We start from the raw sequence: 44,051 nt of genomic DNA, 5'->3' as shown, positions 1-44,051 counted from the left end.
AACTGTCTTTGTGAGATCCCACCCTCTAAGTACGCATCAATTATTTTCTGCCGAAAGTCAAGTGAGTATGCTTTCATTTATATCTTCTCATAATCTATATCTTATCTAATTACTGTATCTCATTAGACTGGAAAACGCTATAGAATTTATTAAAATAATTTATGATAAAGATGTTTAGTAGGGGATAGGGGACAGGTTACAGGTGATAGAGATAAAAAGTTGTTTATTAAATAACTATTAATATCTACTAATTCCTGACTCCTGCCTCCTGCCTTCTAACTAGTTTTATCTGCCTGTTTCGTCATGTCTACCACGATGGCGATCGCAGTGTAAGATACCATTAACAGCCCAATTTTCACGTTCAAATTCATCAATGTGAATAGTTATCCATTCTGGCTTGGTATCTAAAGATGTGACTAGGGCGTTAGTAATAGCTTCGACTAGATGCCGTTTTTTTTCGATGGAATGACCACGGGCAATTTTGACTGTAACAAAAGGCATAATTTTGTACTCCAATCCTAAAATTGTTGTGTTGTAGCGTTCGGATTGCTTACTTTAATCTTAGGTTATGAAGTTAGGGTTGCAGTTTGTTTTTCAGCAGCTATTTTTTGCGTGAAATTGGAGAAGCGTCCGTATTTGTAATAAGCTGCACAAGCACCTTCCGAGGAAACCATGCAAGTACCTATTGGTGTTTCTGGGGTGCAGGCTGTACCAAATACTTTACATTCCCACGGTTTTAAAACTCCTTTGAGAATTTCACCACATTTACAAGCTTTATGGTCAGCGACTTTTTGATTTGGGATGGTAAATTTGACTTCAGCATCAAATTGGCTATATTCAGGACGAATTTTTAAGCCGGAATTTGGTAGTTCTCCTAAACCACGCCATTCAAAAGTTTCGCGTACAGCAAAAACTTGATTCATCGCTTTTAGTGCTATTTGATTTCCAGCTTTTTCGACAAGTCGGTTATATTGGTTTTCGACTTCATAACGATTTTCTACTAGCTGTTTTAATAGCATCCAAACTGATTGGAGAATGTCTAATGGTTCAAAGCCAGAAACAACTATTGGTTTATGATATTGTTGGGCAATAAATTGATAGGGGTCAGTACCAATTACCATACTGACATGACCAGGGCCGACAAATCCATCTAGTTGTAAATCAGGGTTATCTAATAGTGCTTTGAGGGCGGGAATAACTAATACATGGTTGCAAAACATACTAAAGTTATGTATGTTTTCTGCGTCTGCTTGGAGGATGGTAAAAGCTGTGCTGGGGACTGTGGTTTCAAAGCCGAGGGCGAAGAAGACTACTTCTTTGTTGGGGTTATCTTTGGCGAGCTGTAAGCTATCTAAGGGTGAGTACACCATACGGATATCTGCGCCTTTGGCTTTGGCTTGTAGGAGGCTGTCTTTAGAACCAGGAACGCGCATGGTGTCGCCAAAGGTGGCAAGGATGACGTTAGGATGTTGGGAGATAGCGATCGCATCATCTAACCTTCCCCTTGGCATGACACAGACTGGACAACCAGGCCCATGTATTAATTCAATATTGTCGGGCAGTATTGCTTCAATACCGTATTTAAAAATAGAGTGAGTATGTCCGCCACAGATTTCCATAATTTTGATATGTTTCTCTATTTGGCGGCTAATTTTTACTATTTCTTTTTGTAGGGCGTGGGCTTTTTCGGGTTCCCGAAATTCGTCAACATATTTCATACAATTTAGGGCTAATTTACTGGATAAACTCTGCGTAACTCCGCGTTTACCTTGGCGTAACTTTGCGTTAAAATCTCTAACTCATAGCGGCGATTTCTGCTAATAACTTTAATGTCTCCGCAGCTTCTTCCTCATTAATTCGATTCATCGCAAAACCAACGTGAACTAATACCCAATCTCCTAAACAAGCTTCGGGTGGATGTTGTTCATCGACAATGCAAGCGATGTTAACTTGACGTTTAACACCTGCAACATTCACAATGGCTAATTTTTTTTGAGTGTCGGTAATTTCGACAATTTGTCCAGGAATTCCTAAGCACATTTGTATTTTCCTTTGAGGAGATAACTAACCGCAGAGGCGCAGAGGACTCAGAGAAGAAGAGTTAATGATTTGTAATTAATCTGGCGGCTGTAATTATGGCTTGTCCTAACGATAAACCGCCATCATTAGTAGGAACTAAGCTATGAGTTAGTACGTTAATATTTGATGCTTGTAACTGTTGAGTAACTAACTGTAATAAGATAGTATTTTGAAATACTCCTCCTGTGATAACTACTTGCTGAATTTGATATTCTTGACACAGAAGCTTAACCATTTTTACTGTAATATGAGCTAAACCCTGGTGAAATTTAGCAGCGATGACTGATTGGGGAATTTGTTGCTGCAAATCACTGAGTAAAGCAGACCACATTGGTGCTGAGTCTATACAATAGATATTATCGGAAAAGTTAAAATTAAAGGGATAAATTAGCTTTTCTTTATGATTGTTTAAGATGTTAACATCCACTAAAGATTCTAAAGCGATCGCAGCTTGTCCTTCATAGCTACATTCTTCAGTAAAAATACCAATAGCGGCAGCTACAGCATCAAATAATCGCCCGACTGATGAGGCTAGAGGCGAGTTAATGCCTTTTTCTATAATCTGATTGAGTAATTTTAATGGCTTTTTATCCAAAAATTTTAATATTTCTAAATCAGTATATTGTTGTTGGCATTTATCCCAAAGATTAGCTGAAATTAATTGCGCGTAGGTATTACGCCAGGGTTGGTAAATTGCTTGTTCACCACCTATCATCGCCACTGGTTTAAATGTTGCTAGTCGTTGAAATTGACGGTAGTCAGCCAGCAGAAATTCTCCGCCCCAAAGTGTGCCATCTTCACCATAACCCAAACCATCAAAAGCAATACCCAAAACTGGTGATGTATTTAAAGCAATGCCATTTTCTGCCATACAAGCAGCAATGTGGGCGTGATGATGTTGAATTTGATGCGGAGGAATTTTATTAGCCGTAGCGAGTTCTTTACCAAGTTTACTAGAAAGATATTCGGGGTGTTTATCAATTGCGATCGCTTCTGGTTTATGCTCAAATAAATTCAAGTATAAATTCAGCGTTTCCTGATAAGCATTAAACGCCGCCGCATTTTCTAAATCACCTAAATGTTGCGATAAAATTGCCTCACCATCACGCAACAAGCAAAAGGTATTTTTTAACTCACTCCCCATTGCCAATATTGGCGTTACCTCCTCAAATCCTGGTGGTAACTTAATCGGTGCTGGTGCATATCCCCTCGCACGACGAACGATTTGAATTTGCTCACCAACCACCCGCACAACCGAATCATCAATACGATTCACAATATCCCGATTATGTAATAGAAAATAATCAGCAATATTTCCCAACTTTTCTAACGCTGCATCATTATCAATACACTGTGGTTCATCAGAAATATTGCCACTCGTTAACACAATGGGTCGATTCATCCGCCGCAAAATTAAATGATGCAGAGGCGTATAAGGTAACATGAATCCTAGAGTATTTTGCTCTGGTGCAACAGATTCTGCTATAAAGTGCTGAGTGCTTTTATGAGAGTGCTGAGTGCTGAGTGCTGAGTACTGAGTGTTTTTATTATTGATACGACTTACAGCAAAACCCTCTTTAACTCCTCTTCCCTCCTCTCCTTCGCGCTCTTTGCGCCCTTTGTGGTTCGTTTCTTCTTTCTTCCCCAACAAAACAATTGGTGCGACAGGACTAACTAATAACTCTTTTTCCTTTTCACTAACTACACAATACTCTTCAATTACTGCCAAATCTCGTGCCATCAAAGCAAAAGGCTTATCATAACGACGCTTACGCCGACGTAATTTCTGCACAGCAACTTCATTTGTTGCATCACAAGCCAAATGAAACCCACCTATCCCCTTAATTGCAACAATTTCACCCTTTTGCAACAACGTACAAACTGCATCCACATCATCCATCATCGAAAACATCGAAGCAGTCACAGGTTTACCATCAGCACGTTCTAGCCAAGCAGAAGGGCCGCAACTATGGCAAGCTGTAGGTTGGGCGTGAAATCTGCGGTTTTCAACATCGTGGTATTCTGCTGCACATTCAGCGCACATCACAAACGCAGACATACTGGTATTACATCTGTCATAAGGAATGGCGTGAATAATACTCAGACGGGGGCCGCAATGAGTACAGTTAGTAAAAGGGTAACGGTAAAACCGACTAAAGGGGTCAAAGATTTCCTTTTGACATTGGGGACAAGTCGCTGCATCTGGGGTAATTTCGGTTTTGATTTTATTGCTGACACTTGGCGAAATCACAAAATCATCACAGTCCAATTCTGTTGTATATCGAGTTCTGATTAACTCTTGAATTTTTGCCAGTGGTGGACATTCTTGCTGTAACCTCACCACAAACTCAGCTAAGGCTTCCTCACTTCCAGAGACACGAATTAATACACCTTCTCCATCGTTACAAACATCGCCCCGCAACCCGCAAGCTTTAGCCAGACGGTAGACAGTCGGACGAAACCCCACCCCCTGAACAGTACCTCTAACTCTAATTTCTTCACTCGCCATTTCTCTTCGCGTCCTTTGCGTTCTTTGCGGTTCGTTTAACTCTATCTATCAAACCCCCACAATAAAACCCGATTATTTCCAGAATCAGCAATTACCGCCGTATTCCCGCAAATTTTCACCCCATAAGGCCAATTCAAACTATCGCGCGTCGGGAGTCCATAATTGCGGTTTTCGCTTTTACTTTGACAGCTACTTTGTCCAATAATTGCCGAAGCGATCGCACCTTGCAATGATAATATAGATTTCGGCTGCTTCCATCCTAGCAACCGCGAATTTGCCGTATCCGCCACTAGCAACCATTCCCCAGTCGTCGCCACCCCATAAGGCATACTTAAACTACTCGCACTCGGCCAATATACCCCTTGATTCATCTCTACAAAATCAAAGCTATTTTGTCCTAACACCACCGCACAAGGCGCATTATTTTCTGTGGGGATACCTTGCCAAATCATCACGCGATGATTACCCGCATCAGCAACAACTAAATTATCATGCCAAATAGCAATATCATGACACCAACGCATACTCGCCGCCGTTGCAGAAGCACCACCATTTTCATTACGAGAAATCATATCTGGTTGTCCCAGAACTATATCCGCAGGCTGACCATTTTCTGTGGGTAATTCTTGCCAAATTAATAACCTGCGATTACCAGTATCCGCAACAAATAGCTTACCTTGATGATAAAAAATACCATAAGGCCAGTGCATTGTATTAGCATTTGCTTTTTGAGTACCGCGATTTGGTTCATTATCAACAAAATTAGCTTGTCCTAATACCAAATCGGCTGGCACATTGCTATCTTCTGGGACATTTTGCCAAATCAAAACGCGATGATTCCAAGCATCAGCCACAGCTAAACCTTGCCCACAAACACAAATTCCAGTGGGGACGCTAAACGTGTTTCTGCCTGGCTTACCTTTAGCATTCTGCCCTTCATGATAAAAGTCTGGTTGTCCAATTACCCAGTCTGCCGGCTGATTATCTTTTGTTGGTAAATTGCGCCATCCTAATAATCGATGATGTCCTGTATCTGACACCCACAATGACTGATTTGCTGATATTAAACAAGCCCCACGGGGGCCAAACATTGTGCTTGGACTAGGTGCTATTGGTATAGCTAATTGTTGCGGTTCAATACTAGTACCTAAAATTACCTCTGCACCAAATGGTGATAAAGGTAAATTAGATAAACTTGCTAAAGCATTACTATTATTAGGAATAGACATGAACCGCCACGAAACACTAATTTTTATTTAAAATTATCGGCGGACATCGGCTTGTATCGGCGGTTGCTATTTTTTAGTTTATTTTTGATTACCTACATATTGAATGCGATAAATCCGGTTATTAGCTTCTTCTGTGACTAATAAACTCCCATCAGGCAAAACTAATAAACCAACAGGCCTTCCCCAAGTAGTTGGGGTACTGGGATTTAACAAAAATCCCGTGAGAAAATCTTCATAATTACCTTGTGGTCGTCCTTGAGTATTAAAAGGTACAAATACAACTTTATAACCAGTCCCGCGATCGCGGTTCCAAGAACCACGAAATGCCACAAAAGCCCCATTTTTATATCTGTTGGGGAAAGTTCGACCATCGTAAAACTGCACACCCAAAGCCGCCGAATGAGCTTGAAATAATACATCAGGTGTACGAGTCCGGGCTGCTAAATCTGGGCGTTTACTTTTACCATTGGCCGTTTGACGGGGGTCAAGTTTATTTGGTGTTAAGTAAGTATAAGGCCAGCCATAAAATTCTCCCTGCTGAATGCGGGTGAAATAATCAGGAACCAAATCATCCCCAATACCATCCCGTTCATTCACCGTTGTGTAGAGTTCCTTCGTCACCGGATGAAAATCCAAACCTACAGGATTTCGCAAACCAAAGGCGAAAGTCTGCTTTTGAGAACCATCCAAATTCATCACCTGTACAGAAGCCCTCGGTAACTCTTCCTCATCCACATTAGAACGAGAACCAACCGAAACATACAACTTCTTCCCATCTGGTGCAGCGACAACATTTCTTGTCCAATGTTGGTTATAACCACCGCCAGGAAGATCAGCAATTTTTGTCCCAGTCCCCGATAGTTGCTTTTGTCCTTTGCTGTAAGGAAACTGTAACACTGCATCAGTATTCCCCAAAAAGAAATAATTCCCCGCAAACGCCATCCCAAAGGGAATATTTAAGCCATTGTTTGCACTCGCAAATGTTTGACTCACATCAGCCACACCATCGCCATTACTGTCTCTCAACAAGCGAATGCGGTTTTCTCTCGTTTCTGTCACCAACACATCACCACTGGGAGTTAAAGCCAACCACCGGGGTGCGTCCAAACCTTCCGCAAAGACATTTACCTGGAATCCTGGCGGTACACGCAACACCGGATTTTGGGGAATAGATACTACCTCTGGTCGCTTCGAGGCGCTTTTGGTAGCAAAAGGTGGCGGTAATTTCTGCAAATTGATGCGAATTGGTTGTGGTGCAAGCGGTTCAGTGCGGATAATATTTTGTGACGGCGTAGAATTTGCTGCCAATAAAGGTGCTGGCTGAGATTCTTGGGTGATGACATCATCAGAAACAGCACGAGTTTGGTTACAACCTGCTGTCATCAATAACAAAACCAACCACCAACAACGCCGAGGGAATTTCATAACTGTGAGAAGTTATACGCAACTTTTGTAATTTAGAATTAAATATGAATTTTTGTCGCCTATCTCAAGTTTGATCTATATACCAATACGGTTCAGATAATACCATTTTGGATTTTAGATTTTGGATTGAGAAAGGATTGACTGGTAAGCTTTTGGGTAATCCATTTGTCGCAATCATTCTTCAATTTGGTATAAGAAAAATAAATTTTAACCAAACCAACAAATAATGATTCAACAAAAGACGAAAAAATGATTTTGGAGGAGGTTTGGGGGACGGTTGCGTCCCCCAATCGGGGGTGTGGGAGAGAATCCCCCAAATCTTGTTCATTGTCTGATAGGTAGAGCAGAAATTGAGAAATCAACTCTCATCACCTTATAATGAACTATATTGTCTTATAGCCGCGATTTCAATCGTCAGACTTCCCTGGTAAAAACAAACTTGTCTCTAAATAATTACGTAAGTTGGGAGAAACATCTGTTGCGGTTTTTAAACAATCTAAAAGTAATTTGTTAGCATCCCAATACTGTTGTATTTCCTCCAAATCTTGAACATTAAATTGCCAATTATACCCAATTTGTCGGGTGGTAATCATCCAATTACGTAATACTTCTGTCCAGTGTTCACCATTTTCTTGCCACCAGATTTTTAACACTTCTCCACCTTGGCTAGGGGAAGGTAACTGATTTTTGATATTTTGCAATGCTGTTAGCAATTCTGGTTGATCTGCTAACAAATGCTTAAGGTCGAGGGACAAACTCAAAGCTGAAAATCGTGGTAAGAAAATCTCAGGATTTATGCCTAAACTCACTGTCAATCCATGTGTTAAAGCCAAGTCTAACGCTAAATCTGTGGCGAGATTACCTGCAAGCTGATTATCCAAAAGTATTGCGAGTTCTTGATTACAGGCTAAAGCACATTCTGAAGGCAATGCCAAAGTAAAGTAAAAAGCCCGCACACTTGCTACATGATAAGGTGTGTTGACGGCGGCGGCTTTTTGCCTCAACCAAGTTAGAAAATGATGTAGCTTAGAATTTTTGCGAGATAAATCCTCAATCTTTTCCTTCATAGATTTTAATAATTCATCGCAAGGGTTTAACATCCCTGCACTGAGTAAAAAAACTTCTCGCCAATATTTTTTACTCAGGTGATTCATCAATTCTGCTAGTGTTTGGGAATTGATGTTAAGCACTATTTCTTTAGCAGTGAGATATTGCTGTAAGCTAAAATGCGAAAAAGCGTAAATTCCCAGTGCCTTTTGCATTAATAATCCGTGTTGGGATTCAATTGCCTGCAATACAGATGCACTTTCTATTTCTAAAGCTGCGGCATCGTGAGGTGGATTAAAATTTTGCAGTAAATAATCTGTTATTAGTCGGCAGAGATGAGATCCAGGCTGAAAATAACTGCTTTGCGGAAAGGTAATTGCCGCTAGATGACTGAGTAATTTAATTTTGTGTAACAATGAAAAATTAGGATAAATTTCATCTCTTTTAATGCCTTTAGCTTCATCCCAGCGAAAGAGCAGTAAGTCTAAAATTTGTTTATAAATTTCAGCCCGGTTAGTAGGGAAATCTTCAGTAAACTGAAAGACTAAACAAATAAAGTTCAGTAAAAGTGGTGTAGTTGCTAAATCTAAAATTGGGAAATTTGCTTTTAATTCCAGCTTTTGCATAAATCGACTGGCTAAGTCTTTAGCTATGGCTGGAGGTTGCTTGGCAACAGCCAGAAACCACTTTTCGGCAAAGTTCGCTATTTGCGGTTGACTAAAATTGCCAATTTCGACTTCTGTAAAGCCATAAAATTTATAATTTTGTACGCCTAGTCTACAAGTAATAATTATTTTATTTTTGTAAAATTTTTCGGTAAACTGACGAATTTTGCTGATGATTTTACTGATATCTTTAGCAACAACTTCATCTAAGCCATCTAATAAAATTAAAGCCCGTCCATGAGCAAAGACTGTATTTATTTCTTGTTCACTAATTCCTAGGTTGAGAAAAGATTCACACAGATAGTTAAATAAACTAATTTGACTAGAGCCGCGAATATCTTCCGCAAAGTCTTTTAAACGGATAAAGATTGGTAAATAATCAGGTTGAAACAATCCTAAATTACAACTATTGGCGATCGCCTGCAAAAATGTGGTTTTGCCAGCACCCGGCTGACCTAACACCATTAGCTTATGATATTTTGTGACGGCTGCTATTCCCGGACTTCTTGTTTGTGGCCAGTCAGCTACACCCAGGCAGTTATTTTCTTTCATCCATACCTGGGGAAATTTCTTAATTTCTAGCCATCTGCGGCTGTTAATTTCTTCTAAAATCTCGATATCAACATAAATATCATTGAAGTGTATCGGTTGGGCAACATCCAAGATTTGCACAGTACCGCACTGCATTTCAATGTTTTCGTGATAAACAGACCGCAGTTTTTGTACAACTACCTCAATATCTAACGACAGAGATGCACGGCTGTCTAACACACTTGATTCATCTGTGGTGAAAGACTGGGCAATTTCTGCGGTATCCAGTTCCAGGGCAAAGCAGATATCGTTGAATACATGACGGTCTATCCGTTGGCCGGTAAAAAACTTCCAAATGGCTTGGCGTGTCTCTAAGCCTACCTCAGCTGCTAGATATTCCTGTGTCCAACCTTTGCGTTTAAAGGCTTGTTTTGCTTTTCTGATCCCTTCAGCTGATGCTTGGAGCGATCGCTTTGCCATAATCTACCACCAAAATTTGTATCGGGTTACGCTTTCGTATACAACTTATACAAGTTATACGCTAAGTTAAACAAAAACCCCAACATCATTTCATACATCGGCTAGACATAATAGTAATCGAGTCAGCCAAATCTACATACCCAACTAGCTGAAGGCATTGTCCAGACAGCAAACGCTTTTTGAGCAATGCCCAAGCTTTTATTTAGTGCTGAGACAAAATTGCAGTCCAAATTTATAGACAAAACTCAAGTCACCGCTACACTGAAAAACCCCTGAGTAGAGGGTCTTAAGTAAAAATACTATCTCTGAGCGGAACCTAGTTGGTAGGAGTGGGGAATTTTAAGTACTGAGTGCTGAATGCTGAGTGACAAGAGATACTTCCTTATTGTTGCAGGGAAGGGTGACGGTTACAACAGTGTATTCATGGGGCTTACTGTCAATTTTTAGGGTACCACCGTGCAGTTCTGCTAATTTTTTGGCGATGATTAAGCCTAACCCAGAGCCTTGTTGTTCATGAAGTTTACGCTCAAATTGCCGATAAGCACCTAATTCAGCAATTTGCTCACGGCTCATACCCCGACCGCGATCGCTAAAAGATACACTAAAGGTATTATTAATAGTTTTTGCGGTAATTTTAATCGGTGTACCGCTGACAGAAAATTTTAAAGCATTATCCAGTAACTCTTCTATAATTCTGGTCATCTTGCTCAGAGAAATATTCACAACAGATGGTGATAAGTCTATTTGCATATCATTTTCTCTGCCAGCATTTTTAACTCTTGTACCTATCAAATTAGTGAGTTCTGGTGTAGGGAATTCTGTTGACTGCTTTTTAACTTCACAGACTCGCTGCGGATCTGTTGCAATAATTTCCAGTTCTGCGTATAGTAAAAACTTTTGAATTAAATGAAATAAACGTTGACTTGACTGATGAATGAATTCTGCCATTTCTTTGATGGATGCGGCATCTAGCAGTTCACTTTCTTCCATCAGAATTTGCGAGAAACCTAAAATCCCATTTAGTGGAGTGCGTAATTCGTGAGGCAGTGACAAAGTAATACTAGTGCGTAATTTATCGAGTTTCTCTTGAGTTTGTTGATAAATTGCCGTTTGTTTTTCTAACCTACAAGCAATAGCAGTTAATAATTCTGTACGCGAAAATGGTTTAACAATGTAGTCATCGGCTCCCAAATCCATACCTTTGCGAAAGTCAGTTTTTTCTGATTTTGCTGTTAAAAAAATGAAGGGAATAATTGCTGTTTTCGGATTTTGGCGTAATTCTTTTAGGACTTCATAACCATCGATTTCTGGCATCATCACATCGCAGATGACTAAATCGGGAATTTCTGTTTGTGCTAACTGTAAACCAAAGTAACCATTTTCGGCAGTAATAACGTTAAAATTTTCCGCATAAAGTAAATCCACTAAATTTTGTCGCACATTTATGTCATCTTCAATCACTAATATTTTATTCATATATTTAATTAAATGTGAATAAATATAAAATTCTAAAAATAGATTTTAAATAATTTCTATAAATAAGATATGACATAAATATTTCATGATATGCACCCATTTTACTCCTCAATACCTAATTGAATTATATATTTATCTTTCTTTGTGAAATACAAAAATATCATGTAATCAAAACAGGGATTATAAATTTTATATAAACTTAGATATATAAATGCCGATTACTCCATAAAAAATTTTCAAACTCTGCTGCTGGTAATGGACGGCTGAATAAGAAACCCTGCATATAATCGCAATGAGCATCACGCAATAAATTCAATTCTGCTTCTGTTTCCACACCTTCAGCAACTACTTGCATATTCAGGTTATGCGCCATTTCAATTAATGCTTTAGTAATGGCTGATTTTTGCTGATCAACAGCTACGTTATGAATAAAATAACGGTCAATTTTTAAGGTATTAATTGGTAAATTTTTCAGATAAATTAATGAAGAATAGCCTGTACCAAAATCATCAATAGCAATTTTTAGCCCTAAAGATTGTAATTTATTCATAGTAGTTATCGCACTATTAATATCTTGCATAATCATGCTTTCTGTCAGTTCAATTTCTAAATATTGAGGTTCGAGATGATTTATGTGTAAAAAATCAGTAATTTTTTGGATTAAATCTGGCTGATGAAATTCTATAACTGACAAGTTAACAGTCATTTTCAAATAAGCAATTCCGACATCATGCCAAACCTTAATCTGTTTACAAACATTTTGTAATACCCATTGATCAATCGGGACAATTAACCCTGTAGATTCGGCAATTGGAATAAATTCTGTGGGAGTAACTAAACCTAATTCTGGACTTTGCCAACGTAATAAACTTTCAGCTGCAATAATTTGGCCAGAAGCGATATCAACAATTGGTTGATAATAAACTTCAAATTCTTGAAATTTTTGTTTTTGAACCACCTGTTGCAAGTTCATTTCCAACAACTGAACTTTGGGTGAGACAGTCTTATTAATATTCGTTGGATGAGATAGATATTTTTTTAAAGTAGCCTGTCTCTCTAAGCGGTTCATAATTGCACTTAATAATTCAGCCCGCGTAAACGGCTTAGTTAAATAGTCATCTGCACCCATATCCATCCCTTGACGAAAATCAGATTTTGCAGATTTTGCTGTTAGAAAAATAAAAGGAATTGTGGCTGTTAGTGGGTCTTGTCGTAATGCTGTCAAGACTCCATAGCCGTCAACCTCTGGCATCATCATGTCACATAAAATTAAATCTGGAGCCTCAGCTAATGCCAAATCTACGCCTGTTTTGCCATTAGCAGCAGCAATTGTTTGAAAGTCTTCTGCTTCTAATAAATCTAAAAGGTTTTCTCTGACAGATTCTTCATCTTCAATCACCAAAATTTTAATCATGTTTTTCCTCAATTTAGATTGTGTTATTTAATGGCAAAGTGACAGTAAATGTAGTACCCACTCCCAAAGAACTGGTGACAGCAATTTGACCTTTGTGTATATCTACACACTTTTTCACAATTGCCAGCCCTAAGCCAGTTCCCAGAATATTGCCTACATTTTTAGCACGGTGAAAAGACTCAAACAAATGTGGTAAGTCTTCTGGAGGAATCCCAATTCCTTGGTCTTGAATTTCTAAAATTACTTGTGCATCTGCACAAACTAGTTTGAATTGAACAGTACTCCCTTCGGGAGAATATTTAATTGCATTTGAGAGTAAATTACTGAGAATATGTCCGAGCAATTTTTCATCCATACAGCATGATATTGACGGATGTGGACTCGTAAATGCAATCAAGCAGCGATTGTTTTGATTGAGTTGTGCTTCTTCAATGATGTGATCACAGTAAGCTACTAAGTCAAAGGTAGTGGGGGTGTATTCTAGTTTCCCAGCTTCTGCTTTCCCAATCACTAGAACATCATTTAACATTTCATTGATGCGTTTCACTGCGGCTTGAATGCGATGCAGGTGAGTAATTTGTTTTTCTTCTGTCCATTTATGACGATAATGTTCTAGTAATTCGGCAGACGACAAAATTGTACTCAACGGTGTGCGGAATTCGTGAGAAGTCATCGAAACAAACCGAGATTTTAGTTCATTCAGTTCTTTTTCTTTCTCTAGGGCGACTCTGAGTTCCTGTTCTAATTGCTTGCGTTGGGTGATGTCTGCCAAATAACCAACCATTTCCAATGGATTACCAGCATCATCCCGGACAAGTTTACCTTGGTCAGATACCCAGCGGTAAGTACCATTTTTGTGGAGAAAACGATATTCTAAGCTGTAATGTTCTTGCTGCAAAATTTTATTGAGTTCGGCAAAAACATTCATCACATCTTCGGGGTGAATATGGTTCGACCAAAAGTGAGGGTTTTCGGTAAAATCCTGTGGTTGATAACCAGTAATGGAACTAATATTGTTGCTGACAAAGGTAGGGCCAAAATTCGCGGCGGCTTTATTTGTGTAAATGACGGCTGGACTAGATGACAGTAAATATTGCAGTCGCTGTTGACTGACTAGTAAAGCTGTTTCTGTTTGTTTACGTTCAGTAATATCTGTTTGAATGCCGATGTAATGGGTGAGTACACCGTCAGCATCATATACAGGAGATATATTCAGTTCATTCCACCACAGACTGCCATTTTTGCGATAGTTCTGCTGAACTACATTGTAGGCTTGACCAGCTTGCATAGCAGCATTGAGTTCTTGTAAAGCAGATTGTTCCATATCTGCACGTTGGAATAAACGAAAGCTTGTCCCGATGACTTCGGCGGCGCTGTAGCCTGTCATCTTTTCAAAGGCTGGATTAACGTAGATAATTGGGCCGTTGGGAATGCTGGCATCGGCAATGATAATACCATTACTGCTGGCGGCGATCGCGCGATCGCGGAGTTTTAATCCTTCTTCTGCTTGTTTGCGGGGTGTAATATCTGTATGGATACCAACCAATCCTGTGATTTTCCCAGTTGCATCTTTAATGGCGTTAGCTCGTAAATAAATTTGTAATAGCCTTCCATAACGGGTTTGCATTGTCACCTCACCCCGCCATGACTCGCCATTGGCGATCGCAGTTAATACCTGAGTTAACTCTGCTGGATACTTGAAAATACTAGTTGAACCGCCAACCGCTTGATATTCTTCTAAGGTATAACCGTATATTTCCGTAAATCCAGAATTAATATAAGTGATGTTACCTGTAATATCTGACATACAAACAGCATCACTCGTACTTTCGATGGCTTTTTGAAAGAGAGTTAAAGATTCTTCGGCTAATTTACGTTCTGTAATATCTGTAGATAAACCACAAACAGCGTAAGGAATCCCATCGGCATCTTTTAAGGGAAACTTCACCGAAAAGTAAGTGCGTAACCCATCCTCTGAGGGGACGACTTCTTCCACTGTGACGGGCAGACCATGAGTGATTACCTGAAGGTTATTCTTCACAAATTCATCAGCAATTTCTGGTGTCCACAAGTCATAAACACTTTTACCAACAATTTGCTCTTGGGTGATGTTGAGTAGTTGTTCTATATAACGGTTAACCAACATAAATCGATTGTTGGTATCGAAGATATAAATTGCCGCAGCGGAGTGATCTAAAATTGCCTGGAGTTGCTGTTGAGTTGCTTTTAATACTGTCTCAGCTTGTTTGTGTTCGGTAATATCTCGATTTGTACCACGATAGCCAACGAATTTGCCGTCTGCATCAAAGACCGGTACACCACTGGTTTCTAACCACACTAAATGTCCATCTTGATGAACTTGGATGTTTTCTAAACATTTAAACGGTTGTGGTGAGGCGAAAATTGCTGCAAAACCAGGGGCTAGGGTTTCATGCAATTCTGCTGGCATGAAATCTAGGGGTGTTTTTCCCAAAACTGCTTCTGGTTCGTAACCCAAAATGTCTTGGATTTTGGGGCTGACATAAGTATAAACACAGTTGATATCCACTTCCCAGATGATATCGTAACTAGATTCCACTAAGTTCCGAAAGCGTTGCTCACTATTTTGCAGCGCCATTGCGGCTGTAACGCGGTCATCGATGTCAGTATTTGTGCCAAACCAAGTATGAATTTCACCTGCTTGATTTCGCCAAGGAACTGCCCGTATCAGATGCCAACGATATGTTTGATCAGTACCTCTGAGCAAGCGGAACTCAGCTTCCAATGGTTGACCAGTGGCTAACGATGTTTGCCAATTTGCTAAACATTGGGGTAAATCATCGGGATGTAGCCATTGCTGCCATGCCTCACCACAAACCTGTTCTGGAGTGCAGCTATGATAATCCAGAGCTTTTTGGTTAACGTATTCGATGCTGCCATTGGCATTAGCCATCCACACATGTTGGGGGATGGATTCTGCTAAGAAGCGAAAGCGTTCTTCACTGATTTCTAAATTTGCCTGTGCTTGTTGGCGTTCTGTAATGTCTTCTACTGTCCCCAAAAGGCCAATTACATTACCTGCAAAGTCATGTATGGGGATTTTCTTAATTTCTAACCAACAGCGTTTGCCATTGACAAGTCGCAGGGGTGAAATCAGATGATGTTCTGGTTGATTAGTCTCAATTACTCTGGCATCGCACTCATGGTGAAAGTCGGCTTCTGATTTATGCGCCATAAATTCAGCTGCGGTTTTGCCGATAATATCTTCTGGCTTGGCGACATTCACAAGTTTGGCAAAGTTACGATTACAACCCAAAACCACAGAGTTGCAATCTTTCCACAAAATGCCTTGGGGAATGGCATCCATGACTAATTGCAACATACTTTGAGACTGTCGTAGTTGCGCTTCGACAATCTGGCGTTCGGCAATTTCGGTTAATAATTGCTGATTTGCTTGCTGTAGGGCTGTGGTGCGTTCGGCAACTCGCTGTTCTAATTCTTGGTTGGCTTGTTTGAGTGCTGCTTGGGTTTGTTTGAGTTCGGTGATGTCTCGTCCTTCGCTAATTAGCAGTAAGATTTTGCCAGTTTCATCTTTGAGGGGTTTCAGGGAGAAATCTATGGTGCGGACTGTTTGGTTAGCACCTAAGATATCTACTTCGTAACGAATAAATTCTCCCCTAGCGGCGATCGCAATTGCTTGTTTTAATTGCTGTGGAATAATCGGCGAAATCTGCCACCAGGGAGTTTCCCAAAACAATTGACCGACTACATCTGAGGCTTGCAGTCCCCCAAAATCTAGTAATGTCTGGTTGGCTTCGAGTAAGTTCCCTTCTGGGGTGAGTAAGCCAGAAAATTGAAATGTGCCATTGAAAATTGCCCGGAATCTTCTTTCGCTTTCGTGCATGGCTGCTTCTGCTTGGATGCGTTCAGTCACATCTACATCTATAGCGACGAAGCGATAAATTTGTCCATGATCATTTTTGAGGGGAAAGATTTTGCTAGAAATCCAGCGTTGCTCACCATCAGGGCGAACAATTTGATATCTTTCATAAAAATATTCACCAGTTAATAAATTTTGAAATGCTGCCACTACGCGATCGCGGTCTAGATTATCAATGGCGGCAAAATATGATTGGGGATCTTCAATCAGGCTATCTTGACTTCTTCCCCAGATTTTTTCATAAGCTGGGCTAACATAATGTAATTTTTGTTGATTGGCATCCCAGACATAAAAAGCTTGGGGGAGATTTTCGGTTAATTGGCGAAATAATTCTTCGCTCCACTGTAAGGCGGCTTCTGTTAATTTGCGCTCGGTGATGTTGCGGTGAATAGCTACAAAGTGCGTCACTTGTTCTTGCTCATCTTTGATCGGCACTAGGTTCATGTCCACCCAATAAGTTGAGCCATCCTTGCGATAACTGAGTAACTCGGTTCTAATGGGCAAACCCGCTTGCACAGATGCAAACAGTCGACTCATTTCGGTACGACTAGTTTGTTCACCATGTGAAAATCGTGGTGTTTGTCCAATGACTTCTTCTAGGGTGTAGCCAGTCATCTGAGTAAATGCTTTATTGGCATAAACTATCCGTGGTTCTATCTGACCGTTAATGATGTGAGCGGCTGTAATTAAAATTGAATCGTTGGCATTGACTACTGCTGACTCTAGTAAACGCAGTCTTTCTGTATCTGCGGCGCTTTGAGTTGATTTTTCCAGTACTTGACAAATACTTTTGGGTGTAACTGTGCCAATTAGTTGATCTGCTTCATCAAGAATTGGCAAAATACTTAAGTTATGCTGACGTAACAGTGATAATACTGCGGTGATATCCTGCAATTCAGATACCTTCAGTGTAATTACTGGAGATTGCATCACCTCAGTAATTTTGGTAGTTTGACAGTCAATATTTGCGGCTAAAATTTTAACCACATCTTGCGCTGTCAGCCATCCTATTACTTGCGAAACTGAAACTACTAACACATCCACACCACACTTTGCCATCAGCGAGATTACCTCTGATACTGTTGCTTCCGGCTGAACCGTTAGTGGCGAAAAGTCAATTACAGCCTCTAAGCTTTGTAGCCAGAGATGTTGTTCTTGCGTATACATAGATAATCACGATAGCTATCATCAATGAATAGTTATCTCAACTTATATATTCCCGTATGTTCTGGGATTAGGCAGGTAAATTAATAATATTATCCTAATGAAAAATACTGTAAGTGTAATGTAAATTTTGGATGAAGAACTCAAAATATGAAGAATAGTTAATATAGATATTCGGTTTGGTTGATAAATTTATTCGTTAAGATAGTCAACGGGGAATAGGCAACAGATTTGTTTGGCTCTCATTTCAAACTGCTATAGAGTCATTAGTCCTGATGAATTCTTCTCCCTTGTCCCCCTTGTCCGCCTTGTCTCCCTTATCTCCCCTACCGTAGTTGCGATCGCCTCTCGCCATAACGCAACAACCTTTCAATCGTGGCTAGGCGGTTTTCCCAAACTTTGACTTGATAAGGGTTATTAGTAGCTGCTTCTCGCATCCAAATCCGAAATTGCGTCTGGAAGCGAGTCAAAGAAGCTTTGGCTGTGAGTAGTTTAGCCGGAGAAGGTGCAGCCGCTAATTGAGTTAAGGCTTTTTCGACTACTTCTATTTGATTGTTAAAATCGGCAATATTAATAGCTGGGAAGGGAATTTGCTCGTTTTGGATGACTAACTGCCATTCGCGTTTTAACAATCCATAACGCACCACAGCTGTTTCAAAAGGTTGGCGCAGTGGAATTGGTTCATTTGGTATAGATGGCACTTGACCTTGAGTACTATTTAAGATTTTCAGCAAGTCGTTATTAAAATTCTCGGCAGCAAACAGAGCATAACCACTGGCGGGTAAATCTCGAATTAGTTGTAATTGGTCAAAGGCGGCTAAATTTGGTAACGAAAGTAAACGAATTCCTGGTACTAATAAAGTTGAACCCAACTGACTAGAAGCTATCCAAGGTTGGGCAAGACGTTGGAACCTGGCTGTATCTTGAGCATAAGTCATGGGGACAATTACATCTATATCACCCCGTCTTGCCCACACTTCCCAATGTTGTTGGAGTTTCTGAATCCGTTCTCGTTCTGGTAAGGGAAACACCGCCACAGACAAAATTAACTCTTCGCGCTTTTGTCGCACCATCTTGGATACATCAGCCACAAAGCTATCGATTTGTTGGGTGCGAAATTCTGTCCACTTTTGCCATAACTCGGTTTGGCTAGGGGAAATAGTCAAGGGATCAACGCCCGTTAACTGCTGAAATTTCGCTCTGGCGGCTTTGCCATAACCATAACTTCTACCAGCAAAGGGATCTTGGAAAGGATAGCGAATGTAATCTAGCTGTAAACCATCTACTTGATATTCGCTGACAATTTCCTCAAACAACTTTAGGAGATATTGCCGCAGTTCTGGGTTGGCTGGATCAAAAAATGGTTTAGTTTGACCAGGGGGAATGGTGTTGCCTTTGTTGTCGTAATTTGCCCAATCGGGATGGGCTGCTAGGACTGGCCCTGGATAATCGGGATGAACATTAATCACTTGGTTGTGGCGTTGGTTCCCAGCAGCAAAAGCCCACACCCAAGCGTGCAGTTCCATATTGCGTTCGTGGGCTAATTTCACCGCCACAGCTAAGGGGTTCCAGCCTCGAATCAGGGGGTTTTGCTGGGGTGCAACTTTACTGGGGTAAATGGGATAACTGGCGTTGACAGTTTCAAAAAAAACCGTGTTAATGCCTGACTGTGCCAAGCGGTCAAAAATTTCGGCTAATTTCTTTTCACCACCAGCCCGGACAATTGTCCCCCTATCTAACCAGACGGCGCGGATTTCGGCGGGGGCTAATCTTCGGTTCAGGGGAAAATGTTTCCACAAGTTGGTTCTGGTGGCTAACCATTGTTGTCGGACTAGGGCATAGTTTTTATTAGCTAAGAGTTGGGGAATGTTTTTGGCGACTAGTCGCGCTTGGGCAATGGCTTGTTCTTTACTCTGGCTAGATAACCCTGGTCTGGTGGAGGCGACACGGGTTTCATCTTCTTTTAGGGATTGGGGATTACTGGTGATGGTTTCATCCAGATTCGCTGTGTGAACTGAGGCGGCTAAATGGGCGCTTTCTACCCGACTAATTAAATTTTCTAATTCTTGCTGGAGAGCGATCGCTTCTTTTTCATCAATGGGTGCATTAGAATTTGGTTCGACATTCCAATGTACTGTTTGTTCTAGCTGGTCAATGGCTTCGGCTGGGGATGATGGCCGCGGGGCGCGGGGAATGAATGGTGCTTGGGGAATTACAGGCGGAATATTCGCGGTAGCCGTCTCAATGGTCGTTGCACAGCGAGAGTCAGCCCCAGGAATTTTTTGCTGTCCTGAAGATGAGGCAGTCAAATGATGATTGATGGCAGCTTTTAACCAAGCATTATCTAACTCAAAACTCGAAGCTGCATCTGTTCCCCAGCGCCAACCAAGTACGGTAGACCATTCTGTACTAACAACGGCGGCGGGATTATCTTGGGCATTCCAAACGGCGGTGGCTTGACTAGCCCCACCGTCAGGTACAATCACACCACCACGCACTTGCCCAAATAGTTCTTTTTGGTTAGCCCATCTTTGTGGTTTATTTGTGGCTGGTTTTATTTGTTGTGTTTCATCTAAACCAAAGCCCCAATAACTCCCCAGGAGCGATCGCAACAACTGTCGAACTCCCGGTGCTGATAAACTGCCCACAGGGCCACTAGCGATGACTTTGCCGCCTTTACTCACCCAGGATTCTAAAGCGATCGCTTGGGCTGGGTTTATCGTCTCAACGTTAGGTAGAAATAATAGCCTGCGATCGCCCCAATCAGCACTGCTTCTCACTTGCGTTAAGGGAATTACACAATAGCTTACACCTAGAGCTTGTAAGCGTTTAGTAATTCCTATCCATTGCTGTTGATTTTCTGCACTCTGGACTACACTTAATACAGGTTCTGCATCTGCCGCTCTGACAGATAAAATATTAAAACTAGTTAAACAATTAATCATTAAAAAGTTAAAGCTAAAAATGAAGAATCTGGCTCTTTTTGTGACTTTGATTGCAGTTTCCTGATTCTTCACTTTTAACCCTCACTTTAATTTAGTATTTAACAGCACTTATTATTTATCATTCAGCATAACAATAAAATACCTCCGAAAAACAACTGATGTTTTTATATTTGTCAAATAACAGTCAGGATTCAAAATTTAGGTTTTAACGTAGACGCGAAGCGGCTTCCCGCAGGGTACCGCAAAGGGCGCAAAGAACGCAAAGAAGAAGAGAGAAGAGAGAAGAAAAAATTACGCATGATTCAGTACTGCTATGAATGATAAGACTTACGTAATAACTCTCTGAAACTCTTTAGGAATTACGCAGACTCTACGATTTCTTGGCGTTCTTGGCGACTTGGCGGTTCGATAAATGAAGCTTTTGGGTGATTTTTACGTAAGTCTTGGAATGATTTACACACAACTCTCTACCTTGTCCCTATTGTCCCTATTGTCCCCCTTGTCTCTTTTACTCAAACACTCATCCTATACAAGTATTAATCAATTCTTCCACTCCCGCGACTGGCAAGATTTTTGTATTTAATTTTGTTGCTAAATCTGCAACTTTGACATCATCTAAAAATACTAATTCGCCATGTTTAAGCATGACATTTGGCAGCAAAATTCCATCACCTAAATCTTTATTTTGCAAATTTAAAAGTAAATCATGACCTGTAAGTAAGCCAGTCACACTAATAGCTTGCCCCCAATAATCACTGGCTAAAGCCATCATATTTACTTCTAAACCATCAACAGAATTTAGGCGTTGCAATATCGGTTGAAATGCTTTTTCAACGGCGTTACCTACTACCCAAGTCAATTTTCTGGGTGGAGAAATTTGGCTTGGGAGTAATTGCGTTGCGGCAGATGCAAATTGCTTGATAAATAACTGAATTGAACCGACACCGTTATCAATTTGCGGATAGTCTTCGTATTCGGCTTCGGTTGGTAGTTCTTCCCCGGCAATTAAAAACCATTCATCGGCTAACCAGAAAACATTTGAGCCACATTTTTGGCGAAATTGTTTGGCGAGCGATCGCACCTGTAAAATAACTTCTTGGGCTTTTTCTCTGGTAACAGGTATCAGTTCATCTTCTGGCGGGCGAAACCGCGTCAAACCTACCGGCACGACTGCCACCGATGCCACGGCAGGTACATCACCAGTATAAAATGACGCTAAATCTTTGAGTGTTTGTTCCAGATGTTCGCCATCATTAATTCCTGGGCAAACCACCACTTGAGCATGAATTTGCAAGCGTCTTTTTTGGAACCAGCGCAATTGTTCCATAATTTGTCCAGCACGTTGATTTTTCAGTAACTGGATTCTAATATCGGGTTCGGTGGCGTGAACCGATACAAATAAGGGCGACAAGCGCATTTGTTCAATTCGCTGCCATTCTCGTTCAGGTAAATTGGTTAACGTCAAGTAAGAACCATACAAAAAGCTCAAACGATAATCATCGTCTTTAAAATACAAGCTTGAGCGTTTACCTGGGGGTTGCTGATCAATAAAGCAAAACGGACAGCTATTATTACACTGAATTAACGCATCAAATAAAGCGGTTTCAAATTCTAGCCCTAAATCATCGTCATAGTCTTTTTCAATTTCAACGTGATGGGTTTTGCCAGTACTATCTAAAACTTCTAATTCTAAAAATTCATCTGCACAGAGAAATTGATAATCAATTAAATCGCGGGGACGGGTACCATTAATAGCAACGATCGCATCCCCCACCTCAAAGCCAATCTCAGCGGCTATGGAGTCGGGTAGCACCTTGGTAATTTTGGCAGGATGAAGGTTAGTCATGGGAAGTGTGAAGTAAGAAGTGTGAAGTATTATTTTTTCATTCTTCACTCTTCATAATTTATCCTTCATCCTTACGGATTAACTATTTTTCAAAATTCCGGCACTGATAGCACTTAAAATAGCTATACCAAAGGCGAGGCGATACCAAATGAATACCCAAGTGCTTTTGGTTTTGAGAAAGCGGAGTAAGCCCGCAATGGATATATAAGAAAAAATCGCCGCCGAAATCACACCAGCAATTAACGGTAATATTCCTGTACCGCTAACTTCGCCCAAAGCACTTTTTAACTCTACTAAGCCGGCTAGGGTAATGGCAGGAATGCCCAGTAAAAAGGAAAATCTGGCGGCTGTTTCCCGTTGTAGAGTCATAAATAACCCGGCTGTTAAGGTAGAACCAGAACGAGAAACCCCAGGAATTAACGCCATAGATTGGGCCAAACCCATCAATAGCCCATCATTCATGGTTAATTGTTCAAAGTCCCGTTCGCGTTTGCCAAGTTTTTCTGCTATTCCCAACAATATAGACATGACTATCGAGGCGATCGCGATCGCGCCGATACTTCTAATCGGTGAATTATCATAATCTGGGATAAATCTTTTAATTAATAAGCCAAAAAAGATAATTGGCAAAGTTCCCAAGGCAATGCCGATAGATAAACGCAAATCATAATCACCATAATCTTTTTGCGCGATCGCTCGGAATGCTCCGGTGGCAATTTTTGTCAAATCTCCCCAGAAATACCACAGCACAGCCGCAATACTCCCCAACTGAATCACCGCCGTAAACGCCACTCCCGGATCACCCCAACCAAGAACTATCGGCACAACTTTTAAATGGGCGGTACTACTAATCGGGAGGAATTCTGTCATTCCTTGTACAAAACCTAAAACAATTGCTTGCAAAATATTCATTTGCTGCACTCCCCCAGCCTCTGGGGTGGGTGGAGTACTCAGAACTTTGAGTGGAAACGCCGCAACTGAAATTATTGCCGAGGCGACACTCATAAACACGAACCATTGACGTTTTGATAAAGCCATCAGTCTACCTGCGATCGCTGCGATTACAATTACACAAACATCTTTTCGAGAAGCTCACAGGATACTTATACCCGAATTTCTCACGTATGGGTGGGGAGTGTGGGGAGAGGGGGAAGTGTGTGGGGAGTGAGGGGGGAAAGATTTCTTTACTATCCTTCTAAACCTCCCAAACTTCCCACACCCCTGGATTTCTCTCTTGTAATAAATCCAGGTTACAGCAGGGGATAGGTTACAGGTTACAGGCAAAAAGTCTATCCGTTCAAACTGTTTGTCAGCCCATATTCTCCCTCATCTCCCTTGTCCCCCTTGTCTCCCTTGTCTCCCCACACCCCTAAACCCCTCATCCCCTCACACCCCTCCAAAAAGACATTCCAAATTACGCAAAATCTCGGTACAATAAAAATGCCCTAGGGGGGGATTTTTGAGTATGTTATCTTAAATAAGATAAAGATTAGTTACAATTATTAAAACTTTGATTAATAACACATTGTTTAGTTACAACGCCTCTACCACCACTATTGATAAGAAATTATCTGTAAAGAACCCTGGTTCGCTGGGTATAGAAGAATTAGAATCTACACTTTCTGCGTCACCATCTTTACCATTGTTAATATCGTCCCGACAAACTTGGTTAGTGTTGGCGGCGGCGGTGTTTTTAGTATCAGTGCCAGTATTTATTGAAGCACCACTGGTGCGATCGCTACCCAGCCTCAGTTTAGCCATGACCGGATTTTGGGTATGGTTGAGTTTTCGCTTAATGTCTCGTCCTGCAACATACCTCTGGGGGGATTTACTCTTAGGCTTTAGCTGGAGTTGGTTAGCAGGGGCAATTTATTGGGGTTGGTTGCGTTGGGAACCTTTGTGGCATTTACCAGTGGAATCTATCGGCTTACCCTTTGCTTGTTGGTGTCTCGTAAGAAACTGGTGCAAGGTTGGTAACTGGTTTTATTTAGGTTCTTTATTCGGTACAGTTTTAACTGATGTATATTTCTATATAGTTGATTTAATGCCCTATTGGCGACAAATCATGCAAGTCGAACCTGAAAGCGTGTCGCCAATTTTACAAGCTGCTGTTACTCAAGTCCGCACACCTTGGGGTGAAGCTTGGGCTGTAGCATTGGCAGTAGTATTACTCACAGCCGGAATTTTACCTTTACGTAACCAAGAAAAACACTGGTTTGCTTTTGGCGGTGCAGTTTTAAGTACTATTTTGGTAGACAGTTTATTTTTACTAGCTGCTTTAGTCGCGTAAATTCACAAAATTTCTGAGTTGACTGACTAAGGTTAGATAAACTATCAAATAACTGCAACATCAGTAGTTAATCATTCATAAAATCTGCACAAAAAGCTGTAAACTTGTGGCGATCGCACTTCGGGGATATCTCTGCAAATCGCTAAATATCAGGATTTACAAGTTCTTGTTGGTAATCTTTGAGCAGAGGTATTTATGACTGAAATTAACATTGAAAATCTGCCACTTTGGGTACAGGAAAGAGACATCGTACTCAAATATAATACTCAGGCAGCGTGGCGTTATGGTGAGCAACCAGATTACACTCGCTCTAATGAAAATTTAGCTAAAGAAAGTCTGTGCAATCATCCAGAAAATTCCCTGGAAAAACTTGTTCAGAATTTGGTCAGAACTTTCGACATTGAAGCGAATTTCAAAACAAATCCTCAAGAGTGGTTGTCTGTAGTTCAAGATAAATTTCGGATGAGTACCAATGGCGGTACTAGCTATACATTAGAGGATTTAGTTCAAGCAGGCACTTACAAACTGTTGATTGGTAATACCCAACACTATCAAGCTACCCAAGAAGATTTTGAATCTTCCACTCAGCTATTTCATACTGCATTTCCTGATGGGTTTTTGTGGGAAGTATTAGAAGTTTATTCTGCACCCCCTACTATTACTTTTAAATGGCGGCATTGGGGACATTTTCGCGGTACTTTTAAAGATTATGTTCCGACTGGACAGATGATTGAAGTGGTGGGGATGAGTGTTGTTCAAGTAACAGAAAACTGCAAAATTCTGTCTTTGGATCACTATTACGACAATGGAAAATTTCTCAATCAACTAACTTCCGGTGGCAAAATGGGAACTGCTACTCAACAACAGCTAACCCCAGCAGGAACACCAGAGGCTAATTCTGGGAAACCAAGTTTTTTGGGTTTTTTCCGGCGCTTTTTACCAAATAGAAATAAACCAGCATCGCTTAATACAAAAGCTAGTGGTTGTCCATTTGCCGCTTTGTTACGTTAATCTCCGCACTGGGTGTAAGGGTTTAAGGGTGTAGGGGTATAGGGTCTGAATATTATGTCCGGTAAATTCAGTTATGATTCAACACATCCGTGCAGAAAGATAAAACTCTTTCTCCCCCTGCTCCCTGCTCCCTGCGCTCTTGATGATTTCCCAGTAGAGCTTTATAAAAAGTTACAAAGTTATCAAACAGTAAATTCAGGCTGCAACTCTAGCGTTAGTCTGTCAGGAAGCAATATCAGCGAACAAGCTAGAGTATCCTAGCCAAGGTTCTGGGAAGTACAGCACAGATGTGGCGATGTCAGTAAGTCAGAGAAGTAAAATAATTTTTGCCAAAAATAGAGTCAAACCCAGTAACAGTAAATATTGTGGATATTAATACGCTGTATATTAGTTTCTGATGACTGCTGTGTGTTGATTGAGCTATCAGTTCTTAGTCAAGAGTCGCTAGTGCTGTTATCGGCTGTGCCGAGTTATAGCAACTGGCGTTGAAAAATCAAGAGTCATAACTATGGCTCAAAGATTATAAACTGTTGACAGCTGTCAGCTTAAAGCCATTATTCAGTTTGATGGAAAGAGGTAAAAAAGTCGTGAAAAGATTGGTGCGTTTATTAACAGTATTTAGTTTGTTGCTGGGTTGCTGGGGATGGTTAGGTACAACAGGTGTAGCCCAAGCTGCTGGGATCAACAGTTTGGCTTTACCACAAGTGCCTGTTTTAGCAGTGGAGTTACGCAACCGGGCAGATCAAAAGTTAGCAACGGAATTTGGTAAAAAAATTGATTTAAACAACACCAATGTCCGCGCTTTCCAAAATTACCCCGGCTTGTATCCTACCCTGGCTAAGAAAATCATCAAAAATGCTCCTTACAAAAGTGTAGAAGATGTACTGAATATTGAAGGATTGAGCGATCGCCAAAAAGAAATCCTCCAAGCTAATTTAGACAACTTCACCGTTACCGAACTAGAATCAGTCTTCAACGAAGGAGACGATCGCTTTAACAACGGTATCTACAGATAAGCTCAATTATCGTTAATGTAGACATATAGTAGTCCACTCCCAATTTTTGGGGGTGGTTCTCTTATAAAGTGCTGAATGCTGAGTGTTGAGTGCTGAGTGTTGAGTGCTGAGTGCTGAGTGTTGTACACTGAGCGAAGTCGAAGTGTACTTGCTGAGTTTACAAGCTGGTTTTCCAAAAATTCGTAAAAATTTTCCCCTATCTAAACTTTGCCTGAAATAGAAATTCCTCGCCAATTTGATGTGATAGTAGTCGGCGCTGGCGCTGCTGGACTATACACAGCGTTGTGTTTGCCAGAATCTTTGCACGTCGGCTTGATTACTAAAGAAACTGTGAGTTTGTCTGCTAGTGATTGGGCGCAAGGTGGTATTGCGGCGGCGATCGCTCCTGAAGATTCGCCACAGTTGCACATTGAAGATACAATTCAAGCTGGTGCTGGTTTGTGCGATCGGCAAGCTGTAGAATTTCTCGCCCAAGAAGCGCCTAATTGTATTCAATCTTTGGTAAATTTGGGCGTAGCTTTTGACCGTCATGGTAACGCCTTAGCTTTAACTTTAGAAGCCGCCCATTCTCGTAACCGCGTGCTTCATGCAGCTGATACCACCGGTCGAGAAGTCACAACTACCTTAACAGCGCAAGTATTACATCGCCAAAATATTCAAGTTATTCAGCAAGCTTTAGCCTTGAGTTTGTGGTTAGAACCCGAAACAAATCGCTGTCAAGGAATTAGCCTGTTTTATCAAGGTGAAATTACTTGGGTAAAAGCCAAAGCCGTAGTTCTCGCCACTGGTGGTGGTGGTCAAGTTTTTGCCCAAACAACTAACCCCGCCGTCAGTACAGGTGATGGGGTGGCGATCGCTTGGCGGGCTGGGGCTATTTTGCGAGATTTGGAATTTGTGCAGTTTCACCCCACAGCTTTAACGAAACCAGGTGCGGATCGCTTTTTAATTAGTGAAGCTGTCAGAGGCGAAGGCGCACATTTAGTTGATGATACCGGGCGACGCTTTGCCTTTGACTATCACCCCGCCGGAGAACTCGCACCCAGAGATGTGGTGAGTCGAGCGATTTTTAGCCATCTGCAAAAAACTGCGGTTGATCCAGCTACCGCCCATGTCTGGCTAGATATGCGCCCCATCCCGCCTGATAAAATTCAGCATCGTTTTCCTAATATCATCAAAGTTTGTCAGCGTTGGGGAATTGATGTGTTTCATGAACCAATTCCCGTTGCGCCTGCGGCGCATTACTGGATGGGTGGAATTGTTGCTGATTTACAAAATCGTACTAATATTCCGGGTTTATACGCAGTCGGTGAAACTGCGAGTACGGGAGTACATGGGGCAAATCGTTTAGCCAGTAACTCCTTACTAGAATGTATTGTGTTTGGCGCACAGATGGCTAATATCCAATTGACAGATGTGGAACTACAACCAGAGTTGTCAGAATTATCTGTGCGGGAATTTAATTTAGATGAAAATGCTTGGCAAGCCCAGCAAGCACAAATAGCAGCATTGCGAGAGAAGTTACCGCGTTTAGTGTGGCAAAGTGCCGGGATTTGTCGAGAACAAGCACTATTAGACGAGGCGATCGCCACTGTAGAATCATGGCAGCAAGATTTTGCTATTTTACCTTTGAGTCAATTTTTGCTGTCTTTGCGTGCCAATGAAACTGTTAAGTTCCAAACGCTGGGTATAGAACGCCAATTAAGACTTTGGGCAGAAACGCGCAATTTACTGGATGTGGCTAGTTTAATTCTCAGAAGTGCTGCTTTCAGGACAGAAAGTCGGGGCGGACACTACCGTATCGATTACCCAGAACCCAATCCACATTGGCAAATGCACACACTTGTACAAGCACTTCATTGGAGTAAATCAATACCTGTAAGTTAATTTTAGAGGGTTGAAAACTGTTGGTTTCTGTATTAGTTAAAGCATTAGCTACTAAATCGTGAAAATTTGCTCTAGCATCAGCAATTTTCGGAACCACCAAGCAGGCGCTCACACACAATATCAAAATACTTGTGATTTTTAAGTTTGTCGCCATCAAGTTTTTATCCATTTCTTGCATTCCGATTTCACCCAGTATTTTTTTTACCTACATCCGATACGGACTTCGTTTCGTTGAAAAATTAAACTTTAGTAAAATTTTTTATTCGTCAGAAAAATTTTTGAGTAAAAAACTTTGGGTAGAAAATCTGCTCAACACTTAAGAAATATACCTAAAGGTTGCAGACAGACATCAGCCAAAAGTTAGAACTCATAACGATGATGCTGTTAGACGTTCGTTAATTACCTCTAGAGTTAGACGCGAAAATATAAAATCTTAATAAATTCTTTATATTCTTGCGTTAAAATCCCATCTTGACCCGTAGCAAATAATACCAATTGGGACAGTATTTCCGAGGTAAATTGGTTACATCTCCGCAAAAACCAGGAGTGAGAAGTACAAAAATGGCTCATTTCGTGATTTCTTTATCAAAATTTAATTTATGAAACTAAGTATAATTCAAAATTTGTTTAAGTAGTGTTACTCATATATAAATTTATAGACTAAATAAATCACATGACAATAAATCGTTACAGAGTCAGTATAAATACAATTGTACTATAAAAATCTAGACGTAAAACATTCAGCCATTGGCTGAATGGCTGAGACTGCTGTTTATTGTTAAAATTACTGATTTTTTTTATTTTTGTTGACTCATCAAGTCAACTCATATCGGTTTTTACCTAAGTGTTTAGCGCGGTACATAGCTGCATCTGCTTGTTTAATCAGGGTTTCCGAGTCTTGGCTGTTAATGGGATAAACACTGATGCCAATGCTGGCAGAAATTTTTGTGGTGTATCCTGAGAGAACAATTGGCTCAGTGAGGCTGGCGAGAATTTTTTCTGCAACTCTAGCTGCGACTTGAACTTCAGGAATTGCGCGGAGAATGACGGTAAATTCATCACCACCCAGACGGGAAACAGTATCACTACCGCGTAAACAATTACTGAGTCTTTGGGAAACAATCACCAACAAGCGATCGCCCATATCATGCCCCAAAGTATCGTTAATATGTTTAAAGCCATCCAAATCAATAAACAACAGTCCCAGCAACAAGTTGTTGTTTTGCGACCACTGTAAAGATTCTTGAAGTTGTTCAATAAAGAATTTGCGATTGGATAACCCTGTCAGGGGATCATGATAAGCCAAGTAGCGTAAATGGTCTTCTTTGAGCTTTAATTCCGTATTAGAGCGAAATAACTCAGCCGCAGTGCGTCGTAGTTCTTCTTCCATCAGCTTACGCTGGGTAATATCTCGAATCACTCCCACTAAGAAAAAATTACCAGCCGCATCTTTGTGTAGCGATCGCTTCGTGGCAATCAAATGAGTTTGACCAGTGGCATCCGTAAATTCTTCTTCATTTTCTCGTGGTTTTTGGGTGAGAAACACTAAATTATCTTGTTCTCGAAAAACATCAGCTTCATGACGCGGGAAAAATTCATAATATGATTTTTCCAGCAACAAACTATCAGGATAACCAATGAATTGGCAGTAAGCATCATTTAACACAATCCACTGATGTTTTTCATTTTTGACAAAAATAGGGTCAGGAATAGAATTGATGACTTGATGCAAAAACTCCTTAGAGCGTTTCAATTCTTCCTGCATATATGCAATATGAACAATCATCCAAATAGAGGCGCTACTACAGCCAAGAGTTGCTGGAATTAATGGCAGCCACCATCCAAGTACAAAAGCTATATAACTACTCAGAAAAAGTATTAACAAAGATAATAAAAGGCTGGGAATACTTTTACTAAAAGTTTTAATCTGCCAAATAATTAACGAACCCAAATAAGACCAGCCAAAAATCCATAAACACTCCCATAATTTTGCCCAAACTCTTAACAACGGTCTTCCTGTCAAGGCAGATGAAATTAACTCACTCACAAAATAAGCTTGCAGTTCAATTCCTGCTACTGGCTTGGCAGTACCCAACATTTGGCTAGAGTAGGGAATAAAGGCAAAATCTTGCAAACTGGTAGCTGTTGAACCAATCAAGACAATGCGATCGCGTATCCAACTAACTGGCGCTTTGCCATCCAAGACATCACTCATGGATATTTGGCGGAAACTACAGAACTCACCAGTCGATTTTTTACATAATGGTTTTGGGAAGTTAGCTAAAATTTGATAACCTTTATCATCAGCCCTCACATAACCACCGTCATTGGCTTGAAAACGAGTAAATATAGCCTTACCTAACCGGACATAATCACTATCCTTAGCAGCTTTTTGTGGTGTAATCTTCTTATCTTTTAAATAGATTAATGCTAACTTTAAAGCAAAACTTTCGTAGTGTTTATCATTCATGTGTATATACAACAAGTTTCGCCGGACTCGACCATCAGTGTCGTATAGTAAATTATTAAAACCAACCTGATTTCGATTCAATTCTAGAGGCGGTAAAACACGCGTATTTTTGTTTTGTGTTAATAGTTGAATGCCAACTAAATTTGGCATTGAACTATAAAGATTAACTAGTTCTTGATGTCCAGGATTGACTGCTAAATCCCGATATATATCTAAGCCAATAGCACGAGGTTGATGGACTTGTAATTTCTGCAATAAATCAGCAATCACACCATCAGGAATCGGCCAAGAACCTGCTCGACGTAAAGAATCTTCATCAATCGCTACAATTGTGATTCGTTCTTCTGGCTGTTCGGTTGGACGTAAGCGAAAAAATTGATCCAAACCGGCTAATTCTAAGGATTGAAACACTCCTATGAATCGCAACAGTATAATGCCAGTCGCCACAATACCCGCAACAACTAATTCTTTATATTTTCGCTCAAGTGACTGTTGCAGGTTCCAATTCAAAGATAACCTGACAAAACGCTTGTCTAGCTGCTTATTCATTCCCAATTACCTAGTGGGGAGAAATATTCTTAATTAGTACAGATATCAAAAACTATCTAATGCTCAGTATATATACTGAATATATTCCAGTGTTGATTGGGGAAAATTTTATCAGTATTGTTATGTTCCACGAAATAATTTGAAATAGTGTTAACAGAGAAGAACTCATAATGGCTAATGATTAAAGAAAGGTTAACCAGTATTTCTGTATCAAAGAGGAACAGGTGCAGTATAAATATTGATTGCTAATAACAAAAGTATATTTTCGTGGCCTAAAAAGTGACAAATATTTTATTTAGATGATCAGAGCCAGACGATAGTAGCAGGTCTGAATCCTCCTACTAATTGAAGACTACTAAATTTTGGATCTAGTAGGGGTATTAAATTCACTTACTCATCCCCAAATCTTACAGAATTCATCCTGAATTCTAACTGTCACTTATACTAACGCTGAAAAACAAATTTGCAAAAAATAAGTCAACTGGGAATACGATGTTGAGATTCAGCCAGTTGACGAGCAAAGGTGAGAATTAATTTTAGAACAACAATTGCAATGAAATTGATTACTTAAAATACTTAAAATTGCTTGGGCCTTTATAACCAGTAATCTTGGCTAGTTCTGTGAGGTTTTGGACTCCACTATAAGTTTGACCATTGATAATCCAAGTGGGGAACGCTTGGATATTGGCAGCTCGACACAATTCTGGTTTACCTTTAGGACTGTCACCAGCGCACTCTACCTTAATATTATCGTTAATGATTTGGTAAGCTTCTTTACCGAAAATTAGCTTTTGTTCGTGGCAGTGGGGACACCAGTAGGCAACATATTCTTTCGCACCTACCTGGACAAGATGTTTGGCTAAGGCGATTTCTGCTTCTCCAGAGGTGGTAGTGATTTCCCAACCGTATTCCGGGTTAGGAGTTTGTGCTGGTGTCGGGATAAAGGAAATTCTTTGTTGTCCTGTGGAACCAGGTGTTTGTGATGTATTCACACCTGCATACACACCCAAAGTCCCAATCAGTGTCACCATTGCCACAATCAAAGCCGTAAATAAAATTTGTCCGATATCTTCCCAGGTACGTCCCAGAATTGTGAGAGTTAACAAACTGAGGGAGAAGAATGCCGAGGCTAGACAGTAAGGACACAAGGCTTTGATTTGAAAAGCCAGCACATACATTAAATAGCCACTGAACACAGACATGGCAATTGCTCCCACCAACAACAGCAGCCAAGTCAAATTTTCGATTTGTTTACGCTGGTTGCTGTTCTCAGAGTTCACAACTAAGGGCGCTAAAGCAAATATCACCATACTGATATATGCCAAACATCCAAATAATGCTAGTGGCTGACCGAAAACCGTACCCCAAGGGCTGGAAAGTACGTCATTACAACCTCTCGTGCCAGCTTGTGCTATGCAGGCGGCACTGCCTCCTGTTAACTTTTCAATGGTGAGATAGCCAGTGACTAAAGTACCACATCCGGCGATCGCGGCAATTATTGGGCGCGACCATTTATGAATCCAAGGAGTAGAACGGCGGCGAATCATAACTGCGAAGTACGAAGTATAAAGTGTAAAGTCTGAAGTGTGAAGTCTGTAGACACCCTTTGGGTGGCTTCCCGGAGGGTAGTGTGAAGTCTGAAGTATACAAATCCTTCATACTCCCTACTCCCCACTCCCTACTTACTAAGAATGTAACTTTATTTGTTGGGTTGATTTGCTGGGGCTTTTGGAGTTCCAAGTGCGATGGGCTGCTTCAACAAATTGACTGACGCGAATCGGATCAATTGGTTGCTCAATGCGACCATGACGTTTTAAGGAACTGGAAACTATTACCCCATCTGCTGCCTGCAACAGTGTAGCAACATTTTCCCAGTCGGCTCCACTACCAATAAATACTGGTGTGCCTTTGGCTGCACCGCTCGCTAGTTCTAAATCTTCCTGAGTGGGAGGACTGCCTGTGGCCCAGCCAGATAAAATTACTGCGTCTGCTAAACCGCGTTCAATTGTGTCTTGAACCGCAACTGTTAAGTTAGGTGAACTTAAAGGCCGGGCGTGCTTAACTAAAACATCTGCCAAAATTTTGACATCAGAGCCTAATTCTCGGCGATAGCGTAATAATTGATGGGCTTCACCTTCAATTAACCCTTGGTCAGTGGCCATAACTCCAGTTAGCACATTCACGCGGATAAATTGCGCCCGCACACAACTGGCGATCGCGATCGCACTTTTGGCATCATTCCGCAATACATTTAAACCTAGAGGCAAAGTTACTAAATTTTGTATCCTCTGCACTACCACAGTCATCGCACTCACAACTGCCGGGTCAACTTGGTTTTTCGTAAATGGCGCATCGAAAAAGTTCTCTACAATAATGCCATCTACGCCGCCACTGGCAAGAGCAGTTGCTTCTTGTTCAGCACGGTCAATTACGGCTTTTAGGCTCCCGCCCCAACGGGGTGAGGTGGGTAATGGCAGTAGGTGAACTACGCCAATAATTGGTGTACGAGTTTTAAAGGTCTGATATAAGTCCACGTCTTCAAAATATTATTCAGAGATCAGGGATTAGGGATTGGATTTTAGGATTAAAATTCACCTAGCTCCTATTTTCTCGTCTCACGTCCCTAGTTCCTTGATTAGCATTGATATGTTTGCTGGCACTGGTTTTACTACCTCCATCTGTGGATGGAATTTGGCATAAAACGTTCCATAAGATATGTTAAGATAAAACCTGGCTACAAGAGGAGTTTGCCACTCACAAGACGCAAGGCAGCTTCCCGTGACTTGGGCATCTTGCCTAAGCTTTTGGGTAGCATTACTGCTTGATTAGGCGTAGTCGCCAGCGCGATTTCCCTGAGGGTAGCGACTTCTCACAACCAGCCTTTTGGGCGGCTTCCCGACGGGTAAATTAGCAACGCATACGCTACGGTAGTGTAAAATACTAACAGGCGATTTGTTAAAAAATATTACAAGTGTCCAAAATAGTTAAAGGCACTTCAATTTACCCTGGGAAACAAACTAATAGTAGACGTATCATAACATGGCCTCAATTTGTATAGGTCATAGCAAGGACAGTTACTGGTAGTGGAAAAATCCACCTAAGTGTTGTCAACATCAAGGCGTGCATCACAAAGCGCAATGACTTCGCTCTTTGTGTGACTAAAAAGAAAAAACCTTAGATATTAAAGTATGGGTGAAAAGCCAACAATAGCAATATCTCATTTGGGCTGCGAAAAAAATCGAATAGATACAGAACATATGCTAGGGCTGCTAGTAGAAGCAGGTTATGGCGTAGATACAAATGAAGAATTAGCAGATTACGTTATCGTTAATACTTGTAGTTTTATTGAAGCAGCAAGAGAAGAATCTGTCAGAACTTTAGTAGAATTGGCAGAGGCTAATAAAAAAATCGTGATCACAGGCTGCATGGCGCAGCATTTCCAAGAGCAATTATTGGAAGAGTTGCCCGAAGCCGTAGCCGTGGTTGGTACAGGTGATTATCACAAGATCGTCAATGTGATCGAGCGAGCTGAACAAGGAGAGCGCGTTAAACAAATTAGCGCCGAACCAACTTACATCGCCGATGAAACGACACCGCGTTACCGCACGACAACAGAGGGTGTTGCCTACCTGAGAGTGGCTGAAGGATGCGATTATCGGTGTGCGTTTTGTATTATTCCGTATCTGCGAGGTAATCAGCGATCGCGTACCATTGAATCAATTGTGGCCGAAGCCGAGCAGTTAGCCAGCCAAGGCGTAAAAGAAATCATTTTGATTTCTCAAATTACTACTAACTACGGATTGGATATTTACGGTAAGCCCAAACTCGCCGAATTACTCCGAGCCTTGGGAAAAGTGGACATACCTTGGATTAGGATGCACTATGCCTATCCCACAGGATTGACCCCAGATGTGATTGCGGCAATCCAAGAAACGCCCAACGTCTTACCTTATTTGGATTTGCCATTGCAACATTCTCATCCAGAGATTCTGCGCTCCATGAACCGTCCTTGGCAAGGGCGAGTCAACAATGAAATTATTGAGCGCATTAAAACTGCACTACCAGAAGCTGTATTACGGACAACCTTGATTGTTGGTTTTCCCGGCGAAACAGAAGAACATTTTGAGCATCTACTCAATTTCGTGCAGCAGCATGAATTTGACCATGTTGGTGTTTTTACCTTTTCACCAGAAGCAGGAACCCCCGCCTACAGTCTGCCCAATCAGTTACCCCAGGAAATTATGGACGAGCGGCGGCAGAAAATCATGGAAATTCAGCAGCCCATTTCTTGGCACAAAAATCAACAGGAAGTCGGCAAAATCGTTGATGTCCTGATAGAGCAAGAAAATCCTGAAAGTGGGGAATTAATTGGTCGTTCTAGCAGAAGTTCGCCCGAAGTTGATGGTTTGGTGTATGTCACAGGCGCAGCAAAATTAGGAACCATTGTGCCTGTTGCAATTCGCAGTGCTGATACTTATGACCTCTACGGTCAAGTTGCCCTCAGTCCCACATAGATTTCGATTTCCCAATCTAAACAAAAAGTCAAACAGCAAAATCTAGGAGAGTTGATGAATCTTTCGTTTATTGAACTAGGAATTTCCCAAGAACGCGCTGAACAATTAGAAAAAATTGGTTTTACCGCACCAACTAACATTCAAATCCAAGCTATTCCCCAACTGTTGTCAGGTCGGGATGTAGTAGGACAGTCTCAAACTGGTACAGGCAAAACAGCCGCCTTTTCCCTGCCAATTTTAGAACGGCTGGATGTTAGCCAAAGAGCCGTGCAAGCTGTAGTTTTAACCCCAACCCGCGAATTGGCAATTCAAGTCCATGATGCTGTTAGCCAATTTATTGGTAACAGTGGCTTACGGGCTTTAGCAATTTACGGTGGTCAATCAATTGACCGTCAAATTATGCAGCTCAAACGCGGCGTTCACATTGTTGTCGGCACTCCCGGCCGAGTGATTGACTTGCTAGAGCGCGGTAGCTTGAAATTAGATCAAGTCAAGTGGTTTGTGTTAGATGAAGCCGATGAAATGTTGAGCATGGGCTTTATCGATGATGTTGAGAGAATTTTGTCCCAAGCACCCCAAGAACGTCAAACAGCATTGTTTTCTGCCACAATGCCCCCGTCAATTCGGATGTTGGTGAACAAGTTTTTGCGATCGCCTGTTACAGTTACTGTTGAGCAACCAAAAGCTGCACCCAACAAAATTAACCAAGTAGCTTACTTAATTCCCCGCCACTGGACAAAAGCCAAAGCATTACAGCCAATTCTGGAAATGGAAGATCCAGAAACAGCTTTAATCTTTGTGCGTACCCGTAGAACTGCGGCAGAACTCACCAACCAACTGCAAGCTGCTGGTCACAGCGTGGATGAATATCACGGTGATTTGTCCCAACAAGCCAGAGAACGTTTATTAACCCGCTTCCGTAATCGCCAAGTGCGCTGGGTAGTCGCCACTGACATTGCTGCACGCGGTTTAGATGTTGACCAACTATCCCACGTAATTAACTACGACTTACCCGATAGCGTAGAAACCTACGTGCATAGAATTGGTCGGACTGGTCGCGCTGGGAAAGAAGGTACAGCCATTACCTTGGTTCAGCCTTTTGAGCGTCGCAAACAGCAAATATTTGAGCGTCATAACCGTCAAAGCTGGCAATTACTGTCCATTCCCACCAGGGCGCAAATTGAAGCACGGCACATCAACAAATTGCAAGAACAAGTCAGAGAAGCCCTAAGCGGTGAAAGACTGGCTTCCTTCTTACCCATTGTCAGCGAATTGATTGAACAGTATGATGCTCATGCGATCGCTGCTGCGGCACTGCAACTTGCTTACGATGAAACCCGTCCCGCTTGGTTAAGCTCTGAGGTGGAAGTTCCCGAAGAAGTTCCCGTTGCTAAACCCAAAATTGTGAAGCGTCGTGAATTTTCTGGTGACAGAAACCGTTCTTGGAACAAGTCAGATGCTAACAACAATGACGAAGGACGCTCCACACCCAAGCCCAAACTACGCTCAGGTCGTCGTGAAGCCCCCGTTTCTGCCAATCAAAAGCTAGGTTCTTCTGGTGCGAGAGAATCTGCCTCTTAAGTAGTGAGTGTTGAGTGCTGAGTCACCGAAGTTTGCTCAACGGGGGGAACCCTCCGAACTTTGCTCAACGCGGGGAACCCGCGCACGCAAGTTCTCTCCGCACGCAACTTCTCGCTGAGTTGTTTTGATGTGTACTCAGGACTCATAACTTACAACAGTCGCTCACCGTTTCTATCAGCTTGTAGGAACATAGATAAAGATGTATTTTCTGTAGTTTTATGTTCACAATTGCAGATTTAGAGCAGCTACAAGCTGAACATCCAGAATGGCAGATGGAACTGGTAGATGGAAGCATCCTAGTTATGGGGCCATCAGATTATATTTCAGAAGAAATCGGGGCTGAGTTAATTCGCTTACTCGGCAATTGGGTACGTCCACGTAAGCTAGGAAGAGTTACTGGTTCTAGTGCTGGTTTTATTCTGCCTAGCTTGGAAACTAATTATGAAAAACGTAATCTCCGCGCTCCAGATGTGTCTTTTGTGCGTGCTGACAGACTCAAAACTAGCAAGCGCGATTTTGTAGAATTAGTACCTGACTTGATGGTAGAAATTAAATCCAAGTCAGACCGTGTGAAAACATTAGAAGAGAAGATTAAATTATTTTTAGAACTTGGTTGTACTGTTGGGATTTTGATTGATCCAGATGAGTTGATATTAAAAGTTTATCGGCTGAATCAAGCACCAGTAATTTTACAAAATAACGATAAATTGACACTGCCAGATTTACTTCCTGGTTGGGAGTTAACGATATCAGAATTGTGGCCGCCTGTATTTGAATAAGAGGCTAGAGGCTAGGGACTAGGGACTAGAATTTAGAGAGTTAAACAGCAGATAAACTTGCCTTGTGTTGATAAAGTACTTATGACTCAAGCTCTACGTAAAATCACAACATTTGCAGAATTCGTCAGTTGGAAACCTGATGGAGAAAGTTATGAATTGCATGATGGAGTAGTTGTTAAAATGGCACAACCATTAGGAGGTCATGAAGAGGTTACAGGCTTTTTATCTATACAGTTAGCTGTTCAGTGTTATCAATCATGCCTGCCTTATTTGATACCTAAAACAGCATTAGTTAAGCCAATTGATAGCGAATCTGCTTATTCACCAGATGTATTAATATTAAACCAAACTAATTTGATGAACGAGCCTTTATGGCAACAAGAATCAACTGTGAGCTATGCAGAATCTATTACCCTAGTTATTGAGGTCGTAAGTAGTAATTGGCGCGATGATTACTACAAAAAATATGGTGAATATGAGGGAATTGGCATTCGTGAATATTGGATTGTAGATTATTTAGGATTAGCTGCTAAAAAGTTTGTTGGCGACCCGAAACAACCGACTATTTCTATTTACTCGTTGGTTGATGATGAGTACCAAGTGAGACAATTTAGAGGTGATGATTGCATCCAGTCGCCAACATTCCCAGAGTTAAATTTAACTGCAAAACAAATTTTTCAAGCAGGTAGTTAATTCAGCCAAGGACGAGTAATTTTTTCTATTTCTGCGATTTCATCGCTATTTAATTGCCAACCTAAAGCACCAGCATTTTGTTTGACTTGTTCGGCTGTTTTTACCCCAGCTATAGGAATCACATTACCTTGGGCAATTAACCAGTTGAGTGCAACTTGCCCTGGGGTGCGATCGCGTTTTTCGCCAATCTCACGTAATAAAGATATCACTGGGGCAATTTTTTGCAAGCCTTCTTTACCAAATTTTGGGTCTATCTTTCTAGCACCGCTTAATTTGTCGAGATTTTCCGGCGTGTATTTACCTGTGAGTAATCCTTGGGCTAGAGGACTGTACGCTAAAATTGTCACACCAAGCTCACGAGCAGTTGCAATAATACCACTACTTTCTACTTGGCGCGTAAGCAGAGAATAACGTACTTGGTTGACAGCTAAAGGAACACCCCTAGCTGCTAATATTTGATGGGCTTCTCGCATTTGGGCGGCTGAGTAATTACTGACACCGACTGCGGCAATTCTGCCTCGCTTCACTTCATCGGCTAAGGTATTCATCAGTGTTTCTTGACTCAAAAAGAAAGCAAACGGCCAATGCACTTGATACAGTTCAATTTTTTCTAGTTGCAGACGTTTGAGGCTTTCTGTTAGCGCATCACTGACAGATTGTCCGGTAAATCGCCAAGGCAGAGGGCCGAATTTTGTGGCAACTTGCACAGGTTGGGTTGTCTGTTTAATAAATTGCCCTAAAAATTTTTCTGACAGTCCCATTCCGTAAACTTCGGCGGTGTCAAAAAAAGTAACCCCCGCTTCTAAAGCTGCTATAAAGGCTGCTTGTAATTGTTCAGGGCCGTAGTCACTGCCATAATTCCAAAACAGTTTATCACCCCAAGCCCAAGTTCCTATACATAGGGGTGGAACAGTCGGGCCATTTTTGCCTAATGTGATGATTTCCACGATCGCAATATCTACACGTTTACATTTCTTTACTTTTTTAGTGTAGCGTTAAGGACAAAAAGGCGAATAGGGCATTAGATATAGTTAATTAGGCAAAATTTTTCTGTTTTACTGAGTCCAATCCTCCAATACCAAGTCGGGAATTTGAGAAAAATCCTTGTGGTTTCGACTAACCATCACTGCATTTGTCGAAAGAGCGATCGCAGCTATTCGTAAATCTTTTTGTAGTCTTTTCTTATTTAATTGTTGGTTTTCTTTAAGTAACTTTTCATAGTAACTGTAGGCAGAATTGTCAAAGTTAAGTATTCTCACTCCTTTGAAATACTCTTGAGTAGTCCAGAGTTTTGTATAAAGGTTTACTAAATTTTTAGATTCAGTCCGGTCATTAATTTTGACTACCCAACCGTTAAAAATTTCTTGGACTGTGATAATTGTGATAGCCAAATTAGGATAAACTTGAGCAACTTTAGATATGACAGCTTGGTTTCCTTGAAGTAAAAGCGAAACATGGTCTGTATCGAGTATATAAAGACTCATCCTACATTTCTTTAGTTAAATTGCACCCTCAGCTATTTAATCTTCATCTACTGCGTTACGTTCTGCTCTGAGATTATCAGCAATTTCAATAAAATCTGTATCATCTTTAAATACACCTGCAAATTTCATCCAGGGATTTTCTACTTCGCTTTGATTTAACGAAATTTCTACTGGAATAATTTCTGTCTTTTCCAGACGAGTTGACAAAAGTTGTTTTAATTCTTGTACAGCTTGTTCTTGAGTCGGTGCTTCAATCCGAGTGTTGGGAAATTCCAAGACGGAAGCTATGAAATTTCCTGCATCACTACGTTCTAGTAAAATATGTAAATTTAAATTTCCTGATTGAGATAAATATGCGGAAGATAAATTGATAACCATATATTTGCATAGAGGAATATTGAAAAATAACTTATTCTTCTACAAAGACTAGTTTAACTCAATCTGTGTTTCTTGAGATGATAGTTAGTGCGATCGTTCTTTACTATTCAGCTTATAACCGTTCTACTATTCAAAATCCAGCGCATCGGCTAAATCTAGAGGTTCTTCTAAATCTGAATCTCTTCCTTCTAGTTCCAATGTCAACTGTTGAGATATGGGTTCTAATTTAACATCTCCTTTTTTAGAGACATAATCAACCAGCTTCATCCAATCAATACGACCGTTACTAGTAAAATACTGCATAAATTCAAAAGTCATCTCATTAACTTTTGCATCCAGAGTAGACTTAAAAATTTCATCCTTTTTCTTTGCCTCTTCTCCAATAGGCACAATCATTTCTTGATAAAGGTTGGGATTTTCTGAGATAAATTCCCAAAACTCTTGCCCCGCATATTTAAAATATGTTTTATCAGTATCTACATCTTTCTTTAAAGGATTACTATCTTTGCCATACATACAACCATTAACCGCAATGATATTGCCTGTAACACCTTGTTTGATTAAAAACTGTCTGGCTTTTTTAAAATTATCTTTCATCTTACTAATTTGGTCAGAATTACCCCAATTAGTACCAGATTTAATCCCTACAATATAATAATTTTCATCCCTGCTAAACTCTAAATCAATACTGTTGAGCTTTGATTTAAAACCACCGTACAAAGTTTCAGATATATGTATTGCAAAGCCTTCTAATAAATTGCCAAAGATGGTTTCTTCTTGTGAAGAAAGGAAGGCAGTAATTATACTATCAACGAAATCTTGAACGCGTTCAATATTTTTCGCCTTGAATAAATAAGGGTTTTTTCGTTTCAGAACATCTTTGAGCCTTAATTTGCTCAATTTCTCAAATCTTTTGTCATAGAAAGGTGTAAGAACGTATCGAATCAAATAATCATGATAAATTTCAGAGTTTGAGCCAGCCACATTTAATTCCTCATGCTTTTGATTACTGTTATTTAAAATTTGAGTATGAGAAACTGCCGTTTTAATATTCAGTTCTGCTAATTCACAATATTCTCTTTTAATTTCAATTCCTACATAATTTCTGCCTAGTTCTTTAGCAGCTACGCAAGATGTTCCTGAACCTGCAAAGGGGTCGAGTACTACATCATCTACATCAGTGAATAGCTTGATAAACCATGAGGGGAGAGTTTTAGGAAAAGCTGCACTATGATTTTTATTGCCACATTCAGTTGCTAAATGTAAAACATTTGTTGGATAGGCCATTTTCCGCTCTACCCAATTAGAAATATTTTTACCAAATCCACTGTCAACTTTAGAATTATCACGTCTTTTATCTGTCTCGCTCAAATTCTTGAGACGTGATTTTGCCCAATCTCCCATAGGAACCATGACAGATTCCTGATACATTTTAAATTTCTTTTGCTTGTTAAAGTGTAAACAACGTTCCCAAGAATCTCGAAAACGATTAGACCATTTGCCAGGATAACTATTTTTTTTATGCCATATATATTCTTCAGTCCATAACCATCCTTGCTGCTGCATTCCTAAAATTAAATTCAACACGTATGAATGTCTTTGACCATCAACAACTTTCTCTTTAATATTAAGAATGAATGAACCTTCTGGTTTGAGAACTCTTTTTAGTTCTAAAGCTCTTGCTAGAAACCAATTTGTATATTCATCGGGTGAAATTCCTCCATAGGTTTTTTTCCGACTATCAGCATAGGGAGGTGAAGTAATAATTAAATCAACGCTTGCAGAAGGAAGTTTTTGGAGTACTTCTAAACAATCACCAAGAATCAGCTTGTTTTTCCAGGCTTGTGGGTTATTCTGATCAATGAAATCCAACTCTTGAATAAGAGTTTCCTCAGATCCCAAGGTAATATTTAGTGCTGCTTCTGCCATTACCGAACCTATTAAAATGAAATCTTGCTTGACCAAAATATACTAAAGATAAGTATGCAGCACTCTATACTACCTCAAAAGATGTATAAAGCTATGTCAGTTTTTTGATGAACTCAGCTATTCTGGGTGATTAATTGCGTGTTGTACCAAGTTAGCTGTACATAAAGCTCCACTGCACGGCTATATTGCTATTTTAAGCCGTCCGATTACCACATCAAGCCCAGGCGATCGCTTGATTGCAACTACCGCAGTTTACCACCAGTTGACTTTAGCTACAGCCGATACCCAACAATTTAAGTTTGATTGTTATAGACGGAGTGCGATCGCAATATCTATATATTTACATTTCTTTACTTTCTTAGTGTAGCGTTACAAAAAAACGTGCGAACATAACATTGGATCTAGCCATTTTGTGGAAACTCTTTTGTTTTACTTTGTTCAGTCCTCCAATAGTAAACCAAGAATTTAAGAAATATCCTTGTGGTTACGAGTTACCATTACGCCATTTCTTGAAAGAGCGATCATTAGTTATTACTCAATCAGGACTTACGCATAAGCTAAGGAAAATCGAACCACAGAGACGCAGAGTTCACGGAGGAATAAGAGTTGGGGGTTTTGGCTCTCCCAGACTAGATATGTTAAATTAACAACAGAAATACCAATTTAGTAAAACCCTTCTTCTAAAATTATTAAAGTTAGTTAAGCCATAAGCCCTGCGTTTAATGAGCTTAATCTTCTGATTAA

The 44,051-nt window shown here is 40.7% G+C and carries 29 protein-coding genes; 8 read left to right on the top strand and 21 right to left on the bottom strand.

The genetic code is table 11. The features are described 5' to 3' along the window. Positions 1–285 precede the first annotated feature (285 nt). The 13 genes from H6G75_RS27705 to H6G75_RS27645 form a co-directional block, all read right to left on the bottom strand. Positions 286–501: a 4-oxalocrotonate tautomerase family protein gene (locus H6G75_RS27705; RefSeq protein WP_015111665.1), complete on the bottom strand. Its 216-nt coding sequence runs from the start codon at positions 499–501 to the stop codon at positions 286–288. 65 nt (positions 502–566) lie between these two features. Continuing rightward, positions 567–1,718 (bottom strand): hydrogenase formation protein HypD, encoded by a 1,152-nt coding sequence (hypD, locus tag H6G75_RS27700; RefSeq protein ID WP_190983113.1) that lies wholly within the window; start codon positions 1,716–1,718, stop codon positions 567–569. A 76-nt stretch (positions 1,719–1,794) separates the two neighbouring features. After that, positions 1,795–2,040 (bottom strand): HypC/HybG/HupF family hydrogenase formation chaperone, encoded by a 246-nt coding sequence (locus H6G75_RS27695; protein ID WP_190983112.1) that lies wholly within the window; start codon positions 2,038–2,040, stop codon positions 1,795–1,797. Positions 2,041–2,101: 61 nt separating this feature from the next. Next, positions 2,102–4,588, bottom strand: a complete 2,487-nt coding sequence (gene hypF / locus H6G75_RS27690) for a carbamoyltransferase HypF (protein ID WP_190983111.1) — start codon at positions 4,586–4,588, stop codon at positions 2,102–2,104. 41 nt (positions 4,589–4,629) lie between these two features. After that, a complete protein-coding gene (locus H6G75_RS27685; RefSeq protein WP_190983110.1) occupies positions 4,630–5,817 on the bottom strand; it encodes a hypothetical protein in 1,188 nt (395 codons plus the stop codon). 78 nt (positions 5,818–5,895) lie between these two features. Then, positions 5,896–7,242, bottom strand: a complete 1,347-nt coding sequence (locus tag H6G75_RS27680) for a sorbosone dehydrogenase family protein (protein WP_190983109.1) — start codon at positions 7,240–7,242, stop codon at positions 5,896–5,898. Positions 7,243–7,649: 407 nt separating this feature from the next. Continuing rightward, the gene (locus H6G75_RS27675) at positions 7,650–9,965 is read right to left on the bottom strand and encodes an NACHT domain-containing NTPase (protein WP_190983108.1); all 2,316 of its coding nucleotides are present in this window, start codon (positions 9,963–9,965) and stop codon (positions 7,650–7,652) included. A gap of 339 nt (positions 9,966–10,304) precedes the next feature. Further along, positions 10,305–11,441: a response regulator gene (locus H6G75_RS27670; RefSeq protein WP_190983107.1), complete on the bottom strand. Its 1,137-nt coding sequence runs from the start codon at positions 11,439–11,441 to the stop codon at positions 10,305–10,307. Positions 11,442–11,640: 199 nt separating this feature from the next. Beyond that, positions 11,641–12,855: an EAL domain-containing response regulator gene (locus H6G75_RS27665; RefSeq protein ID WP_190983106.1), complete on the bottom strand. Its 1,215-nt coding sequence runs from the start codon at positions 12,853–12,855 to the stop codon at positions 11,641–11,643. Positions 12,856–12,868: 13 nt separating this feature from the next. After that, positions 12,869–17,941 (bottom strand): PAS domain S-box protein, encoded by a 5,073-nt coding sequence (locus tag H6G75_RS27660; protein WP_190983105.1) that lies wholly within the window; start codon positions 17,939–17,941, stop codon positions 12,869–12,871. A 323-nt stretch (positions 17,942–18,264) separates the two neighbouring features. Beyond that, positions 18,265–20,955, bottom strand: coding sequence for a family 10 glycosylhydrolase (locus H6G75_RS27655; protein WP_190983104.1), 2,691 nt, complete (start codon positions 20,953–20,955; stop codon positions 18,265–18,267). Positions 20,956–21,403: 448 nt separating this feature from the next. Next, on the bottom strand, positions 21,404–22,729 hold the full coding sequence (locus H6G75_RS27650; protein ID WP_190983103.1) for a TIGR03279 family radical SAM protein: 1,326 nt from the start codon (positions 22,727–22,729) through the stop codon (positions 21,404–21,406). 78 nt (positions 22,730–22,807) lie between these two features. Further along, positions 22,808–23,767, bottom strand: a complete 960-nt coding sequence (locus tag H6G75_RS27645) for an undecaprenyl-diphosphate phosphatase (protein ID WP_190983102.1) — start codon at positions 23,765–23,767, stop codon at positions 22,808–22,810. A 472-nt stretch (positions 23,768–24,239) separates the two neighbouring features. Here H6G75_RS27645 and H6G75_RS27640 point away from each other — a divergent pair, with 472 nt between their 5' ends. From H6G75_RS27640 to nadB, 4 genes are all read left to right on the top strand, one after another. After that, positions 24,240–25,019, top strand: a complete 780-nt coding sequence (locus H6G75_RS27640) for a DUF3120 domain-containing protein (RefSeq protein WP_190983101.1) — start codon at positions 24,240–24,242, stop codon at positions 25,017–25,019. 195 nt (positions 25,020–25,214) lie between these two features. Then, on the top strand, positions 25,215–26,030 hold the full coding sequence (locus H6G75_RS27635) for an ester cyclase (RefSeq protein ID WP_190983100.1): 816 nt from the start codon (positions 25,215–25,217) through the stop codon (positions 26,028–26,030). Positions 26,031–26,617: 587 nt separating this feature from the next. Beyond that, positions 26,618–27,046 (top strand): photosystem II complex extrinsic protein PsbU, encoded by a 429-nt coding sequence (psbU, locus tag H6G75_RS27630; protein WP_190983115.1) that lies wholly within the window; start codon positions 26,618–26,620, stop codon positions 27,044–27,046. A gap of 207 nt (positions 27,047–27,253) precedes the next feature. Further along, positions 27,254–28,930, top strand: coding sequence for an L-aspartate oxidase (gene nadB, locus H6G75_RS27625; protein WP_190983099.1), 1,677 nt, complete (start codon positions 27,254–27,256; stop codon positions 28,928–28,930). An 814-nt stretch (positions 28,931–29,744) separates the two neighbouring features. Here nadB and H6G75_RS27620 read toward each other — a convergent pair. The 3 genes from H6G75_RS27620 to btpA all read right to left on the bottom strand — a co-directional run bounded on the left by H6G75_RS27620 (position 29,745) and on the right by btpA (position 34,483). Next, positions 29,745–31,949 carry a CHASE2 domain-containing protein gene (locus H6G75_RS27620; protein ID WP_190983098.1) on the bottom strand — a complete coding sequence of 735 codons (2,205 nt, stop codon included), beginning with the start codon at positions 31,947–31,949 and terminating at the stop codon, positions 29,745–29,747. 563 nt (positions 31,950–32,512) lie between these two features. After that, positions 32,513–33,496, bottom strand: coding sequence for a vitamin K epoxide reductase family protein (locus tag H6G75_RS27615; protein ID WP_190983097.1), 984 nt, complete (start codon positions 33,494–33,496; stop codon positions 32,513–32,515). Between the two features lie 138 nt (positions 33,497–33,634). Next, a complete protein-coding gene (gene btpA / locus H6G75_RS27610) occupies positions 33,635–34,483 on the bottom strand; it encodes a photosystem I biogenesis protein BtpA (protein WP_190983096.1) in 849 nt (282 codons plus the stop codon). 654 nt (positions 34,484–35,137) lie between these two features. Here btpA and rimO point away from each other — a divergent pair. The 4 genes from rimO to H6G75_RS27590 all read left to right on the top strand — a co-directional run bounded on the left by rimO (position 35,138) and on the right by H6G75_RS27590 (position 39,516). Further along, on the top strand, positions 35,138–36,463 hold the full coding sequence (gene rimO / locus H6G75_RS27605; protein WP_190983095.1) for a 30S ribosomal protein S12 methylthiotransferase RimO: 1,326 nt from the start codon (positions 35,138–35,140) through the stop codon (positions 36,461–36,463). A gap of 54 nt (positions 36,464–36,517) precedes the next feature. Beyond that, positions 36,518–38,044, top strand: a complete 1,527-nt coding sequence (locus H6G75_RS27600; protein WP_190983094.1) for a DEAD/DEAH box helicase — start codon at positions 36,518–36,520, stop codon at positions 38,042–38,044. Positions 38,045–38,262: 218 nt separating this feature from the next. Then, positions 38,263–38,823 carry a Uma2 family endonuclease gene (locus H6G75_RS27595; RefSeq protein ID WP_190983093.1) on the top strand — a complete coding sequence of 187 codons (561 nt, stop codon included), beginning with the start codon at positions 38,263–38,265 and terminating at the stop codon, positions 38,821–38,823. A gap of 81 nt (positions 38,824–38,904) precedes the next feature. Then, positions 38,905–39,516: a Uma2 family endonuclease gene (locus tag H6G75_RS27590; protein ID WP_190983092.1), complete on the top strand. Its 612-nt coding sequence runs from the start codon at positions 38,905–38,907 to the stop codon at positions 39,514–39,516. Here the strand turns inward: H6G75_RS27590 and H6G75_RS27585 are convergent. The 5 genes from H6G75_RS27585 to H6G75_RS27565 all read right to left on the bottom strand — a co-directional run bounded on the left by H6G75_RS27585 (position 39,513) and on the right by H6G75_RS27565 (position 44,040). Next, on the bottom strand, positions 39,513–40,463 hold the full coding sequence (locus tag H6G75_RS27585; RefSeq protein WP_190983091.1) for an aldo/keto reductase: 951 nt from the start codon (positions 40,461–40,463) through the stop codon (positions 39,513–39,515). The genes H6G75_RS27590 and H6G75_RS27585 overlap by 4 nt on opposite strands. Positions 40,464–40,571: 108 nt before the next feature. Then, positions 40,572–41,000: a type II toxin-antitoxin system VapC family toxin gene (locus tag H6G75_RS27580; RefSeq protein WP_190983090.1), complete on the bottom strand. Its 429-nt coding sequence runs from the start codon at positions 40,998–41,000 to the stop codon at positions 40,572–40,574. A gap of 36 nt (positions 41,001–41,036) precedes the next feature. Next, positions 41,037–41,378: a hypothetical protein gene (locus tag H6G75_RS27575; protein ID WP_190983089.1), complete on the bottom strand. Its 342-nt coding sequence runs from the start codon at positions 41,376–41,378 to the stop codon at positions 41,037–41,039. Positions 41,379–41,504: 126 nt separating this feature from the next. Continuing rightward, the gene (locus H6G75_RS27570; protein WP_199338049.1) at positions 41,505–43,307 is read right to left on the bottom strand and encodes a PmeII family type II restriction endonuclease; all 1,803 of its coding nucleotides are present in this window, start codon (positions 43,305–43,307) and stop codon (positions 41,505–41,507) included. 643 nt (positions 43,308–43,950) lie between these two features. After that, a complete protein-coding gene (locus tag H6G75_RS27565; protein ID WP_397331879.1) occupies positions 43,951–44,040 on the bottom strand; it encodes a hypothetical protein in 90 nt (29 codons plus the stop codon). Positions 44,041–44,051 lie beyond the last annotated feature (11 nt).

The sequence above is a fragment of the Nostoc sp. FACHB-280 genome (assembly GCF_014697615.1).
In the GTDB taxonomy this organism is placed as follows: Bacteria; Cyanobacteriota; Cyanobacteriia; order Cyanobacteriales; family Nostocaceae; genus Nostoc_B.
The sequence above is the reverse complement of the archived record's forward strand: the minus strand, read 5'-3'. Positions and strand labels throughout refer to the sequence as shown.

Bases quoted from the DNA above. Each gene is read 5' to 3' on its own strand.
- H6G75_RS27705 (WP_015111665.1), bottom strand. From the start codon at position 501: ATGCCTTTTGTTACAGTCAAAATTGCCCGTGGTCATTCCATCGAAAAA.
- hypD (WP_190983113.1), bottom strand. From the start codon at position 1,718: ATGAAATATGTTGACGAATTTCGGGAACCCGAAAAAGCCCACGCCCTA.
- H6G75_RS27695 (WP_190983112.1), bottom strand. From the start codon at position 2,040: ATGTGCTTAGGAATTCCTGGACAAATTGTCGAAATTACCGACACTCAA.
- hypF (WP_190983111.1), bottom strand. From the start codon at position 4,588: ATGGCGAGTGAAGAAATTAGAGTTAGAGGTACTGTTCAGGGGGTGGGG.
- H6G75_RS27685 (WP_190983110.1), bottom strand. From the start codon at position 5,817: ATGTCTATTCCTAATAATAGTAATGCTTTAGCAAGTTTATCTAATTTA.
- H6G75_RS27680 (WP_190983109.1), bottom strand. From the start codon at position 7,242: ATGAAATTCCCTCGGCGTTGTTGGTGGTTGGTTTTGTTATTGATGACA.
- H6G75_RS27675 (WP_190983108.1), bottom strand. From the start codon at position 9,965: ATGGCAAAGCGATCGCTCCAAGCATCAGCTGAAGGGATCAGAAAAGCA.
- H6G75_RS27670 (WP_190983107.1), bottom strand. From the start codon at position 11,441: ATGAATAAAATATTAGTGATTGAAGATGACATAAATGTGCGACAAAAT.
- H6G75_RS27665 (WP_190983106.1), bottom strand. From the start codon at position 12,855: ATGATTAAAATTTTGGTGATTGAAGATGAAGAATCTGTCAGAGAAAAC.
- H6G75_RS27660 (WP_190983105.1), bottom strand. From the start codon at position 17,941: ATGTATACGCAAGAACAACATCTCTGGCTACAAAGCTTAGAGGCTGTA.
- H6G75_RS27650 (WP_190983103.1), bottom strand. From the start codon at position 22,729: ATGACTAACCTTCATCCTGCCAAAATTACCAAGGTGCTACCCGACTCC.
- H6G75_RS27645 (WP_190983102.1), bottom strand. From the start codon at position 23,767: ATGGCTTTATCAAAACGTCAATGGTTCGTGTTTATGAGTGTCGCCTCG.
- H6G75_RS27635 (WP_190983100.1), top strand. From the start codon at position 25,215: ATGACTGAAATTAACATTGAAAATCTGCCACTTTGGGTACAGGAAAGA.
- H6G75_RS27620 (WP_190983098.1), bottom strand. From the start codon at position 31,949: ATGAATAAGCAGCTAGACAAGCGTTTTGTCAGGTTATCTTTGAATTGG.
- H6G75_RS27615 (WP_190983097.1), bottom strand. From the start codon at position 33,496: ATGATTCGCCGCCGTTCTACTCCTTGGATTCATAAATGGTCGCGCCCA.
- rimO (WP_190983095.1), top strand. From the start codon at position 35,138: ATGGGTGAAAAGCCAACAATAGCAATATCTCATTTGGGCTGCGAAAAA.
- H6G75_RS27600 (WP_190983094.1), top strand. From the start codon at position 36,518: ATGAATCTTTCGTTTATTGAACTAGGAATTTCCCAAGAACGCGCTGAA.
- H6G75_RS27595 (WP_190983093.1), top strand. From the start codon at position 38,263: ATGTTCACAATTGCAGATTTAGAGCAGCTACAAGCTGAACATCCAGAA.
- H6G75_RS27590 (WP_190983092.1), top strand. From the start codon at position 38,905: ATGACTCAAGCTCTACGTAAAATCACAACATTTGCAGAATTCGTCAGT.
- H6G75_RS27580 (WP_190983090.1), bottom strand. From the start codon at position 41,000: ATGAGTCTTTATATACTCGATACAGACCATGTTTCGCTTTTACTTCAA.
- H6G75_RS27575 (WP_190983089.1), bottom strand. From the start codon at position 41,378: ATGGTTATCAATTTATCTTCCGCATATTTATCTCAATCAGGAAATTTA.
- H6G75_RS27570 (WP_199338049.1), bottom strand. From the start codon at position 43,307: ATGGCAGAAGCAGCACTAAATATTACCTTGGGATCTGAGGAAACTCTT.